General features: G+C 32.1%; 52 protein-coding genes, 6 tRNA genes, 3 pseudogenes and 1 riboswitch. Of the genes and pseudogenes, 43 read left to right on the forward strand and 18 right to left on the reverse strand.

Annotated features, from left to right (window positions below; translation table 11 throughout):
* Positions 1–84 precede the first annotated feature (84 nt).
* Together murD and mraY are read right to left on the reverse strand one after the other, a co-directional pair.
* Positions 85–1,293 (reverse strand): UDP-N-acetylmuramoyl-L-alanine--D-glutamate ligase, encoded by a 1,209-nt coding sequence (gene murD, locus AJ930_RS07315; protein WP_070275099.1) that lies wholly within the window; start codon positions 1,291–1,293, stop codon positions 85–87.
* Positions 1,293–2,354, reverse strand: a complete 1,062-nt coding sequence (gene mraY / locus AJ930_RS07320) for a phospho-N-acetylmuramoyl-pentapeptide-transferase (protein ID WP_002859004.1) — start codon at positions 2,352–2,354, stop codon at positions 1,293–1,295. The genes murD and mraY overlap by 1 nt, the downstream gene beginning before the upstream one ends.
* Before the next feature lie 79 nt (positions 2,355–2,433).
* On the opposite strand from mraY, the gene gpmI reads away from it, so the two are divergent.
* The 7 genes from gpmI (at position 2,434) to sdhE (ending at position 9,139) form a co-directional block, all read left to right on the forward strand.
* Complete coding sequence (gene gpmI / locus AJ930_RS07325; RefSeq protein ID WP_002884825.1) at positions 2,434–3,912, forward strand: 2,3-bisphosphoglycerate-independent phosphoglycerate mutase; 1,479 nt, start codon at positions 2,434–2,436, stop codon at positions 3,910–3,912.
* Positions 3,896–3,994 carry a hypothetical protein gene (locus AJ930_RS10770; RefSeq protein WP_002869268.1) on the forward strand — a complete coding sequence of 33 codons (99 nt, stop codon included), beginning with the start codon at positions 3,896–3,898 and terminating at the stop codon, positions 3,992–3,994. Before gpmI ends, AJ930_RS10770 begins: the two co-directional genes overlap by 17 nt.
* Complete coding sequence (gene fabG, locus AJ930_RS07335; RefSeq protein ID WP_070275100.1) at positions 3,984–4,727, forward strand: 3-oxoacyl-ACP reductase FabG; 744 nt, start codon at positions 3,984–3,986, stop codon at positions 4,725–4,727. Before AJ930_RS10770 ends, fabG begins: the two co-directional genes overlap by 11 nt.
* A gap of 6 nt (positions 4,728–4,733) precedes the next feature.
* Entirely contained in the window at positions 4,734–5,144 is a 411-nt protein-coding gene (locus tag AJ930_RS07340; protein ID WP_074469337.1) for a pyridoxamine 5'-phosphate oxidase family protein, read from the forward strand.
* A gap of 336 nt (positions 5,145–5,480) precedes the next feature.
* Positions 5,481–7,316, forward strand: coding sequence for an 8-methylmenaquinol:fumarate reductase flavoprotein subunit (sdhA, locus tag AJ930_RS07345; RefSeq protein ID WP_070275101.1), 1,836 nt, complete (start codon positions 5,481–5,483; stop codon positions 7,314–7,316).
* The gene (gene sdhB / locus AJ930_RS07350; RefSeq protein ID WP_002871170.1) at positions 7,313–8,278 is read left to right on the forward strand and encodes an 8-methylmenaquinol:fumarate reductase iron-sulfur subunit; all 966 of its coding nucleotides are present in this window, start codon (positions 7,313–7,315) and stop codon (positions 8,276–8,278) included. Before sdhA ends, sdhB begins: the two co-directional genes overlap by 4 nt.
* 3 nt (positions 8,279–8,281) lie before the next feature.
* Entirely contained in the window at positions 8,282–9,139 is an 858-nt protein-coding gene (sdhE, locus tag AJ930_RS07355) for an 8-methylmenaquinol:fumarate reductase membrane anchor subunit (RefSeq protein ID WP_053872494.1), read from the forward strand.
* A 23-nt stretch (positions 9,140–9,162) separates the two neighbouring features.
* Here sdhE and tenA read toward each other — a convergent pair whose 3' ends face one another.
* Complete coding sequence (tenA, locus tag AJ930_RS07360) at positions 9,163–9,831, reverse strand: thiaminase II (protein WP_079860124.1); 669 nt, start codon at positions 9,829–9,831, stop codon at positions 9,163–9,165.
* 109 nt (positions 9,832–9,940) lie between these two features.
* On the opposite strand from tenA, the gene acpP reads away from it, so the two are divergent.
* The 5 genes from acpP (at position 9,941) to AJ930_RS07385 (ending at position 15,237) form a co-directional block, all read left to right on the forward strand.
* Positions 9,941–10,174 carry an acyl carrier protein gene (gene acpP / locus AJ930_RS07365; RefSeq protein ID WP_002854831.1) on the forward strand — a complete coding sequence of 78 codons (234 nt, stop codon included), beginning with the start codon at positions 9,941–9,943 and terminating at the stop codon, positions 10,172–10,174.
* Positions 10,175–10,199: 25 nt separating this feature from the next.
* On the forward strand, positions 10,200–11,414 hold the full coding sequence (locus tag AJ930_RS07370) for a beta-ketoacyl-ACP synthase II (RefSeq protein WP_002882383.1): 1,215 nt from the start codon (positions 10,200–10,202) through the stop codon (positions 11,412–11,414).
* Between the two features lies 1 nt (position 11,415).
* Positions 11,416–12,354 (forward strand): acetyl-CoA carboxylase carboxyltransferase subunit alpha, encoded by a 939-nt coding sequence (locus AJ930_RS07375; protein ID WP_002854780.1) that lies wholly within the window; start codon positions 11,416–11,418, stop codon positions 12,352–12,354.
* Between the two features lie 152 nt (positions 12,355–12,506).
* Positions 12,507–14,558, forward strand: a complete 2,052-nt coding sequence (locus tag AJ930_RS07380; protein WP_032603401.1) for a TonB-dependent receptor domain-containing protein — start codon at positions 12,507–12,509, stop codon at positions 14,556–14,558.
* Positions 14,559–14,640: 82 nt separating this feature from the next.
* Positions 14,641–15,237 carry an NUDIX domain-containing protein gene (locus AJ930_RS07385; protein ID WP_044778825.1) on the forward strand — a complete coding sequence of 199 codons (597 nt, stop codon included), beginning with the start codon at positions 14,641–14,643 and terminating at the stop codon, positions 15,235–15,237.
* A gap of 31 nt (positions 15,238–15,268) precedes the next feature.
* Here AJ930_RS07385 and AJ930_RS10855 read toward each other — a convergent pair whose 3' ends face one another.
* The 4 genes and pseudogenes from AJ930_RS10855 to rpmB all read right to left on the reverse strand — a co-directional run bounded on the left by AJ930_RS10855 (position 15,269) and on the right by rpmB (position 16,970).
* Positions 15,269–15,703 (reverse strand): CZB domain-containing protein, encoded by a 435-nt coding sequence (locus AJ930_RS10855; protein ID WP_373604568.1) that lies wholly within the window; start codon positions 15,701–15,703, stop codon positions 15,269–15,271.
* Positions 15,701–15,955: pseudogene (locus tag AJ930_RS10860) on the reverse strand (methyl-accepting chemotaxis protein); the annotation flags it as partial. The gene AJ930_RS10855 and the pseudogene AJ930_RS10860, both read right to left, overlap by 3 nt.
* Positions 15,956–16,375: 420 nt before the next feature.
* The gene (locus AJ930_RS07395; protein ID WP_002855201.1) at positions 16,376–16,591 is read right to left on the reverse strand and encodes a YdcH family protein; all 216 of its coding nucleotides are present in this window, start codon (positions 16,589–16,591) and stop codon (positions 16,376–16,378) included.
* Between the two features lie 184 nt (positions 16,592–16,775).
* Positions 16,776–16,970 (reverse strand): 50S ribosomal protein L28, encoded by a 195-nt coding sequence (gene rpmB, locus AJ930_RS07400; RefSeq protein ID WP_002854974.1) that lies wholly within the window; start codon positions 16,968–16,970, stop codon positions 16,776–16,778.
* 139 nt (positions 16,971–17,109) lie between these two features.
* Between rpmB and rpe the strand changes: the two genes are divergently transcribed.
* The 3 genes from rpe to thiC all read left to right on the forward strand — a co-directional run bounded on the left by rpe (position 17,110) and on the right by thiC (position 19,990).
* Complete coding sequence (gene rpe, locus AJ930_RS07405; protein ID WP_070233370.1) at positions 17,110–17,757, forward strand: ribulose-phosphate 3-epimerase; 648 nt, start codon at positions 17,110–17,112, stop codon at positions 17,755–17,757.
* On the forward strand, positions 17,754–18,515 hold the full coding sequence (locus tag AJ930_RS07410; RefSeq protein ID WP_002872886.1) for a 3'-5' exonuclease: 762 nt from the start codon (positions 17,754–17,756) through the stop codon (positions 18,513–18,515). The genes rpe and AJ930_RS07410 overlap by 4 nt, the downstream gene beginning before the upstream one ends.
* A 21-nt stretch (positions 18,516–18,536) precedes the next feature.
* Positions 18,537–18,641: riboswitch (TPP riboswitch) on the forward strand.
* A gap of 56 nt (positions 18,642–18,697) precedes the next feature.
* On the forward strand, positions 18,698–19,990 hold the full coding sequence (thiC, locus tag AJ930_RS07415) for a phosphomethylpyrimidine synthase ThiC (RefSeq protein WP_002861195.1): 1,293 nt from the start codon (positions 18,698–18,700) through the stop codon (positions 19,988–19,990).
* Here thiC and AJ930_RS07420 read toward each other — a convergent pair.
* The 6 genes from AJ930_RS07420 to AJ930_RS07445 are packed head-to-tail and all read right to left on the reverse strand — an operon-like array spanning position 19,982 to position 24,128.
* On the reverse strand, positions 19,982–20,500 hold the full coding sequence (locus AJ930_RS07420) for a hypothetical protein (protein WP_070240609.1): 519 nt from the start codon (positions 20,498–20,500) through the stop codon (positions 19,982–19,984). The two genes, thiC and AJ930_RS07420, sit on opposite strands and share 9 nt — an antisense overlap.
* On the reverse strand, positions 20,490–21,017 hold the full coding sequence (locus AJ930_RS07425; protein ID WP_002861197.1) for a hypothetical protein: 528 nt from the start codon (positions 21,015–21,017) through the stop codon (positions 20,490–20,492). Before AJ930_RS07425 ends, AJ930_RS07420 begins: the two co-directional genes overlap by 11 nt.
* Positions 21,014–21,973 (reverse strand): hypothetical protein, encoded by a 960-nt coding sequence (locus tag AJ930_RS07430; RefSeq protein WP_002861198.1) that lies wholly within the window; start codon positions 21,971–21,973, stop codon positions 21,014–21,016. Before AJ930_RS07430 ends, AJ930_RS07425 begins: the two co-directional genes overlap by 4 nt.
* A 1-nt stretch (position 21,974) precedes the next feature.
* Complete coding sequence (locus AJ930_RS07435) at positions 21,975–22,604, reverse strand: lysophospholipid acyltransferase family protein (protein WP_032603284.1); 630 nt, start codon at positions 22,602–22,604, stop codon at positions 21,975–21,977.
* Positions 22,588–23,889: a tRNA (N6-isopentenyl adenosine(37)-C2)-methylthiotransferase MiaB gene (miaB, locus tag AJ930_RS07440; RefSeq protein WP_002861200.1), complete on the reverse strand. Its 1,302-nt coding sequence runs from the start codon at positions 23,887–23,889 to the stop codon at positions 22,588–22,590. Before miaB ends, AJ930_RS07435 begins: the two co-directional genes overlap by 17 nt.
* Positions 23,886–24,128 carry an HP0268 family nuclease gene (locus AJ930_RS07445; protein ID WP_002851103.1) on the reverse strand — a complete coding sequence of 81 codons (243 nt, stop codon included), beginning with the start codon at positions 24,126–24,128 and terminating at the stop codon, positions 23,886–23,888. Before AJ930_RS07445 ends, miaB begins: the two co-directional genes overlap by 4 nt.
* 127 nt (positions 24,129–24,255) lie before the next feature.
* On the opposite strand from AJ930_RS07445, the gene nusA reads away from it, so the two are divergent.
* Entirely contained in the window at positions 24,256–25,344 is a 1,089-nt protein-coding gene (gene nusA, locus AJ930_RS07450; protein ID WP_002859895.1) for a transcription termination factor NusA, read from the forward strand.
* Positions 25,345–25,359: 15 nt separating this feature from the next.
* On the opposite strand, the gene AJ930_RS07455 is transcribed toward nusA, so the two are convergent.
* Positions 25,360–26,547, reverse strand: a complete 1,188-nt coding sequence (locus AJ930_RS07455) for an MFS transporter (RefSeq protein ID WP_002861201.1) — start codon at positions 26,545–26,547, stop codon at positions 25,360–25,362.
* Between the two features lie 73 nt (positions 26,548–26,620).
* Between AJ930_RS07455 and AJ930_RS07460 the strand changes: the two genes are divergently transcribed.
* The 3 genes from AJ930_RS07460 to recG are packed head-to-tail and all read left to right on the forward strand — an operon-like array spanning position 26,621 to position 30,700.
* A complete protein-coding gene (locus AJ930_RS07460; protein WP_002861202.1) occupies positions 26,621–27,667 on the forward strand; it encodes a dehypoxanthine futalosine cyclase in 1,047 nt (348 codons plus the stop codon).
* Positions 27,667–28,887, forward strand: a complete 1,221-nt coding sequence (locus AJ930_RS07465) for a M16 family metallopeptidase (RefSeq protein WP_002861203.1) — start codon at positions 27,667–27,669, stop codon at positions 28,885–28,887. Before AJ930_RS07460 ends, AJ930_RS07465 begins: the two co-directional genes overlap by 1 nt.
* Positions 28,877–30,700, forward strand: a complete 1,824-nt coding sequence (gene recG, locus AJ930_RS07470; RefSeq protein ID WP_070275102.1) for an ATP-dependent DNA helicase RecG — start codon at positions 28,877–28,879, stop codon at positions 30,698–30,700. Before AJ930_RS07465 ends, recG begins: the two co-directional genes overlap by 11 nt.
* Here the strand turns inward: recG and ctb are convergent.
* Positions 30,697–31,080 (reverse strand): truncated hemoglobin Ctb, encoded by a 384-nt coding sequence (gene ctb / locus AJ930_RS07475; RefSeq protein WP_070240606.1) that lies wholly within the window; start codon positions 31,078–31,080, stop codon positions 30,697–30,699. The genes recG and ctb overlap by 4 nt on opposite strands.
* A gap of 94 nt (positions 31,081–31,174) precedes the next feature.
* Here ctb and nssR point away from each other — a divergent pair, with 94 nt between their 5' ends.
* The 24 genes and pseudogenes from nssR to AJ930_RS07595 all read left to right on the forward strand — a co-directional run bounded on the left by nssR (position 31,175) and on the right by AJ930_RS07595 (position 52,421).
* Positions 31,175–31,771: a nitrosative stress-sensitive transcriptional regulator NssR gene (nssR, locus tag AJ930_RS07480; protein ID WP_002868789.1), complete on the forward strand. Its 597-nt coding sequence runs from the start codon at positions 31,175–31,177 to the stop codon at positions 31,769–31,771.
* Between the two features lie 16 nt (positions 31,772–31,787).
* Entirely contained in the window at positions 31,788–32,489 is a 702-nt protein-coding gene (locus AJ930_RS07485) for an amino acid ABC transporter permease (protein WP_002861207.1), read from the forward strand.
* Entirely contained in the window at positions 32,482–33,138 is a 657-nt protein-coding gene (locus AJ930_RS07490) for an amino acid ABC transporter permease (RefSeq protein ID WP_002861208.1), read from the forward strand. Before AJ930_RS07485 ends, AJ930_RS07490 begins: the two co-directional genes overlap by 8 nt.
* 1 nt (position 33,139) lies before the next feature.
* A pseudogene (locus AJ930_RS07495) lies at positions 33,140–33,900 on the forward strand (amino acid ABC transporter ATP-binding protein).
* 91 nt (positions 33,901–33,991) lie between these two features.
* A tRNA-Thr gene (locus AJ930_RS07500) sits at positions 33,992–34,067 on the forward strand.
* Positions 34,068–34,116: 49 nt separating this feature from the next.
* A tRNA-Tyr gene (locus AJ930_RS07505) sits at positions 34,117–34,202 on the forward strand.
* Between the two features lie 6 nt (positions 34,203–34,208).
* Positions 34,209–34,285, forward strand: a tRNA-Gly gene (locus AJ930_RS07510).
* A gap of 104 nt (positions 34,286–34,389) precedes the next feature.
* Positions 34,390–34,464: transfer RNA gene (locus tag AJ930_RS07515), tRNA-Thr, on the forward strand.
* A gap of 68 nt (positions 34,465–34,532) precedes the next feature.
* Positions 34,533–35,732 (forward strand): elongation factor Tu, encoded by a 1,200-nt coding sequence (gene tuf / locus AJ930_RS07520; protein WP_002855271.1) that lies wholly within the window; start codon positions 34,533–34,535, stop codon positions 35,730–35,732.
* 52 nt (positions 35,733–35,784) lie between these two features.
* Entirely contained in the window at positions 35,785–35,943 is a 159-nt protein-coding gene (gene rpmG, locus AJ930_RS07525) for a 50S ribosomal protein L33 (RefSeq protein WP_002793551.1), read from the forward strand.
* A gap of 12 nt (positions 35,944–35,955) precedes the next feature.
* Positions 35,956–36,031: transfer RNA gene (locus AJ930_RS07530), tRNA-Trp, on the forward strand.
* Positions 36,032–36,049: 18 nt separating this feature from the next.
* Positions 36,050–36,229, forward strand: coding sequence for a preprotein translocase subunit SecE (secE, locus tag AJ930_RS07535; protein WP_002854985.1), 180 nt, complete (start codon positions 36,050–36,052; stop codon positions 36,227–36,229).
* A 9-nt stretch (positions 36,230–36,238) separates the two neighbouring features.
* On the forward strand, positions 36,239–36,772 hold the full coding sequence (gene nusG / locus AJ930_RS07540) for a transcription termination/antitermination protein NusG (protein ID WP_002851098.1): 534 nt from the start codon (positions 36,239–36,241) through the stop codon (positions 36,770–36,772).
* Positions 36,773–36,797: 25 nt separating this feature from the next.
* Positions 36,798–37,223, forward strand: a complete 426-nt coding sequence (gene rplK, locus AJ930_RS07545; protein WP_002861210.1) for a 50S ribosomal protein L11 — start codon at positions 36,798–36,800, stop codon at positions 37,221–37,223.
* Between the two features lie 54 nt (positions 37,224–37,277).
* Entirely contained in the window at positions 37,278–37,979 is a 702-nt protein-coding gene (gene rplA, locus AJ930_RS07550; protein WP_002854928.1) for a 50S ribosomal protein L1, read from the forward strand.
* A gap of 151 nt (positions 37,980–38,130) precedes the next feature.
* Entirely contained in the window at positions 38,131–38,610 is a 480-nt protein-coding gene (gene rplJ, locus AJ930_RS07555; RefSeq protein ID WP_002858610.1) for a 50S ribosomal protein L10, read from the forward strand.
* Between the two features lie 20 nt (positions 38,611–38,630).
* Entirely contained in the window at positions 38,631–39,008 is a 378-nt protein-coding gene (gene rplL, locus AJ930_RS07560; RefSeq protein ID WP_002854820.1) for a 50S ribosomal protein L7/L12, read from the forward strand.
* Between the two features lie 108 nt (positions 39,009–39,116).
* Positions 39,117–43,253, forward strand: coding sequence for a DNA-directed RNA polymerase subunit beta (gene rpoB, locus AJ930_RS07565; RefSeq protein ID WP_074497520.1), 4,137 nt, complete (start codon positions 39,117–39,119; stop codon positions 43,251–43,253).
* The gene (gene rpoC / locus AJ930_RS07570) at positions 43,246–47,799 is read left to right on the forward strand and encodes a DNA-directed RNA polymerase subunit beta' (RefSeq protein WP_070275104.1); all 4,554 of its coding nucleotides are present in this window, start codon (positions 43,246–43,248) and stop codon (positions 47,797–47,799) included. Before rpoB ends, rpoC begins: the two co-directional genes overlap by 8 nt.
* 119 nt (positions 47,800–47,918) lie before the next feature.
* Positions 47,919–48,305, forward strand: a complete 387-nt coding sequence (gene rpsL, locus AJ930_RS07575; protein ID WP_002782934.1) for a 30S ribosomal protein S12 — start codon at positions 47,919–47,921, stop codon at positions 48,303–48,305.
* Positions 48,306–48,374: 69 nt separating this feature from the next.
* Positions 48,375–48,845, forward strand: coding sequence for a 30S ribosomal protein S7 (gene rpsG, locus AJ930_RS07580; protein WP_002779471.1), 471 nt, complete (start codon positions 48,375–48,377; stop codon positions 48,843–48,845).
* 12 nt (positions 48,846–48,857) lie between these two features.
* Positions 48,858–50,933: an elongation factor G gene (gene fusA, locus AJ930_RS07585; RefSeq protein WP_002779472.1), complete on the forward strand. Its 2,076-nt coding sequence runs from the start codon at positions 48,858–48,860 to the stop codon at positions 50,931–50,933.
* Between the two features lie 28 nt (positions 50,934–50,961).
* A tRNA-Arg gene (locus tag AJ930_RS07590) sits at positions 50,962–51,038 on the forward strand.
* A gap of 180 nt (positions 51,039–51,218) precedes the next feature.
* Entirely contained in the window at positions 51,219–52,421 is a 1,203-nt protein-coding gene (locus AJ930_RS07595) for a tyrosine-type recombinase/integrase (RefSeq protein WP_002929369.1), read from the forward strand.
* Here the strand turns inward: AJ930_RS07595 and AJ930_RS07600 are convergent.
* From AJ930_RS07600 to AJ930_RS10565, 3 genes and pseudogenes are all read right to left on the reverse strand, one after another.
* Positions 52,418–52,588, reverse strand: coding sequence for a helix-turn-helix transcriptional regulator (locus AJ930_RS07600; protein ID WP_002864902.1), 171 nt, complete (start codon positions 52,586–52,588; stop codon positions 52,418–52,420). The genes AJ930_RS07595 and AJ930_RS07600 overlap by 4 nt on opposite strands.
* Positions 52,581–53,123 carry a pentapeptide repeat-containing protein gene (locus AJ930_RS07605; protein WP_070275105.1) on the reverse strand — a complete coding sequence of 181 codons (543 nt, stop codon included), beginning with the start codon at positions 53,121–53,123 and terminating at the stop codon, positions 52,581–52,583. The genes AJ930_RS07600 and AJ930_RS07605 overlap by 8 nt, the downstream gene beginning before the upstream one ends.
* A gap of 1 nt (position 53,124) precedes the next feature.
* A pseudogene (locus tag AJ930_RS10565) lies at positions 53,125–53,512 on the reverse strand (phage antirepressor Ant); the annotation flags it as partial.

Raw genomic sequence — 53,512 nt, forward strand, 5'->3', positions numbered from 1 at the left:
TGTTGTTTTAGATGACACTTAGAATAGTGTTTAAAAAAGAGTTTGTTGCTGGTTAGGGTTTTTTTGTATGAAAAGTAAAATAAATTAAATTTTATTCACACATTCTTTAAAGACTTTTCCACGCTCTGCGTAAGAGTTGAACTGATCTAAACTTGCACAAGCGGGACTTAAAAGAGCCACTTCATTGTCTTTTAAGTGATTTGAAATTTCATTTACAGCTTTAGATAAAACTTCACATTTATAGGCTTTCAAATTCGCTTTTTTTGCATAATCAAGCATTTTTTCGGTACTAATACCTATAGCATAGAGTTCTATATCAAATCCTTTCATAAAATCAAATAAATTGCTAAGATCTACACCCTTATCATCTCCCCCTATGATGAGATGAATTTTTTTCTCTTTATAGCGACTAAGTGCAGCCATTACCGCACTTTCATTTGTAGCTTTAGTGTCATTTACCCAAAGCCTATTTTGACTGTCTTTAAGCTCTTCGAGTTTATTTTTTTCCATTACAAAGCTATTTAAAAGCACATAGCTTAAAGTATCAAGTAGAATTTTTTCTATAGCTAAAGCCATGATAGCATCGAGTAAAAAAGGACTTTTAAAGGAAATTTTTTCCGTATCAATGCCAAATTTAACAGCTAGATCTTTTTCATCTTCATAGCTTATTTTATGAGCTTTTGTTGGAGTATTTGCATAAATTTTAGGCAGTATTGCTACATCACATTCATTCATTCTTTTTAAAACGCTTAGCTTATCTTGAACATAATTATCAAAACTTCCATGCCAAGAAAGATGATCAGGACTTATAGGTAAAAGTGCATAAATTTCAGGTTTAGCTTTATGAGTGTAGTGTAGGGTGAAAGATGAAGTTTCAAGTATCCAAAGTTTTGCATAAGGATCAAGCTCTGCTAAAGGAGTTCCAACATTTCCACCCATAACAGCACCAATGTGTGATAATAAATGTGTAGCCATTTGAGTGGTAGTAGTTTTGCCATTGGTTCCGCTTATCCAAACGGATTTTGGCATGATATCATAAAAAAAGTCATATTCGCTTTGTAAATTTTTTGCTTTTTGAATGAGTTTGTGCTTTGGTGGAAAACCTGGACTAGGAATTTCAATATCGCTTAAATTATCATCAAAATCATTAGGATTTAAAAGTAAATTTCCTAGTGTATCTTTTTTTGTTTCTGTAAAATGATCATCATAGATATCAAAAGGCCCAAATTTATCTACCAAATTTTCAGCAATAGCACGTGTGGTTTTTCCGTATCCAAAAAGTGAAATTTTCATTATCTTAGCTTTATTGATGCAAGTGCAAGTAAATTTGAAAGTAGGGCTATCATCCAAAAACGCACTATAATTTTATTTTCTACCCAGCCAACTTTTTCAAAATGATGATGAATAGGTGCCATTTTAAAGACTCTTTTATTAAAAATTTTAAAACTTCCAACTTGTAAAATTACAGAAACAGTTTCAAGAACAAAAACAAAACCTATGAGTAAAAGTAAAATTTCATTTTTGCTAATGATAGCTAAAAATCCTATGAATCCACCTAAAGCTAAACTTCCGCTATCCCCCATAAAAACCTGCGCAGGATAACAGTTGTACCATAAAAATCCCATTAAAGCACCGATTAATGCAGCGCAAATAATCACCACTTCACCAAGTCCTTGAATTTTTGGCAAAAGTAAATATTCACTATAATTTAAATTTCCGCTCAAATATAAGAATATCCCTAAAGTAGATAAAGAAAAAATACTTGGAACTGTAGCTAAGCCATCAAGTCCATCAGTTAAATTTACAGCATTAGAGCTAGAAATTAAAACCAAAATCCAAAAAGCAATGGCAAAAATTTCCATATCAAAAAGAGGGTGTTTGTAAAAAGGTATAAAAAGTTCCGTGCTAAGCTCTGAACTAAAATATAAAGGTAAGATGCAAATAAGTCCAGCGATGATTTGTGCTAAAAGCTTCATTCTTGGACTAAGTCCTGAATGATTGTCTTTTTTTAGAACTTTGCCTAAATCATCTATAAGCCCTATTAAACAAAAAAGTATCAAACAAAGTAAAGCACTTATAGCAAAAATATTATCAAATTTGATACAAAATAAACTTGCGATTACTGCAGAACTGATGAAAATAAGCCCACCCATGGTTGGAGTATGGCATTTGGTTTTATGAGTTTCTGGGGCGTATTCGTAAATAGGTTGACTAGCATTTTTAGCTTTTGCCCAAGTAATAAATTTAGGCATTAAAAATAAAGACAAACATAAAGCGATAAAAAATGCAAATCCTGCACGCACACTAATATAAGTAAAAAAAGCATAATGACTTAAATCTGAAAGATAATACAAAACCTAGCCTTCTTTTTGGTTTTTAAAAGTTTAATTTTAGTAAAATCTAACCAAAAAAATTCTTATAAAAGAGAGAAAAATGAAGCAAAAATGCGTTTTAATTATTACAGATGGAATAGGGTATAATAAGAATAGTAAGTTTAATGCTTTTGAAGCAGCTAAAAAACCAAGTTATGAAAAGCTTTTTAAGGAAGTCCCAAATTCTTTACTAAAAACGAGTGGTTTAGCTGTAGGTTTGCCAGAAGGACAAATGGGAAATAGTGAAGTAGGGCATATGTGTATAGGCAGTGGGCGTATTATTTATCAAAATTTAGTGCGTATTAATAAAGCCATTGAAAACAAAGAACTTGAAAAAAATGAGAATTTACAAAAACTTTTAGCAAAATGTAAAAGAGTGCATATTATAGGGCTTTATAGCGATGGCGGGGTGCATTCTATGGATACGCATTTTAAAGCCATGCTTGAAATTTGTGCGAAAAATGGCAATGAAGTTTTTGCTCACGCAATCACTGATGGGCGTGATGTAAGTCCAAAAAGTGGCTTAAATTTCATAAAAGATTTAAAAGAATTTTGTGAAAACCTAGGCGTGCATTTTGCTACGCTTTGTGGGCGTTTTTATGCTATGGATAGAGATAAGCGTTGGGATAGGGTGAAAGAATATTATGAGTGCTTGTTAGGTAAGGCTTATAAAGTGCCAAATTTATTAGAATACCTACAAAAATCTTACGATGAAAATATTACTGATGAGTTTATTAAAGCAGCTCAAAATGAGAATTACAAGGGCATGAGAGAAGAAGATGGCATTATCTTTATCAACTTTAGAAATGATAGAATGAAACAACTTGTTGAAGTGTTAAATTCCAAGGATTTTAAAGAGTTTGAACGCGAAAAAATCTTTGAAAATTTACTTACTATGAGTGTTTATGATGATAAATTTAAACTCCCTGTGCTTTTTGAAAAAGAAAAAATTGAAAATACTTTAGCTCAAGTGATTTCTAAAGCAGGACTTAGTCAGCTTCATACCGCAGAAACCGAAAAATATGCTCATGTAACTTTCTTTTTTAATGGCGGAAAAGAAGAGCTTTTGGAAAATGAAACAAGGGTTTTAATCCCAAGCCCCAAGGTAAAAACTTATGATGAAAAACCCCAAATGAGTGCTTTTGAAGTGTGTGATGCAGTGAAAAAAGGCATAGAAAAGGGTGAGGATTTTATAGTGGTAAATTTTGCAAATGGAGATATGGTTGGACATACAGGTGATTTTAATGCTGCTATAAAGGCTGTCGAAGCGGTGGATACTTGTTTGGGCGAGATTATAGAATGTGCAAAAAAGCATGATTATGCTTTTATCATTACAAGTGATCATGGAAATTGCGAGGCTATGCAAGATGAAAAAGGAAATTTGCTTACCAATCACACCACTTTTGATGTTTTTGTTTTTGTGCAAGCAAAGGGAGTTTCAAAGATTAAAGATAATATGGGGCTTAGCAATATCGCTGCAAGCGTGCTTAAAATTTTAGACTTAGAAATTCCAAAAGAAATGAATGAGGCTTTATTTTAGTTTGTTTGCCTTTTTTATAAGAAATTTGTTAAGATTGCAATTTTTAAAATTAAACTTATTAAGGATAGATAATGAAATTTAGTGGAAAAAATGTTTTAATTACTGGAGCAAGTAAGGGAATAGGTGCTTCTATCGCAAAAACTTTGGCGGGTTTTGGACTTAAAGTTTGGATCAATTATCGTTCAAAACCTGAACTTGCAGATGTTTTAAAAGATGAAATTATTGCAAGTGGTGGCGTTGCTGCTGTGATTAAATTTGATGCAAGCAAAGAAGATGAGTTTGAAAACGGTGTAAAAACTATAGTTGAGAGTGATGGAGAATTAAGTTATCTTGTAAATAATGCAGGCGTTACAAATGATAAACTTGCTTTAAGAATGAAATTAGAGGACTTTAGTAGCGTTGTAGATACAAATTTAAGCTCAGCTTTTTTAGGTTGTAGAGAAGCTTTAAAAACCATGAGTAAAAAACGTTTTGGTGCTGTTGTAAATATCGCTTCTATTGTCGGAGAAATGGGTAATGCTGGACAAGTAAATTATTCTGCTAGTAAAGGTGGAATGATAGCTATGACTAAATCTTTTGCTAAAGAAGGAGCAAGTAGAAATTTACGCTTTAACTGTGTAACTCCAGGTTTCATAAAAAGCGATATGACTGAAGTTTTAAGCGATGAAATCAAACAAGCTTATCAAGATAATATCCCTTTAAAACGCTTTGCAGAACCTGAAGAAGTGGCTAATTGTGTAGCATTTTTACTTAGTGATTATGCCTCTTATGTGACAGGCGATGTACTTAAGATCAATGGTGGTTTATATATGTAAGGAAAAATGATGGATTTAAAAGAAATAGCACAATTTTTAGATGATAATGCACCGGCATTTTTAGCCACTTTAGGAACTTGTGGAAATCCTAGAGTGCGTCCTATACAAAGTCCATTGCTTGTGGGAGATAAAATTTATTTTTGCACAGCAAACACAAAAGGACTTTTTAAGCATATAAAAAATTATAATGGTATTGAATTTTGTTCTTGTGCAAAAGATGGGACTTTCTTAAGACTTAGAGCTAATGCAGTTTTTGAACCAAATTTAGAAGTTAAAAAAAAGATGTTTGAAAAATATCCTTATCTTGTAAATCTTTATGAAACTCCGCAAAATTCAAAATTTGAAGTTTTTTATCTCGATAATCTAAGCGCTAGAATGCAATTTATGAATGGAGAATTTAAGCTTTTTAAAGCTTAATGATTTGATAATTTTATTAACTATATATTAATTAAGATAAATATTATCTTAATTAATATTAACTTTTTGTTATTTTTTTAAGGTATAATCATTCCGTTTAATTTGCAAGGAATAGATTATGATATATTGCAAAAATTTTTTAATATTTATTTTATTATATTCATCTATCTTCTTTGATTACTTATCTTATGCTTTTTTATATTTATTAAATTATAAATTTGTTTTTAATCCATTTTATATTGAAAGGAGAGTTTGTTTTTGGATTTTTGGCATGCGGTTATGTAAGATTGACTTACATTAAAAATTATTATTAATTTTTTAAATAAGGAGAATGATATGGGTGAATTTTCTAGAAGAGATTTTATAAAAACAGCCTGTATTAGTGTAGGAGCTTTAGCTGCAAGTTCAAGTGGAGTTTATGCCTTAGATGATTCATCTAAGATGGATAAAGATACAAATTTACCTTCTTGCGATGTTTTAGTAATTGGATCAGGTGGAGCAGGTTTGCGTGCTGCAGCCGCAGTGAGAAAAGAAAATCCAAAATTAAGCGTTGTAGTAGCTACAAAGATGATGCCATCTCGTAACGCAACTTGTATGGCAGAGGGTGGAATTAATGGAGTTACTGATTTTTCTAATGGAGATTCCTATAAATTACATGCTTATGATACTATCAAAGGCGGAGCTTACTTGGTAGATCAAGACGCGGCTTTAAAATTTTGTGAATTAGCTGGAAAGGCTATTTTTAATATGGATTTTATAGGAACCTTGTTTTCAAGAAATGAGCAAGGTGGAGTAGCTCAGCGTTTAATGGGAGGAGCTTCTAAGAAACGCTGTAACTATTCTGCAGATAAAACAGGTCATATTTTAATGCATTCTTGTTTGGATGATGCTATTAGTAGTGGTGTGAAATTTTTAATGGATCATGAGCTTTTGGATATAGGTGTTGTGGATGGAAAATGCGAGGGTGTTGTTTTAAGAGATATACAAAGCGGTGGAATTTATCCTGTGTTATGCAAAGCTTTGGTGATTGCTACAGGGGGATACACAAGGATATTTTATAATAGAACTTCAACTCCTTTTATTGCCACAGGAGATGGTGTGGCAGCTGCTCTTAGAGCAGGACTTGGTTTTGAAGATCCTGAGATGATACAATTTCACCCAACAGGAGTTGCAAATGGTGGAACTCTTATTACAGAAGCGGCGCGCGGTGAAGGGGGATATCTTTTAAATAATCGTGGTGAGCGTTTTATGAAAAATTACCATGAAAAAATGGAGCTTGCACCGCGAGATGTGGTTGCGCGTGCTATAGAAACAGAAATTCGTGAAGGTAGAGGTTATGGCGAGGGACTTGGAGCTTATGTTTTGTGCGATGTACGCCACTTAGGAAAAGAAAAAATTTTAAAAGATTTACCAAAAATTCGTCACACTGCAATGCTTTTTGAAAATATTGATTTAGTAGATACTCCTGTACCTATCCGTCCAACGGCGCATTATTCTATGGGTGGAATTGAAGTGGCTAAATTTGAAGATATGAGTACTAAAATTGCTGGAATTTATGTAGGTGGAGAAGCTTCTTGTATTTCTATACATGGAGCTAATAGACTAGGGGGAAATTCTTTAGCCGATGCAGTTGTAACAGGGCATTTAGCAGGCATTGGTGCAACAAATTATGCTAAAGATGCAAGTTTTGGAAAAGGGGTAAAAACTCATGAACTTGCTCAAAAATGGCTGGCTAGATTTAAAGAAATTACAAATAATGGCGGAAATGGTCAAGAAATGTATGAATTGCGAGAAGAGCTAGGAAGTCAAAATTGGGATAATATGGGGATTTTTAGAACTCAAGAAAAACTCGATCTTCTAGCAAAAAATTTAGAAGATATACAAGCAAGATATGAAAAAATTCGTATTCCAAATCCTAATGAAGTGATGAATACTGCTTTTACAGATTATGTAGAGCTTGGTAATTTGATTTTACTTTCTCGCTGTGCTTGTTTAGCAGCTAGAAATAGACTTGAAAGTCGTGGGGCTCATACTAGAGAAGATTATCCAAAGCGAGATGATAAAAATTTCTTAAAACATAGCATTGTAAATTTAGAAAATGATGAATTAAAACTTAGTTATAAAGATGTCGTGGTAACTGAGTTTTCACTTGATGGAAGGAGAGTACAATGAAAATCATCATAGATCGTTTTAATGGCAAGGAAAAATATGAACAAAGTTATGATATTGATGATAAGGATATACAGGGAAAAACTCTGCTCTCTCTTTTGCTTTTTATCAAAAAAACAAAAGATATTACTTTAAATTTTACCGCCTCTTGTCAATCTGCAATTTGTGGGGCTTGTGCAGTGCGTGTGAATGGGCATTCTTATCTTGCTTGTGATACTAAAATGCAAGATTTGTTAAAAGAATATAATAATCCTTCAAGTATACGCATTTCTCCGCTTGGAAATTTTAGAGTAATTTCTGATTTAATTGTGGATTGGGAGCCTTCTATAGAAAATTTAAGAAAAATTCGTCCTGCCATGGTGGCAAAAAATGAATTTTCAGCGGAAAAGGGCTGTAAACAAAGTCAAGAAGAATTTGATCGTATTAGCAAGCAATGGGATTGTATTTTATGTGGTAGCTGTGCTTCAGAGTGTAATAAATTAGAAGCAGATAGTAGCGATTATATGCAACCTTTTGTTTTTACTCATGCTTGGCGTGCAGCGGCAGACTCTCGAGGTAAGGATCCTATGTTGCATGTAAAACCTAGTGTAATGAATGGACTTTGGCTTTGTGTTCATTGTCAAGAGTGCGCTGATCGTTGTCCAAAGGGTATAAGTTCAGTAAGTGATATAGCAAATTTAAGAGTGATGGCGATTAAAAAAGGTTTAAATGAAGGCTTAGGGCCTGATCATGCTGAAGCTTTTTATAAAGATTTAGTTGAAGGTTCAGGACGCTTGAATGAAATTTATCTTGCTTTGCGTTCCGAGGGTGTTATAGGTTCTATGGGCAAAACAGATATAGCTTTTAAACTTATGCGCGCAGGAAAAATGAATCCTATGCATGTTTTTGGTGAGGATGAAATAGAAGGGCATAAAGATTTGGTTAAAATGATAAAGGCGGCACAAGAAGCTGCTGTTAAGGAGTAAAATATGCAAAAAGAATACGCTTTTTTTCCAGGTTGTGTTTTATCTCAAGCTGCAAAAGAATCTAAAATTTCACTTGAAGCTATTGCACCTATTTTGGGTTGGAAATTAAATGAAATTAAGGGATGGAGTTGTTGTGGGGCTTCTCAAGCGCAGTGTGTTGATCCTATTGCGACTTTGGTAGCTAATGCAAGAAATATTGCTTTAGCAGAAGAGATGAAAATGCCAATGCTTACAACTTGTAGTACTTGTATGCTAACTTTAACTAAAGCAAAAAATACTCTTGATAAGGGTGCAAAAGAACGCATAAATACTTTTTTAGCACAAGGTGGAATGAAATATCAAGGTTCAACACCTATTACAAGTCTTTTGTGGGAGCTTTATGAGGATTTGGATAATTTAAAAAGCAAGGTGAAAAAGCCGCTTTCAAATTTAAAAGTAGCTTTATTTTATGGTTGTCATAGTTTGAGACCTGAAGATGCTTTCGGTAAAAAAGAAAGTTCAACCAATCCAAAAAGTTTTGAAAGTGTAGTAGAAGTTTTAGGGGCTAAAATAGTTCCTTTTGAAAAACGCCTTGATTGTTGTGGTTTTCATGCTTCTTATCCTGCAGAAAAATCTGTGAAAAAAATGTCTAGTCAAATTGTCAATAATGCAAGTGAAAATCAAGCTGATTGTGTTGTAACACCTTGCCCACTTTGTCAAATGCAGCTTGATATCTATCAAGAAAGATTTCAAGATTATACTAATTCTAAAGCAAGATTGCCTATTATTCATTTATCACAATTAGTAGGACTTGCATTAGGACTTTCTAAAGAAATGGTTGGTTTAGATTATAATATTATTGATGCAAGTAAAATTGCATAAAAACATGGGCAAAAAGCCCATGTTTAAAGATTTAATTCCATTCTTAAAGAATGCTCCCAAAAAGCCACTTCTAAGCGTGTTACAGTATGAAAAATTTCGCTGAGTTTTTGGAATTTTTGTGCACTAACACTTGAAGTATAAGAATTAACAAAATCTTCAAATTCTTTAGCTTCATTTTGAAAATTTTCACTTCCATAGGTCAAAATCCATTCCTTGTAAGGATGATCTTTTAAATTTTCATTTTTTAAACGATTTATAATTTCAGCACCTATTTTTGCATAGCCTATAGCGCAAGCACTAAGAGCAACTAATATATCTAAAAAATCTCCATTTTCACCTACGCTTAACATATAACGCGAATAGGCTATATTGACTAAACTTTCATCTTTTATATCGAGTTCATCTGCATTAATGCCAAGAGATAAAATTGCACGATGAAGCTCCATTTCTCCTTCAACTATATAATTTTGAAATTTTATAGCAAAACGAAGTTCTTTTGCGGTATTTGAGTTAAGTGCTAATCTTGCATAACATTTTGCGTAATTAAGCAAATAAATATAATCTTGCTTGAGATAAAAAAGAAAATTTTCTTGCTTTAGGCTTTTATCTTCCAATTTTTTAACAAAATCATGATGTAGATAAGCATTCCAAATTTTTTGATTTTCTTTGATTAAATTAGAGAAAAGCATCATTTTTCCTTTATGTTTTAATATTTTATTTTCAAGTATAATGAAAAACTATAAATATTTTAAGCTTTTTATAGTAAAATACGCTTTATTTTAATTTTTTGAAGGAGAACAAATGGCAACATTTGATGATGTAAAAGCGGTAGTAGTAGAGCAATTAAGTATTGATGCAGATGCAGTTAAAATGGAATCAAAAATTATTGAAGATTTAGGTGCTGATTCTTTAGATGTTGTAGAGCTTATTATGGCTTTAGAAGAAAAATTTGAAGTAGAAATTCCAGATAGTGATGCTGAAAAATTAATTAAAATTGAAGATGTTGTAAATTATATTGACAATCTAAAAAAATAATTTTTTTCTTGCAAGGAGCTTATTCTTGAAAAGAGTTGTAGTTACAGGTATTGGTATGATCAATGCCCTTGGTTTAGATAAAGAAAGTTCATTTAAAGCAATTTGCAATGGAGAAAGCGGAGTAAATAAAATTACTCTTTTTGATGCCACAGACTTTCCTGTTCAAATTGCAGCTGAAGTTAAAAATTTTGATCCATTAGAGGTTGTTGATGGCAAAGAAGTAAAAAAAATTGACCGTTTCATACAACTTGGAATTAAAGCAGCAAGAGAAGCAATGCAGGATGCTGGATTTAGTGAAGAATTAGACAAAGAAGAATTTGGCATTGTTTCGGCTGCTGGTATCGGAGGTTTGCCTAATATAGAAAAAAATTCCATTATTTGTTCCGAGCGAGGTCCGCGTAAAATTTCCCCTTTTTTCATACCTTCAGCACTTGTAAATATGTTAGGAGGTTTGATTTCTATAGAGCATGGACTTAAAGGGCCAAATATTTCTTGTGTTACAGCTTGTGCAGCAGGAACTCATGCTATAGGAGAAGCTTATAAAAGTATAGCTTTGGGAAATGCTAAAAAGATGTTAGTCATAGGTGCAGAAGCTGCGATTTGTCCTGTGGGTATAGGTGGTTTTGCTTCAATGAAAGCTTTATCAACTAGAAATGAAGATCCACAGCATGCTTCAAGACCATTTGACAAAGAAAGAGATGGTTTTGTCATGGGAGAAGGTGCTGGAGCTTTAGTTTTTGAGGAATATGAAGAGGCTAAAAAACGCGGTGCTACAATTTATGCTGAATTAATTGGATTTGGAGAAAGTGCAGATGCGCATCATATTACTTCACCAACTTTAGATGGGCCTTTAAGAGCTATGAAAAAAGCTTTAAATATGGCAGGGAATCCAAAGGTAGATTATATCAATGCACATGGAACTTCAACCCCTGTAAATGACAAAAATGAAACAGCAGCAATTAAAGAGCTTTTTGGCAATAATATCCCGCTTATAAGTTCCACCAAAGGACAAACAGGTCATTGCTTGGGTGCTGCAGGTGCAATTGAAGCAGTTGTTAGTGTTATGGCTTTAAGAGATGGGGTAGTTCCACCTACAATCAATCAGCTTGTAAAAGATGATGAATGTGATCTTGATTATGTTCCAAATATATCAAGAAAAGTAGATTTAAAAGTGGTGATGAGTAATTCTTTTGGTTTTGGTGGCACAAATGGCTGTGTTGTATTTAAAAAAGTAGATTAATATGGCTTCTTATTTAGATTTTGAAAAAAATATTCAGCAAATTGATGAGGACATTATCAATGCTCAGATTAAAGGAGATACTGAAGCTGTATCGATTTTAAAGAAAAATCTTGAAAAAGAAATTTCTAAAACTTATAAGAATTTAAGCGATTTTCAACGTTTGCAATTAGCGCGTCATCCAGATCGCCCTTATGCTCTTGACTATATTGAACTTATTTTAAATGACGCTCACGAAATACATGGTGATCGTGCCTTTAGAGATGATCCTGCTATTGTTTGTTTTATGGGTTATTTAGGAGAGAAAAAAATAATTGTAATTGGTGAGCAAAAAGGACGTGGAACAAAAGATAAAATCGCTAGAAATTTTGGGATGCCACATCCTGAAGGATATCGTAAAGCCTTAAGAGTAGCAAGACTTGCAGAGAAATTTCAAATTCCTATTTTATTTTTAATAGATACTCCAGGTGCTTATCCTGGAATAGGTGCTGAAGAAAGAGGGCAAAGTGAAGCTATCGCTAGAAATTTATATGAATTAAGTGATTTGAAAATACCGACCATTGCTATAGTTATCGGAGAAGGTGGTAGTGGCGGGGCGTTAGCTATAGGGGTTGCAGATAGACTTGCAATGATGAAAAATTCTGTTTTTTCAGTAATTTCTCCTGAAGGTTGTGCTGCAATACTTTGGAATGATCCTGCAAAAAGTGAAGCTGCAACCAAGGCTATGAAGGTAACGGCTGATGATTTAAAATCTCAAGGTTTAATTGATGATGTTATAGATGAGCCTACAAATGGTGCACATCGTAATAAAGAAGCTGCAGCAGTAGCTATTGCTGATTATGTAAAAAAATCTCTAAATGAACTTGAAAATATTGACGTACGAGAACTTTCTGCAAATCGTATGCAGAAAATTTTAAAGCTTGGAGCCTATCAAGAGGCTTAGGCTTTTACTTCGCTTTTTTAAATAATTTTATTATTTATAATTGTTATCAAAATTAAGTTAATTAAAAGTATTCTTTTTTTATACTTCAAAAATGATTTTAAATATCAAAATAATTATTTTTTAAAGGAATTAATTTGACTCAAATTAAAAATATGAAATTTAAAAAAAGTTTACTGTGTTTTTTAATTTTATCTGGAGCTTTGTTAAAAGCAGAAGAAAAATATCAACTTAATGATGTTGTGGTTAGTGCTAGTGGTTTTGAACAAGATTTGGTTGATGCGCCTGCTAGTATTTCTATCATTACAAAAGAAGAGCTTGAAAAAAAGCCAATTAAGGATATAGGGGAGGCTATAGGAGATATTCCAGGTGTAGATGTGACTATGAATAAAACAGGCACTTATGATTTTAGCATACGAGGTTTTGGTAGTTCTTATACTCTAGTTTTAATTGATGGAAAACGTCAAAGTGTTGCAAATGGGTTTTATGATAATGGTTTTAGTGGCAGTGAGTCAGGATATCTACCACCTTTGTCTATGATAGAGCGTATTGAGGTTATACGTGGTCCAGCTTCTACACTTTATGGCAGTGATGCTGTAGGTGGTGTGATAAATATTATCACTAAGAAAAATCCTGATAAGACTGAGGCAAATATAGAATTTAACACTCTTTTACAACAGCACTCTAATCACTATGGCAATGCTGGGGGATTTAATGCTTATGTGGCAACTCCTTTGATTGAAGATACATTATCAATTTCTGCAAGGTTGAAGTATTATGATAAGGCAACTTCTGATTTAAAATGGCCTACACCGGTTTGGAATAGTAGTCAACAAAGACCTGATAATTATCAAATTGCTAGTCATAGTCCAGGTGCTTTTACTAGTTTAGGTTTTGGTTCTAGGCTTAATTGGACAGTAAATGATAAAAATAATATATATTTTGATATAGAACGATATATTAATGAAATTTCAGTGAATTCTACAAGTAGTAGGGCTATTAAAAGCGAAAGACAACTTTTTAAGGATAATATTGTTTTAAATCATGATGGTAACTATGATTTTGGTTCAACTAACTCATATTTACAATATGGTAGTACTAAGGATAAAGAATTACATAGTCAAATTTGGGTAGGAGAAGGTAAGGTTGTTTTACCTTGGAATTTAGGTCAGTACGGTAATTTAGTAAATACCTTTGGTGTAAGGATTGATTATGAGATGTTAAAAAATGATCAAGCAAGCGCAGGTAGTCAAATAAGAGGTAAAAATCTTGATCAAACCACGGTTGCGCTTTATGGGGAAAATGAGTATTTTATAACAGATGATTTGATTTTTACTACAGGTTTACGTTATATTTATAGCGATTTGTTTGATTCTGAATTTACGCCTAGGGTTTATTTGGTTTATCACTTAAATGATAATATAGCCTTTAAAGGAGGTGTTTCAAAAGGCTATAAAACTCCTGCTGCTAAGGAGTTGACAAATGGATATTATAATTATAGCAATGACAATGCTTATTTTGGAAACCCTGACTTAAAACCAGAAGAAAGTATAAATTATGAATTGGGTGTTGATTTTAGGATATTTGATTTTGCACATTATTCTATCACAGGATTTATTACTGATTTTACAAATCAAATCAGTAGTGAAGATTTAACAGGTCTATTAAATGGTATTAATTGCGATGATAATACTTGTACGCGTCCTATTAATCTTGGAAAAACACAGACTAAAGGTGTAGAATTTGCATTTAATACCAAAACTTACAATGGCTTTAGCCTAAATTCAAGTTATACTTTTATGGATAATCACTACAAAGATGGTCAAAAAAATTGGTTTGGTGGTGATAGAATAGAAAATTTACCAAGGCATATAGCAATGTTAAAATTAAACTATGAGCGAGGTAAATTTAGTTCCTATATAAAAACACGAGCAAGACTTGATACTATAGCTAAAGCAAAAGGTGGCGGTAATGGTAGTCTGCCATGGCAAAAATATAAGCCTTTTTATATAGTAGATTTAGTGATAAATTATAAAATTAATAAGCAATCTAGCTTAAGTTTTGCAGTACAAAATCTTTTTGATAAAAATTTCTTTGATCCGCAAGTTACTAAATGGGATGGGGCTAATCCTGCTGGATATGCAAATCGTTATCAAGACTATACAGAAGGAAGGAGTTTTTGGTTGAGTTATAAATATGATTTTTAATTTTTTAAGGCTTTAATCATCTTTATATTTTCAAAAAAGCAAAAATAAAGTACAATGTGAAAAATAAATAAAAGGTTTTATTATGGCGTTTAAAAATTTAAAAGAACTTTCTTTTGAAAAATCAAATTATATTAAGCCTAAGAGATTTGCTTATGAAAGTAATGGTAAGTTTTGTACTTGGGATTTTATAGAATCTAAAGATAGTGTTTCAGTGCTTTTGTATCATAAAGAATTAGAAAGTTTTATTTTTGTACGCCAATTTCGCATACCACTTTGGTATCATCAAATGCATGATAAAGATTATGTAAAAGATGATAATATGGGCTATACTATAGAGCTTTGTTCAGGACTTGTAGATAAAAAATTATCTTTAGAGGAAATAGCAAAAGAAGAATGTATAGAAGAACTAGGGTATGCTCCTAGAAATTTAGAAAAAATAGGAGATTTTTATACAGGGTTTGGTTCAGGTGTAAGCAAGCAAAGCTTTTATTTCGCAGAAGTTGATGAAAAAGATAAAATTTCTTCTGGAGGTGGAGTTGGTGATGAAGAGATTGAAGCTGTTTATGTTAAGGTGCAGGATTTTGAAAAAAAATGTAAAAATATGATAAGAACGCCTTTGCTTGATTTTGCTTATATGTGGTTTTTAAAGGAAAAGTGGGGAAAATTAAAGATTATTTAGGTTAAACCTTAAAAAGGTTCAACCTAGGATTTTAATGATCTGACTCATCAAGCATTTCTTTAAATACATTGAAAAGATCAAGCGATGCATTTTCAGCAACTTCACATTTATTAATTATGCTGTGTTGAGTAATATCTTTGCTAATATCTTCTGTATTTGCTATTGTTATAGCATTATTCATATTTTCATGAACTTTTTCATGTGGCTCGTTAATTTTTAAGAAGCTTTTATTTTGTCCAAATCTTTCTTTTCCTGTGCTAGCAAGCCATTTTCCTAAGCGACAAGATGTATGATCGGCTAATTGCTTTCCTGATTTGGAAAAAATTTCTTTATAAGCATTTAGTTTAAAAGCTATATGATCTAATTTTGCTAAAGATACGAAAGCTTCTGAAGCGATACCAACTGCATTTGAATTGGTAGAATGCGCTTCATTTACTAAGTGAGTAAATTTTTCGGAAAAACTCATAATATGAGCATTAGAATCTATAGAAATTTTTTCAACTTGCTCACTTTGAGTATACATTTCATTTGCATTTTGCTTTAGAAGGTTGATATTCATTTCAACTTCTGTGGTTGCTTTTTGTGTTTTTTCAGCTAGTTTTCTTACTTCATCGGCAACAACAGCAAAACCACGCCCATGTTCACCTGCGCGTGCAGCTTCTATAGCAGCGTTAAGAGCTAAAAGATTGGTTTGATCGGAAACATCTTTAATTAAATTGATTACATTAGTAATTTCATCAACACTTCTATGCAATGTTCCTGCAACATCTCTTGTTTTATTGGCTGATTCTGTAATATCCCCTAAGGAAGCATTGATAGAGTTAGCAATATGGTTAAGTTCATCCATTTCAGCAAGAGAAGTTTTAGAATAGCTAGAGATAACTTCTGCCTTATTTACATTTTCTAACATATCGCCTTGAACAATAGTAATATTTTTTAAAACCCCAGTTAATAAAACATTTAAAAGATCTGTTTTAAGTTTAGATTCTAAAGCCGCTTGTTCTAATGATGTAATTTTATTTTTTAATTCTAAATTTTCCGATTGAAATTTTTCAATTTTATGTGCAAGATTTTTATTTTCTTCTTCAAGTTTTTGAAGATCAGAATGGTTTATTTTACTTCCAAACATTGTTTTGCCTTATTTTTTATAATTTGCTAGATATTGGCTAAGTTCATCTTTTACATGAAGCTTTTCTTTTTTTAAGGTTGAAATTTCCATGCTGCTAAGAGAAGTTCTACCTTCTTCTGCATCTTTAATCATGTCATCAAGTTCATTATGACGATCAAATAGTTTATCAAAATGAGCATCTTTACCTTTTAGCTCTGACATTAATTCTCTATATTCATGTAGCATAAACTCTCCTTGTATTAGTGAAATTTAAAATTCATTTAATAAGGTATTTTACACTATTAAAAGATATTTTTGGCTTAAAAAATAATAAACTTAATAATAATTTTTAAATGTGTGTTATATAAGTGATTTATTAAATTTTATTTTTAAATTTGAAATATTAAAATTGAGGAATAAATCCTCAAAATTATTTAGAATTTTGTTTTTTTAGAGTTCTCAGAGTAGAAGCTGCAATTCTCATTTTTCTCGTGGTGCCATCTTCTAAAGTTACACGAACTGTTCTGAGATTAGGTAAAAAGCGTCTTTTTGTTTTATTGTTAGCATGGCTGACATTATTACCCACCATTGGACCCTTGCCTGTGATTTGACATACTCTTGCCATTTTCTTGTCCTTATGAAAATTTTTAAATGGAGATTTTATCAAAATTAAGCTTAAAATATTCCATAATTTATAGTTTTTTTAATATATAAGTCGATAAAATATTATTTATCACATTTATATATAGTTTAAGGTTTTGATCATGTATGTAGCTCCAAGTTTATTGTCTGCAAATTTTTTGAAATTAGAAGAAGAAGTTAAAGCTATTGAAGCTGCAGGTGCGGATCTTTTACATATTGATGTAATGGATGGACACTTTGTCCCAAATTTGACTTTCGGACCTTGCGTGATAGAAAAAATTTCAACTATTAGTAAATTGCCATTAGATGTGCATTTGATGGTTAAAGATGTAAGTAAATTTATAGATCTTTTTATCCCTTTGAAACCAAAATTTATTTCTTTTCATATGGAAAGCGAAGTTCATCCTATAAGACTTTGTGAATATATAAGAAGTCAAGGAATCCATCCTGCTATTGTTTTAAATCCACACACTTCTATTGATTCTATTAAACACATGCTAGAATTTGTAGATATGGTACTTTTAATGAGTGTTAATCCTGGGTTTGGTGGGCAAAAATTTTTACCTTTAGTACATGAAAAAATCAAAGAATTGCGCCAAATGATTGATAAAAAAAATGCTAAAGTTTTTATAGAGGTTGATGGTGGTGTTAATGGTTTAAATGCTAGCGATTTAGAAGAATCCGGAGCTGATATTTTGGTGGCTGGAAGTTATATTTTTTCTTCTAATGATTATAAAACTGCAATTTCATCTTTAAAGCTTGAATTTTGAGTTTACAGCAAATTGATCAGATTATTTCTATATTAAATAAGCAAAGCAAGCCTTATGATTGGGTGATGCAAGAGTTTGCCAAAGTTGAAGAATTAAAAAATTTTGATTTAGATTTGGAAACTTTTGAGCTTTTGGGTTTGGGCTTAACTTTGAATAAAGATAATATTTTTACCCTTAAAACACGCACAACAAAAATTAAAGATGAAATTTTTTGTATAGTAGATATAGAAAGTACTGGCGGCGTAAGTAAGGGGGAAATTTTAGAAATTGGAGCAGCAAAAATTCAAAATTCTAAAGAAATTGGACGCTTTCAAAGTTTTGTTAAAGTAAAAGAAATTCCAGAAAATATAACCGAACTTACGGGTATTACTTATGAGATGGTGGAAAATGCTCCAAGTTTAGCAAAGGTTTTAAGTGATTTTAGACTTTTTTTAAAAGACAGTATTTTTGTAGCGCATAATGTGCGTTTTGATTATAGTTTTATTTCTAAGGCTTTAAATGAGTGTGGTTTTGGCATTTTGCTTAATCGTCGTGTTTGCACTATAGAATTTGCACAATGTTGTATAGAAAGTCCAAAATATAAACTAGAGGTTTTGAAAGAATTTCTGGGCGTGGAAAATACGCATCATAGGGCTTTAGATGATGCTTTAGCAGCTGCTGAAATTTTTAAATATTGCCTTGGAAAACTTCCTTATCATATAAAAACTACAGAAGAACTTATAAATTTTACAAAAACTGCACGCATAAAGCAAAAATAAATATTTAAAGTGTATAATTAAAACATAAATGACGGGAGCTTGTGTAACAGGCTGAGAGTAAGCTAAAAGCTTAGACCGAACCGGATCTGGATAATGCCAGCGTCGGGAAGATTTATAAATTTCAATACTTTAAAAATTTATACTCACCCTTCATTTATCCAAATTTTTTAAAGGATAAATTTATGAAAACTCAAATGAATTATGCCAAAGAAGGTGTTTTTACTAAAGAAATGCAGATTGTTGCACAAAAAGAAAATTTAAGTAAAGATTTTTTGCTTGAAAATATTGCTTGCGGTAAAATTATTATCCCTGCAAATATTAATCATAATAGTCTTGATCCAAATGGTATAGGTTTTGGATTGCGTACTAAGGTTAATGTAAATTTAGGAGTTTCAAATGATTGTGTTGATTATAGCGAGGAAATGAAAAAAGTAGAGCTTGCTCATAAATTTGACATAGAAGCGATTATGGACTTAAGCAATTATGGCAAAACAAGTCGTTTTAGAGATGAGCTTGTTAATGTTTCAAAAGCTATGATAGGAACAGTTCCTGTATATGATGCAGTAGGATTTTTAGAAAAAGATTTAAAACAAATTAATGCCAAAGACTTTTTAGATGTTGTATATCATCATGCTAAAAGTGGGGTTGATTTTATGACAATTCATGCAGGTATTAATTCTCGCGCAGCGCATATTTTTAAACAAAGTAAAAGACTTACAAATATAGTTTCAAGAGGAGGCTCTGTGCTTTATGCTTGGATGATGATGAAAGATGCTGAAAATCCTTTTTTTGAGTATTATGATGATTTGCTTGATATTTGTTTAAAATACGATGTAACTTTATCTTTGGGTGATGCTTTGCGTCCTGGCTCTACCCACGATGCAAGTGATGGGGCACAAATTTCAGAGCTTATAGAATTATCACTCCTTACTCAAAGGGCTTGGGATGTTGGGGTTCAAGTAATGATAGAAGGTCCAGGGCATATGGCTATTAATGAAATAGAGGCAAATATGCAATTAGAAAAGCGTTTATGCAAAGGAGCGCCTTTTTATGTCTTAGGACCTTTGGTAACAGATATTGGCGCAGGGTATGATCATATTAGTGGTGCTATTGGAGGAGCTGTGGCTGCAGCTAGCGGTGCTGATATGCTGTGTTATGTAACACCTGCTGAACACTTAAGACTTCCAAATTTAGAAGATGTTAGAGAGGGTATAGTTGCGACTAAAATTGCAGCTCATGCGGGAGATATAGCTAAACTTCCAAAAGAAAGAGCAAGAGATGATGAGATGAGTAAGGCTAGGCAAGAGATAGATTGGGAGAAAATGTTTAAACTTGCTATTGATGGAGAAAAGGCCAAAAAAATGTTTAATGAGCGTCGTCCTGATGATTTAAACTCATGTTCCATGTGTGGAAAAATGTGTGCAATGAATACTATGAATCAAATTTTAAAAGGCGAAGATGTGAGTTTAGCTTGAATAAACTTTGAGAATAAGATCTATAGAGATACCTTGCTCTCCTCCTTTAAGATTAAGTGGATAATCAAGCTTGATTAAATTATTATAGTTTTTTAGAGCATCAATAAAATCATAAAGTCTTCTAGGATTGTTCATTGTCGCTTTAATGGCTAAGCGGTTTTTTAGATATTTTTCTTGTTTTTCGGGCTTAGTTTCTTGAATTTTTACATTTTGAAAATATTTTTGTAAAAAAATATCAAAATTTCCTATATTAAAATTTTGCTCAAATTGCTCTAAACTTTTGTTGTTTTCGCTTCTTAGAGTTGATATTTTATCTTCACTAAAGTCAAATTTTGATTTAGTGGCTTTTAAGATAGCAAGTTGTGAGTTTTCTCTAAGGTTTGCTTGTTTGTAATTTTTTAATGTCGGTAAAAGTAAAAATAAGATCAAGGCTGTACAAACGCTTATAAAACTTAACGCGCAAATGATAAGCTTTAATAAATCAATTTCTTCTAGGCTTTTATCTTTCATCTACAACTCCTGGAATTTGTTTACTAATACTAACAAAACGATACCACCCATTATCTAAGCGATAATAGGTTGTATAGCTTTGATCAAAGATGCTTTTTAAAGGGGTTTCTAAAAGTAGAGTAAACATTTCTCTTGTAGGAGTGACTCCGATAAGTTTTAAGGAATATTCGTCTTGTTCAACACTTTCAAGAGTAATATTATCAGTTTTTACAATAATATCAAATAGATTTCTTAAGCTTTCTTTAATAATTTGATTTTGAGTGTTAAAATTTTTCGCTATTTGGCTTTGATCAAATAAAATTTCATAAAGCATTTCATTTTGCTTAGTTTGATTTTGAAGCACTATAACTTGTTGTTTTTCATCATCGATAGAGCTATTGATTAATGCAATTTTTATTGTATATGTAAAATATACTAGCAAGATAAATAATATACTAAAACCAAAAAGTCCTAGCCAAATTTTATCAAAGAGCGTGAAAATAGGTTTTTTTCTTGGCTGTATGAAGCTATAAGTCATTTAAGCTCCTTTTGCATCAATTCTATCATAAGATCTAAGGTGTTGATTTGTTTCGTTTTTATCTCTAAAAAAGTTTCACTTTCTAAAAAATCAATAGCACTTATGTTAATATCTGATTCGCTATATAATAAAATACCATTGATAAATACCCCAGCATATTTATCATCATTATAAAATTTTTCAATGCTCGTAATAATATAACGACAAAGTTCCATATCATTGCTAAATTGATTTAATTCATCAAGATTAAAATTATCATTATTATCCAAAGTTTCAAGATTATTTTCTTGATCAAGTAGGTCAAATTTACTATTTAAGGCTTCATTGAAGTTATCTAAGGTAACTTCGGTATCATCGTTGTTGTTTTCAATTTCTTGATTATCTTCTGATGGAAGTTCAAGCTCTAAACCTAATTCTTGCTCAAATATTTTAAAATCACCGTACAAGATAGTATTGCCTTTGGCAACAATAATTGCCAAAAGATGTCCTTGCTTAAATCCATAAAGTAAATTTTGATCATCAGGCTGTTTTTCTTTTTGTATATTGTAGTAAAGAAGAGCAAAAGGGGAATATAAAAAATCTAAACCTCTATATTCTTCAAAAAGCTCGCTATAATATTCCACATGTTCGGTAGCTGTATAAACAAGGGCATTATTAAACAAAATATGCTGTAAGCTGATTTTTCCTATATTAAAGTGCTCACAATCTTGAATATTTGTACTAGGTATTAATCCTTGTTCTTTGGCGTCTAAAAATAAAGCAGTGTGGTAAAATAAGAAATGCTTGCTTAAATTTTTTATGTATTCTAATAAATTTTCACTTTTATCAAAAGTTTTTTCATTGCTACTGATTAGTTTATTTCCTCTGTAAATAGAAGCTTTTACAATATTTTTTTTATCTTCTAAAATAATACTAATAAAAAGTTGTGGAAATATTTTTTTAAGTAAAAATAACATTTCATTCCTTGAATTGATCAGCTAAGCTAATTTTATCAAATTGTTCCATTAGAAATTCTTTAGCTTTTTCTTTATCTAAAGATAAAATATCCAAAGGTTCACTTAGACTATAAGTAATCTTACTAAAAGGTTTTGGCAAGATCATCTTATCCCAACTTTTAAATTCCCAAAAACGATTTGCTTCATAGTTTAAAATTCTTATCTTTAGTTCTTTTTTTTGAGCCAAAATGATAGAACCATCTGAAATACTATGATAAGGCCCTCGTGGACCATCGGGCGTGATAACTATATCGTCATTTTGTTCTAAAACTTTAAATGCAGCTCTAAGTGCACTGCTAGCACCCCTTGAAGTGCTTCCTCTTACAGTATCAAGACCGAAAAGCTTGATGATTTTTGCAATTTGCTCTCCATCTTTATGGTGAGAGATCATGACATAGGCTTTTTTATTTTTTTGCCTATAATGTCTAAACGCAAAAGGCATAAGTGCTAATTTTCCATGCCAAAAAAGTATCACACCAGCTTTACGGTCAACTCTTTCACCTTTATAGTGCTTTTTACAGCTTAAAAAAATAAGCCATTGCAAGATGAAAATTATATATGTTAAGCAATGGATTTTAAACGATTTCCCCATATAAAACCATACGCTTTGCATTAGTTATTTTTACTTCTTTAAATTGCCCTAAAAGTTCTTCGCTACCTTCAACTTGAACTAAAAAATTATTATCTGTTCTTCCAGCAATGCTATTGCCTGCTCTTAATTCTTCAAATAAAACTTTAAAAGTTTTATTTTCTTGTTTTTTTACAATTTCATCTAAAATTTCACTATGACGATTTTGTAAGGTGCTAAGTCTTCTTGAAGCTGTTTCTTCATCGATTTGATTAGGCATGGTTGCAGCTTTTGTTAAAGGGCGTTTGGAGTATTTAAAAGAAAAAATTTGCTCAAAACGCACTTTTTCCAAAACATCCATAGTTTCTTCAAAATCTTTTTCACTTTCCCCTGGAAAAGCTACAATAATGTCTGTAGAAATGCTAACATTTGGACAAAGTTCTCTAAGTTTTAAAGCTCTATTTAAATACCATTCTTTAGTATAGCCACGCTTCATAGCTTTTAAAATTTCACTTGAGCCACTTTGTAAAGGCATATGCATGGATTTGCAAACTTTTGGATTATTGGCAAAAACTTTTAAAAATTTATCATCCATGTGCAAAGGATGTGGACTTGTAAAGCGAATGCGCTCCAAACCTTCTATAGTGCTAAGTTCTTCTAAAAGATCTGAAAAGTCCATTTTTTTATGTTCATTTCTAAATCTTTTGCCGTAGTTATTGACATTTTGTCCTAGCAAGAAAATCTCTTTAGCGCCTTTTTCAACGGCTTTTTGAGCTTCTTTGTAGATGATGTTAAAAGGTATGGAAATTTCATCTCCTCTAGTATGTGGTACTATACAATAAGTGCAGTGTTTATCACAACCTATGGAGATATTAATATAGGATTTATAAATACTATTTCGAAAATCTGCAAAAGCAAATTCACTTTCATCATAGTCTATGTCCACGCCCATAAATTTTGGAGTTTTTATAGCTTGAGTGATTTTGGAAATATTTCTTGCCCCTAGAACAAAATCCACATAAGGAGCACGTTTGAAAATTTCATTTCCCAAATGCGATGCAGTACATCCACAAACTCCTATTTTAGCACCTTCTTTTTTAACTTTTTCAAAGCCACCCACTTCTGAGAAAAGTTTATGCACAGGTTTTTCACGCACTGAACAGGTATTAATAAGAATAAGATCTGCTTCTTTGATATCTTCTGTTAGTGCGTAATTTTCTTTTTGTGTTAATTCTGCGATCATATGCTCAGAATCTCTGACATTCATCGCACAACCTAAAGTTTGAATAAAAAGTTTTTTAGCACTCAAAGAATATGTACCTCATACATAAAATCATTATCATCAAGTCCGTATTTTACGGTTCTATGATAAATGCTTACTCCTTTTTTTTCAAAATGATTTACAAGGGCAATGAGTTGTTTGTGTGTATTATCTTTATCAAAATAAAAAAACTTTTGTCCTTCTTTTTCTATAGCCTCTTCGATTTTTTCTAGGCTAATATTTTTAGGTTTTTCATTAATCAAAGTTCTTGCCAATTTTAATTCCATAGCTAAATCCTTAAGAATTTTCATTTTAATCTGTAATTTTAGCAAATTTTACTTTTAATTAAACTTATTAAGGATATAATTTTTACCTACATTATTTAAATTTCCCACAAAAAAGGTTTTATAAAATATGGAAAAGATAGCAGATATTATCGAATCTATTGCTAATGAAAAAAATTTAAACTTAGAGAATGTAAGAGAAAAGGTAGCTACCGCTTTAATCAATACTGCAAAAAGAATTTATGGACAAGAATATGAGTTTTTTGTGGATCCTAAAAATTTAAATCTTTATCAAAAAATTACCATAGTAGCAGATAATGACGAGAGATTACAAAATAAAAGTGAGAGTTTTATCGCGTTAAGTAAGGCAAAATCAGAAGCTCCAGATGTTGAAATAGGAGATGAATTAACCTATGAATGTTCTTTGGAAAATTTAGGAAGAACTGCGGTAAATACCTTACATAAAGAACTTGAATATCATATACAAAAATTATTAGAACAAACTATTTTTGAAAAATATAAAAACAAAGTAGGGCAAATGGTTTTTGGTACAGTTGTTAGAGTGGATAATGAAGAAAATACTTTTATTGAAATAGATGAATTAAGAGCTTTTTTACCGAGAAAAAATCGCATTAAAGGGGAAAAGTTTAAAATAGGTGATGTGGTAAAAGCTGTGATACGCCGTGTTTATACAGATAAGGGTATTAAAATCGAGCTTAGTCGTACAAGTCCTAAATTTTTAGAATGTTTACTTGAAGCTGAGGTTCCAGAAATCAAAGATGGTTATGTCAATATTATAGGATGTGCTAGAATTCCAGGTGAAAGAGCAAAAATCATTCTTCAGGCCAATGGAGCAAATATCGATCCTGTAGGCGCTACAGTAGGTGTTAAAGGTGTAAGAATTAATGCAGTAAGCAAAGAGCTTCATAATGAAAATATTGATTGTATAGAATTTACAAATGAGAGTGAAATTTTAATTTCTCGTGCCTTGGCTCCTGCTATTGTAAATTCTGTAAAAATTGAAGATAAAAAAGCTATTGTAAGTTTAAATAGCGAACAAAAAAGTAAAGCTATAGGAAAAAATGGTATTAATATTCGCCTTGCTTCTATGTTAAGTGGTTATGAAATAGAGCTCAATGAATTAAGTTCATCGCAGCTAAATAATGCCATCAGTAATGAAGAAGCAATGAAAAATCTTCAAGATTTGTTTAAAATTTAAAATATTTGTGAATTTTCACAAATATTTTTTATAAAACCACTTCCAATAAAATGCCGCAAAGATAAAAATCATACCCAATAAACCTGTAATCAGTTCTAAACTCAAGCCTATTTCAAATAAAAAGCCCATAAGCATTGAAATAATAGCGCTAAAACTAAGATAAATCATATCTGTATAAGCGATCACTCTACCATGATATTCTTTGTCAGCATTTTTTTGTATCATGGTGTAGGTATAAGCCCAAAGTGCTGAGGTAAAAAAACCTGCACCAATTAAACCTAAAAAAGAAATATAAAAATTAAATTGAGTTAAAGCCCAAAGTATAATACCTAAGCCTTGACCAAGATACATGTAAAATAAATTTTTATCATTAATAAATTTGCTTAAAACCATAGGTCCTATAGCTAAAGAACAAGCACGTACTGCATTTAAAAACCCTATTACTAAAGCAGCGGATAAAACTTCTTTGTATTGATGTTGTGCTAAAAGCGTAACCAAGGTTTCATAAGCAGTTAAACCTATAAAAGCATGAAGCAAGATAAGATGAAAAATTATCTTATTGTTTAAAACATAGAAAAATCCTTCTTTTATCATGGTAAAAAAGCGATTTTGTGTTTTTTGATGAAAATCAGGAATACTTAATCTTACTAAAAAAGAAATGCCTATGAGTATAAGCACACAGTCAAATAAAAAAGCGGTTTTAACTCCTAGAAAATAAATAAAAATTCCCGCACTTGCCATACCTGCTGTATAAGAAATCGCCCAAATGACACTGTGCATTTCATTAGCGAGTTTAAGTTCTTGAGGGGTTAAAATTTTAGCCAATAAACTCATTTCAGCTTGAAAATAAATCGAAGCAACGCAAAGTCTTATGAAGATTAAAATAAACAAAAGCCAAAGCATGCTAAGACTTGTGACGAAAATAAGACAAAAAATAGAAATTAATTCTATGCTAATCATACTGAGTAAAAGTTTTTTAGGTTTATTTTTCTCTACTATGACGCCATTAATAGGAGCAAGCAAAACTCCAGGTAAAAAAGCAAGCATAGCACTTGTAGCTGTTGCCCAAGTAGGAGCATTAAGCTCAACCAAAAGGGTAAAAACTCCTGTTTGAGAAAACCATGCTCCAAAATATACTATAAACTGAACCGAAGCTAATATTCTGATATTTTTATTATTTTTTAATAGTTCAATGTAATTCATAAGCGAAACTATAGCATAATTTATATTTTAAATGCTATAATTATTTTAATTATGTAAAAAACAAGGAAAAATTTTGAAAAGACTGGATAAAAAAGAAGCTTTAGATTTATTATATCATGCGAGTTTAACGGAACTTGGAGAAATGGCTTATAAAAGAAAATTAGAACTTCATCCTGAAAAAATCACCACTTTTGTTGTGGATAGAAATATTAATTATACCAATGTTTGTTGTATTGATTGTTCTTTTTGCGCTTTTTATCGCCATCATAAAGAAGATGATGCTTATATTTTAAGCTTTGAAGAGATAGGCAAAAAGATAGAAGAGCTTGAAGCTATCGGGGGAACACAAATTCTTTTTCAAGGCGGGGTGCACCCAAAATTAAAAATAGAATGGTATGAAGAATTAGTTTCTTGGATAAAAGAACATTATCCAAATATCACTGTGCATGGTTTTTCAGCAGTTGAAATCGCTTATATTGCAAAAGCATCTAAAATTTCAATCACTGAAGTGTTAAAAAGATTACAAGCTAAGGGTTTATTTTCTATACCAGGAGCGGGAGCTGAGGTGCTAAGTGATAGGGTGCGTGATATTATCGCACCCAATAAATGCGATACAGCTACTTGGTTAGAAGTACATCGCCAAGCTCATAAAATCGGTATGAAAAGTACAGCTACCATGATGTTTGGAACGGTTGAAAATGATGAAGAAATCATCGATCATTTTGAACATTTAAGAAAATTACAAGATGAAACAGGTGGTTTTAGAGCTTTTATTTTATGGAGCTTTCAAAGTGATAATACTGCTTTAATCCAAAAACATCCAGAGATTATGAAACAAAGTTCTAACAAGTATTTAAGACTTTTAGCTTTAGCAAGACTTTATTTAGATAATTTTAAAAATTTACAAAGTTCTTGGGTAACTCAAGGCTCACTTATAGGCCAGCTTGCTTTAAAATTTGGGGCCAATGATTTAGGCTCAACTATGATGGAAGAAAATGTAGTAAGTGCTGCAGGAGCAAGTTATAGAATGAATCAAGATGAGATGATAAGGCTGATTAGAAGTTTAGGTGAAAATCCAGCTAAACGCAATACCGCTTATGAAATTTTAGAAAGGTTTTAATGCAGTATTTAGAGAGTAGGGGTGTTAAAATCCCTTTTATTTTTGAAAAAAATTCTGATTTTCCCATTGTTGTTTTAAAGCTTGTTTTTAGAAATTGCGCTAGAAGTTATGATGAAATAGCAGGCTTAGCTAAGATGTTTTCACGTATTTTAAATGAAGGCGTGGATGATAAATTTTTTAAGGATTTAGAATTTAGAGCGATAAATTTAGAGGCAAGTAGTGGTTTTGAAAGCTTGGAAATCAATCTTTCTTGCTTGAAAGAAAATTTTGATTTTGCTTTAAAGAGTTTAGAAAAATTGCTTTTAAAACCAAGAATAGAAGAAAAAACTTTGCAAAAATTAAAAATCAATGCCTTAGGTGAGCTCGCGAGTAAAAATAGTGATTTTGATTATTTAGCAAAAAATTTACTCAATGCTCAAATTTTTAAATGTAAAGAATTTCAAAGTCCAAATGATGGAGATGAAAAAAGTATAGAAACTTTGTCTTTAAAAGATTTGCAAAATTTTTATAAAAATTTTATCCATCTTAGTGATTTGGTTGTGATTTTAGGAGGAGATTTAGAAGAAAAACAAGCCAAGGAAGATCTTTTAAAACTCTTATCAAAACTTCAAATAGGTAAAAAAAATACTCCAAAAAAATATGAGTTAAGCAAAAACATCAAAGATGAAATTTTGGTACGCCCAGAAAGTGAACAAGCTTATATTTATTTTGCTACGCCTTTTTTTGCTGATTTTAAAGATAAGGATTTATATCTTGCAAAAATTGCTTTATTTGTTCTAGGGCAAGGAGGATTTGGTTCAAGGATTATGGAAGAAATTCGCGTTAAAAGAGGTCTTGCATACTCAGCTTATGCTATGCTTGATATGAATATGTCTTTTTCTAGAGTTTTTGGATATTTACAAACTAAAAATGAAAGCGCTAAAGAAGCTAAGAAAATCGTAAAAGAGCTCTTTGAAGATTTTATAAAAAATGGCATGACTCAAAACGAACTTGATCAAGCTAAAAATTTTCTCATAGGATCAACTCCTTTGCGTTATGAAAGCTTAAGTAAGCGTTTATCTATAGCCTTTAATGAATTTTATCAAGGTTTAAATTTGGGATATTATAAAGAAGAATTAAAACTTATGGAAAAGGTTAAGCTTGAAACCATAAATGCTTATATTAAAAAACATCAAGAACTTTTAAATATAAGTTTTGCAAGCATACAAAATGAAAATTAAAGAAAGTGATTTTGAATTTTTTAAAAAATTAAAAATTAGAAGTGCTATTGATTTAGCGCTTCTTTTACCTAAAAAAATTGAAAATTTAAATCCAAGTAAAAATCCTAAAGAAAATGAAATTTGCACCCAAAAAATCACTATAAAAAGCGTTAGTTCAAGAAAAAATCAACTTTTTGGTTTAGGTTTTTGTGAAGAATGGCAAGAAAATATTTCTTTTGTATTTTTTCATCCTAGAGCTTGGCATTTTGGGGTTTGCAAGGTAGGAAAAGAGCTTGTTTTTAATGCTAAACTCTCGCGTTTTAATCACACTTGGCAATTTAACAATCCTAAAATTTTAACTTCTTTTGAGGGTTTTAGTCCAAAGTATCAAATTTTAGGTTTAAAAGATACAAAAATTGCCGCTTTTATACATAAATATCTTAATTATGAAAATTTAAAAGAAAGTGGCATAGAGGATAAATATATACATTTTCTTTTAAATTTACATGCTTATGATGAAAAAAGTTTTTTTATGTTTGAAAATTTGCAAAATTTTAGCAAAGATTTAAAATATATAGAAATATATAATTTTTTAAAGCGTTTAAAAGCTAAACAAACGCATTTTAAAGCTCATCAAATCAATGTTTTTAATATAGCTAATTGGCTTAAAGATTTGCCTTTTTCTCTTACTAAAGATCAGCTTAACGCCTTAAAAGACATAGAAAAAGATTTACACTCAAAAGAAGCTAAAAGGCGTGTGATTATGGGTGATGTGGGGTGTGGTAAAACCTTGGTTTTACTCGGTGCTGCTTTGATGGTTTATCCTAAGCAGGCTATTTTAATGGCACCTACTAGTATTTTAGCGTATCAGCTTTATGAAGAGGCTAAGAAATTTTTGCCTGATTTTATGAATATTTTGTTTATTAAAGGGGGCAAAAAAGAAAAAGATTTAGAACAAAATATTCAAAAAGCAAATCTTATTATAGGCACTCATGCTTTAATTCATTTAGAAAGCCATAATGCCGTACTTGTAATGATAGATGAACAACATCGTTTTGGATCAGCTCAGCGTGAGAAAATTCATTCTTTAAATAAGCAAGAATTTGCCCCTCATTTTATACAGTTTTCGGCTACACCTATTCCAAGAACTTTAAGCATGATACAATCTGAACTTTTAAATTTTAGTTTTATTAAACAAATGCCTTTTAAAAAAGATATTACAACTTATTGTATACAAAATGAAGGTTTTTCTAAGCTTAGCGAGAAGATCAAAGAAGAAATTTCTAAAAATCATCAAATTATCATTATTTATCCCTTAGTGAGTGCTAGTGATAATATTCCTTATCTTTCTTTGGAGCAGGCTAGGGGGTATTGGCAGAGTCATTATGAAAAAGTTTTTGTAACTCATGGAAAAGATAAACAAAAAGATGAAATTTTAGAGCGTTTTAGAGATGAGGGAAATATTTTATTAAGCACTACAGTGGTGGAAGTGGGCATTTCTTTGCCAAGATTGAGTATGATAGTGATTGTAGGAGCGGAACGTTTAGGACTTGCTACCTTGCATCAACTTCGTGGTCGTGTAGGTCGTGTAGGGCTTAAAAGTACTTGTTATCTTTATACTAAGCTTAAAGAAATTCCAAGTCGTTTAAAAGACTTTGCTAGTACTTTAGATGGGTTTAAAATAGCAGAGCTTGATCTTAAAAATCGTTTGAGTGGAGATTTGCTCGATGGTTTTATGCAACATGGAAATGAGTTTAAATTTTTTGATTTTTCTAAGGATGAGGAGATTTTAGAAAAGGTAAAAAAAGATTTGGCAAAAAAATTGCCAAATTAATGTCCACCATACTTATAAAGCATATTTTGAAAATGTGAAGCTATCATTTGTGCACGCTGTAAAATGACATTTTTCATTTCTTCATTATAAACCATATTTAAACTTTCTTCAAAAAGTCCTAGCCAAACTTCAAAAAATTCTTGAGGAAAAGGAGGTAGATCTAGATGCTTTTTTAAGGGTTGTCCATTATAATCACCTTCTCCTAAAAGCATACCTGCCCAAAAATTTCCTATTTTTGCTTTATGTTCTTTCCATTCTTCATCACTTGTTCCAATAGCATTGTTAAAAATAGGACCTAAATCTTTATCTTTTCTAACTTTTTCATAAAATATTTCCATGAGTTTTGCTATGCTTTCTTGATTAATTGTTTCAAATTTCATATAAGCCTTTCTTAAATGTTAATTTTATGGCGTTAATATAGCAAAAATAAGATAAATTAAATTTAACATAAGTTAAGAATGGAAAATGTATATAATGAAAGATTATTTAGAACTTTTATCTAGTGTAGGAAAATTAAAAAAATTTCAAAAAAATAGTATTTTATTTTATGAGGGCGAAGAGGCTAAAAAATTTTTTATTTTACTTAAGGGAAAAATACGCATTTATAAAAGTACAGCAAGCGATAAAGAAATTACTTTGCATTATTTTAATCCTCCAAATTTTATAGCAGAAATGCCTGCTTTTAAAAAATTAAATTATCCTGCTAATGCTATTTTTGAAGAAGATGGAGAAATTTTGGAAATTGATTTTATTAATTTTCAAAATTTATGCAGTGAAAATAAAGAATTCAATTTTTTACTTATCAGTTCACTTTTTGATAAAATTAAAATTTTAGAAAAGAAATTATCTCAAAATGCATTAGATTTAAGGACGAGATTATTAAAGTATCTTTTGGAAAATGAAAAAAATTTAGATACAATTTCACAAAAACAAATTGCAATTGATTTAAATGTTAGAGCACAATCTTTATCTCGAGTGTTAAAAGAGCTTAAAATTTCAGAACTTATTGATACAAAAAAAGGTAGAATTGAAATTTTAAATAAAGATATGATCATGAAAGAACTTTGGTAAAAATTTAAGGTAGAGAATGGATTTTGATTTTATATTAGTTCAAGCTCCTGCTTTTTTAACGGCTGCTTGGCTTACGATAAAACTAAGCTTTTTTGGAATTATTTTTTCTTTGATAATAGGCTTGTTTTGCATTTTAATGAGTTATTTTAAAATAAAAATTTTAGAAAATATTTGCAAGCTTTATATAGAGTTTTCAAGAAATACGCCTTTATTAATTCAACTTTTTTTCTTATATTATGCTTTACCTAAATTTAATATACATTTAGAGCAAATTCCACCGCTTGATTTGATTTGCTTAAGCGTAGAAGAAACTTTAAGGCCTTCTTTTGCTTGTGCTATAGTAGGACTTAGTTTTTTAGGAGGTTCTTATATGGCCGAGAGTTTAAGAGCGGGATTTGAAGCCATAAGAAAACAGCAGTTTGAAGCGGGACTTTCTTTGGGTTTTTCAAAATTTGGAAATTTGCGTTATGTGATTTTGCCGCAAGCTTTGGCTATTTCTATGCCAAGTATTAGTGCTAATATTATATTTTTAATCAAAGAAACTTCAGTCGTTAGTATTATTGCCTTGCCAGATTTGGTGAATTTAATGAAGAGTTTAAATTCCTTAACCTATAAGACAGATGAGCTATTGTTTTTGTTGTTTATGGGATATTTGTGTATTATCTTACCTTTGTCTTTTATTTTGCTAAAGTTTGAAAAAAGGTTGTTTCATGCTTGAACTTTTAAATACCGATACGCTTTTAAGACTCTGGCAAGGGCTTTTTGTCACTCTTGAAATTTCATTTATCAGCATTATTATTACTTCGATAGGTGGGTTGTTTTTGGGAATTTTAATGAGTTTTAAAAATACCTATATCTATGCTTTTTGTCGTTTAGGCTTAGAATTTGTGCGTGTTATGCCACTTTTGGTATGGCTTTTTGTGGTGTATTTTGGTTTTCCTAGATGGTTTGGGTGGGATTTGAGTTCTGTAAGTGCAGCTATTATTGTTTTTAGCATTTGGGGTTGTTTTGAGATGATGGATTTGGTGCGTGTTTCCTTGCAGAGTATTCCAAAGCATCAGTATGAAAGTGCATCATCTTTAGGTTTAAATACGGTGCAAAGTTTTGTTTATATTATTATTCCACAAGCTATGCGTCGTTTAACTCCTATGAGCATGAATTTACTTACTCGTATGATTAAAAGTACAACCTTTGCTTATTTAATCGGCGCGGTAGAGCTTGTAAAAGTAGGGCAACAAATTATAGAATTTCATAATAGAAATGATTTTGCACCTTTTATTATTTATGGTTTGATTTTTTTTATCTTTTTTATACTTTGTTATCCCATCACTTTATATTCAAGAAAATTAGAGAAAAAATGGAGCTAAAATGAGCATACTAAAAATAGAAAATTTACAAAAGTATTATGGTTCGCATCACGCCTTAAAAGATATTAATTTAGAAGTTAAAGCTAAAGAAGTTGTGGTGATTTTAGGTCCTAGCGGATGTGGAAAATCTACGCTTTTGCGTTGTATTAATGGGCTTGAAGAGATTGCAAGTGGTAATATTTATGTTGATAATGAGAAAATAGATAAAGATTTTAAAGAATGGCCAAGAATGCGTCAAAAAGTTGGTATGGTTTTTCAATCTTATGAGCTTTTTGAGCATTTAAGTGTTGAAGAAAATATACTTTTAGGGCCTATGAAAGTGCAAAAAAGAAAGAAAGATGAGGTTTTGAAAGAGGCTAAAATTTGGCTTGAAAAGGTGGGACTTTTGCATAAAATTCATGCTTATCCAAGAGAACTTAGCGGAGGACAAAAGCAAAGAATTGCCATAGTAAGAAGTCTATGTATGAATCCTGAGTTAATGCTTTTTGATGAGGTTACAGCAGCGTTGGATCCTGAGATTGTTAGAGAAGTTTTAGAAGTGATGTTAAATCTTGCAAAAGAGGGTATGACTATGCTTATTGTTACTCATGAAATGGGTTTTGCTAAAGCTGTAGCAGATAAAATTATTTTTATGGATGAAGGAAAAATCATCGAAGAAAATGATCCTAAAAGTTTTTTTGATAATCCAAAAAGCGAAAGAGCAAAGAAATTTTTAAATTTGTTTGATTATCATAAATAGATAAAAATAATATTGGTTTATGATAATAAACTTTACAAGACTAAAATTTTATAGAAAAACTAAAAAAGTCTTGACAAAAATTTTTTTTTGAGTTATAATCTCACTTTTATTTTTGCTGGTTTAGCTCAGTTGGTAGAGCAGCTGCCTTGTAAGCAGCAGGTCGGGGGTTCAAGTCCCTTAACCAGCTCCATTTATTTTAGCAGTGTTTGACCAGAATATTGAAAAAGCAATATTTTTATGGTGAGTTACTCAAGTGGCCAACGAGGGCAGACTGTAAATCTGCTGGCTTTCGCCTTCCGTGGTTCGAATCCACGACTCACCACCATGCTTTGCGGGAGTAGCTCAGTTGGCTAGAGCATCAGCCTTCCAAGCTGAGGGTCGCGGGTTCGAGTCCCGTTTCCCGCTCCAATAATTTAAAAGAACTGGGAGCTGTATTTTAAAACCTTTAACTTACAGTATATATCCCATTTAAGAGTTTTTGTTGTCTGTTATTGTGTATAATTTTTCTGAGCGCTCGTATGGCTCAGAGGTAGAGCACTCCCTTGGTAAGGGAGAGGTCGCGGGTTCAATTCCCGCTATGAGCTCCATGAATTGAAAAAATTATATAGATATAAGACTTGCTTTGCTCAATTTATTTTTTATACGGAGGAAAAAAATGGCTAAAGAAAAATTTTCACGTAATAAGCCACACGTAAATATTGGTACTATTGGTCACGTTGACCATGGTAAAACTACTTTAACAGCTGCTATTTCTGCTGTTCTTTCTAGAAGAGGTTTAGCAGAGCTTAAAGATTATGATAATATCGATAATGCTCCAGAAGAAAAAGAGCGTGGTATTACTATTGCTACTTCTCATATTGAATATGAAACAGACAATCGTCACTATGCACACGTTGACTGCCCAGGTCACGCAGATTATGTTAAAAACATGATTACAGGTGCTGCACAAATGGATGGAGCGATCTTGGTTGTTTCTGCTGCAGATGGCCCTATGCCACAAACTAGAGAGCATATTCTTCTTTCTCGTCAAGTAGGCGTTCCATATATTGTTGTTTTTATGAATAAAGCAGATATGGTTGATGATGCTGAACTTTTAGAGTTAGTTGAAATGGAAATTAGAGAATTATTAAGCTCTTATGATTTCCCAGGCGATGATACACCTATTATTTCTGGTTCTGCTTTAAAAGCTCTTGAAGAAGCTAAAGCTGGACAAGATGGTGAATGGTCAGCAAAAATTATGGATCTTATGGCTGCAGTTGATAGCTATATTCCAACTCCAACTCGTGATACCGAAAAAGACTTCTTGATGCCAATTGAAGACGTTTTCTCAATTTCAGGTCGTGGTACTGTTGTTACAGGTAGAATTGAAAAAGGTGTTGTAAAAGTAGGTGATACTATTGAAATCGTTGGTATTAAAGATACTCAAACAACAACTGTAACAGGTGTTGAAATGTTCAGAAAAGAAATGGATCAAGGCGAAGCAGGAGATAACGTAGGTGTTCTTCTTCGTGGTACTAAAAAAGAAGAAGTTATCCGTGGTATGGTTCTTGCTAAACCAAAATCAATTACTCCGCACACTGACTTCGAAGCTGAAGTTTATATCTTAAATAAAGATGAAGGTGGTAGACATACTCCATTCTTTAACAACTATAGACCACAGTTTTATGTAAGAACAACTGATGTTACAGGTTCGATTAAATTAGCTGATGGTGTTGAAATGGTTATGCCAGGTGAAAATGTGAGAATTACTGTAAGCTTGATCGCTCCAGTAGCACTTGAAGAAGGAACTCGTTTTGCTATTCGTGAAGGTGGTAAAACTGTTGGTTCAGGTGTTGTTTCTAAAATTATTAAATAATTTAATAAAGCCAAGTTAAAAGCTTGGCTTTAATTTTTTAAGGAAAATTGAAATGAGAATTAAAGTTGGTTTAAAGTGTGAAGAATGTGGTGATATTAATTATAGCACCTATAAAAATAGTAAAAATACTACTGAAAAATTAGAATTAAAAAAATATTGCCCAAGATTAAAAAAACATACACTTCACAAAGAAGTTAAGCTAAAAAGTTAAGCTTGCGCCCTTAGGGCAATAGCTCCAACGGTAGAGCGCCGGATTCCAAATCCGATGGTTGGGGGTTCGAATCCCTCTTGCCCTGCCATAATTAAGGTTTAAATAAATGGAAAAATTAATAACTTATTTTAAATTATCAAAAGCCGAATTAAGGAAAGTAATTTTTCCTTTAAAAGAACAGGTAAGAAATGCCTATATTACAGTTTTTGTAGTTGTTGCGGTGATTTCTTTGTTTTTGGCGTTAGTGGATTGGCTTATGTCCTCTATTGTTTCTGCGATCGTATAAGGAGAGTAAATGAGTACTCATAAATGGTATGCAATTCAAACTTATGCTGGCAGTGAAATGGCAGTTAAAAGAGCCATTGAAAATTTAGTAAAAGATAACGGAATTGAAGAACAACTTAAAGAAATTGTTGTTCCAACTGAAGATGTTATTGAATTTAAGAATGGAAAGGAGAAGATTAGCGAAAGAAGTTTGTATTCAGGATACGTTTTTGCACTTCTTGATTTAAATACGGAGCTTTGGCATCGCATTCAATCTCTTCCAAAGGTTGGTCGTTTTATTGGAGAATCCAAAAAGCCAACCCCTTTAACAGAAAAAGATATTAATTTGATTTTGGAAAAAGTTCACAATCGTGCAGCGCCTAAACCAAAGATTTCTTTTGAAGAAGGGGAAAATGTGAGAATCACAGAAGGGCCATTTGCAAACTTTACTGCAATTGTAGAAGAGTATGATATGGTTCGTGGTTTATTAAAATTAAATGTTTCTATTTTTGGACGCTCAACTCCAGTGGAGATCTTATATTCTCAAGTTGAGAAAATAATTTAATTTATATCAAGTAAGGAGATTTGTTATGGCTAAAAAAGTCGTAGGCGAAATTAAATTGCAAATTGCTGCCACAAAAGCAAACCCATCACCACCTGTTGGTCCTGCTTTGGGTCAGCAAGGTGTTAATATTATGGAGTTTTGTAAGGCTTTTAATGAAAGAACAAAAGATATGGCAGGTTTTAATATCCCTGTTGTCATCACTGTTTATGCAGATAAAAGTTTTACTTTTATTACAAAACAACCGCCAGCTACGGATTTGATCAAAAAAGCAGCTGGAATTTCTAAAGGTACGGATAATCCACTTAAAAATAAGGTGGGTAGGTTAACTCGTGCTCAAGTTTTAGAAATAGTAGATAAGAAAATTGCAGATTTAAATACTAAAGATAGAGATCAAGCTGCTAAAATTATTGCAGGTTCAGCTCGTTCTATGGGTGTTGAAATCGTTGATTAATCCTTTCACCGCCAAGGTAAAAGGCGGTAGCACTTTAAAATGCGGAGAAAATAAATGGCTAAGATAGCAAAAAGATTAAAAGAATTATCACAAAAAATTGATTCAAATAAAGAGTATGCTTTAAGCGATGCAATTGATACAATAAAGACTTTAAAGTCTGCTAAATTTGATGAGACTGTAGAAATTGCTTTAAAACTTAATGTTGATCCAAGACATGCAGATCAAATGGTAAGAGGATCTGTTGTTTTACCTGCTGGAACGGGTAAAAAAGTTCGTGTTGCTGTAATTGCAAAAGACGCAAAAGCTGATGAAGCGAAAAATGCTGGTGCAGATATTGTGGGTAGCGATGATTTAGTAGAAGAAATTCAAAAAGGTAATATGAATTTTGATGTTTTGATTGCTACTCCAAATTTAATGGGACTTGTTGGTAAAGTTGGTAGAATTTTAGGGCCAAAAGGTTTAATGCCAAATCCTAAAACCGGAACAGTGACTATGGATGTTGCTCAAGCAGTTAATAATGCAAAAAGTGGTCAGGTAAATTTCCGTGTTGATAAGCAAGGAAATATCCATGCAGGTCTTGGTAAAGTAAGTTTTTCCAAAGAACAATTATGGGACAATGTTAGCACTTTTGTAAAGGCAATTAACAAACACAAACCTGCCGCAGCTAAAGGTAGATATATTAAAAATGCGGCTTTATCTTTGACAATGAGCCCTTCTGTAAAGCTTGAAACACAAGAATTGCTTGATATGAAATAAGAGTTGCTTTTTTGCAACTCTTTTGTTTTAAAATAAACATTTGAAAAAATTTTTGATTTTTTGAGATGTTTATTTTAGATTGAAGATAGTCGAGGCGTAAGCTTAATTGGATTTCCACTCTACTTGAAATCTCAATCGGAAAGGAGAAAATGTGACTAGAAGCGAAAAAGTTGAGATTATTGCTAAACTTGAAGAAGGTTTTAAAGCTAGTGAAGCTATTGTAGTTTGTAATTACAGAGGTCTTAGCACAAAAAAACTAGAAGAGCTTAGAAATAATGCAAGAGAAAACAATGTAAAAGTTCAAATTGTTAAAAATACTTTGGCTAACATTGCTCTTAACAATTCCGGTAAAACAGGTCTAGTTCTTAAAGATACAAATATTTATCTTTGGGGCGAAGATCAGCTAAGTGTTTCAAAAGTAGCTGCTAAATTTGAAGAAAATAACGATAAATTTGAAATCAAAACAGCTCATATTGAAGGCGAAGTTGCAGATGTTGCTAAGGTTAAAGCTCTTGCTAAAATGCCTTCACGCAATGAGTTGCTTGCTATGCTTTTGCAAGTTTGGAATGCGCCAATTACCAATTTCACAATAGGTTTAAATGCGCTTAAAAATAAAAAAGAATCTGAATAAATTAAATAAAAGGATAAAAAATGGCAATTTCTAAAGAAGATGTATTAGAATATATTTCAAATTTAAGTGTTCTTGAGTTATCAGAACTTGTAAAAGAATTTGAAGAAAAATTTGGTGTGTCTGCTGCTCCTGTAATGGTGGCTGGTGGTGCTGCAGCTGGTGGTGCTGCAGCTGCTGCTGAAGAAAAAACTGAATTTGATATCGTTTTAACTGATGGCGGTGCTAAAAAGATTGAAGTTATTAAAATCGTTCGTGCTCTTACAGGCCTTGGTCTTAAAGAAGCAAAAGATGCAGTTGAGCAAACTCCTTCAACTCTAAAAGAGGGTGTGGCTAAAGCTGAAGCTGAAGAAGCTAAAAAACAACTTGAAGAAGCTGGTGCTAAAGTAGAACTTAAGTAATTTTAAGCTTTAAAGTTAGAAGAAGATTTGCCAAGGCAAGTCTTCTTTTTTTATTTTTACCTAATTTTTAGGTCTTCTTTTTTAAATTTACAAAATTTACCATGAGGTATGTGCGATATGTTAGATAATAAATTAGGAAATCGTTTAAGAGTAGACTTCTCAAACATTTCAAAACAAATAGAAATCCCAAATCTTCTACAATTACAAAAAAAGAGTTTTGATTATTTTTTAAATCTTGATAATGGTGAAAGTGGTATAGAAAAAGTTTTTAAATCAATTTTTCCTATTCATGATCCGCAAAATAGATTGAGTCTTGAATATGTTAGTAGTGAAATAGGCAAGCCAAAATATACCATTCGCGAATGCATGGAAAGAGGTTTGACTTATTCTGTAAATTTAAAAATGAAAATCCGTCTTACTCTGCATGAAAAAGATGAAAAAACAGGGGAAAAAGTTGGCGTAAAAGATATTAAAGAACAAGAAATTTATATCCGCGAAATTCCTTTAATGACAGATCGTGTATCTTTTATCATTAACGGGGTTGAGAGAGTGGTTGTAAATCAATTACATAGAAGCCCTGGTGTTATTTTTAAAGAAGAAGAAAGTTCAACGGTTGCAAATAAGCTTGTTTATACAGCACAAATTATTCCTGATCGTGGTTCGTGGCTTTATTTTGAATACGATGCCAAAGATGTTTTGTATGTAAGAATCAACAAGCGTAGAAAAGTTCCTGTAACTATGCTTTTTAGGGCTTTAGGGTATAAAAAACAGGATATTATTAAGTTGTTTTATCCTATCCAGACTATACATGTGAAAAAAGATAAATTTTTAACAGAATTTAATCCAAATGATTTTATGGACAGAATAGAGTATGATATTAAAGATGAAAAAGGAAAAATTGTTCATCAAGCTGGAAAACGACTTACAAAGAAAAAAGCAGAACAGCTTATTAAAGACGGTTTAAAATGGATAGAATACCCTGTAGAAATTTTACTTAATCGTTATTTGGCAAATCCTATTATTGATAAGGAAAGTGGAGAGGTTTTATTTGATTCTTTAACTTTGCTAGATGAGAGTAAGCTTGCCAAGATTAAAGAGCAAAAAAGTTTTGATATAGCAAATGACTTGGCTAATGGCGTTGATGCAGCGATTATTAACTCCTTTGCTCAAGATGGAGAAACTCTAAAACTTCTTAAACAAAGTGAAAATATCGATGATGAAAATGATTTAGCTGCGATTAGAATTTACAAGGTTATGCGTCCAGGTGAACCTGTGGTAAAAGATGCAGCGAAGGCTTTTGTAAATGATTTATTCTTCAATCCTGAAAGATACGATCTTACCAAGGTAGGTCGTATGAAAATGAACCATAAGTTAGGTCTTGAAGTGCCTGAGTATGTTACTGTTTTGACTAATGAAGATATTATTAAAACTGCAAAATATTTAATTAAAGTAAAAAATGGTAAAGGACATATTGATGATAGAGATCATTTAGGAAATCGTCGTATCCGTTCTATAGGTGAACTTTTAGCCAATGAACTTCATTTAGGTCTTGCAAAAATGCAAAAGGCGATCAGAGATAAATTTACTTCTTTAAATGCGGATCTTGATAAAGTAATGCCTTATGATTTAATCAATCCTAAAATGATTACTACAACCATCATTGAATTTTTTACAGGAGGTCAGCTTTCGCAATTTATGGATCAAACCAACCCTTTAAGCGAGGTTACTCATAAGCGTCGTTTGTCAGCGCTTGGTGAAGGTGGACTTGTAAAAGAAAGAGCAGGTTTTGAAGTGCGTGATGTTCATGCGACACATTATGGTAGAATTTGTCCAGTTGAAACACCTGAAGGTCAAAATATTGGTTTGATTAACACTCTTTCTACTTATGCAAAAGTAAATGAACTTGGCTTTGTTGAAGCACCATATAGAAAAGTTGTAAATGGTAAAGTGACTAATGAAGTTGTTTATCTTACAGCAACACAAGAAGAAGGCTTGTTTATTGCACCAGCTTCAACCAAAGTTGATGCTAAAGGCAATATAGTAGAAGAATTTGTTGAGGCTAGACAAGATGGTGAAACTATACTTGCAAGACGCGAAGAAGTGCAATTAATCGATCTTTGCTCAGGTATGGTTGTTGGGGTTGCAGCTTCTTTGATTCCGTTTTTAGAGCACGATGATGCAAACAGAGCGCTAATGGGTTCAAATATGCAACGTCAAGCTGTGCCACTTCTTACTGCTTCAGCTCCGATAGTAGGAACAGGTATGGAACAAATTATTGCGCGTGATGCTTGGGAAGCTGTTAAAGCAAAGCGTGGCGGTGTGGTTGAGAAAGTGGATAATAAAAGCATTTTCATTTTAGGTGAAGATGATAAAGGTCCATTTATCGATCATTACACTATGGAGAAAAATTTAAGAACCAATCAAAATACAAATTATATTCAACATCCTATTGTTAAAAAAGGTGATATAGTAAAAACAGGACAAATTATCGCAGATGGTCCTTCTATGGATCAAGGCGAACTTGCTATAGGTAAAAATGCTTTAATCGCTTTTATGCCTTGGAATGGTTATAACTATGAGGATGCTATAGTTGTAAGTGAGAGAATTATTCGTGAAGATACCTTTACAAGCGTGCATATTTATGAAAAAGAAATTGAAGCAAGAGAACTAAAAGATGGTATAGAAGAAATTACCAAAGATATCCCAAATGTAAAAGAAGAAGATGTTGCACATCTTGATGAGAGCGGTATTGCAAAAATTGGTACCCATATTAAACCAGGTATGATTTTGGTGGGTAAGGTTTCTCCAAAAGGTGAGGTTAAACCAACTCCTGAAGAAAGACTTTTAAGAGCGATTTTTGGAGAAAAAGCAGGGCATGTTGTGAATAAATCCCTTTATGCAACTGCTTCTTTAGAGGGTGTTGTTGTAGATGTTAAAATTTTCACTAAAAAAGGCTATGAAAAAGACGATCGCGCAATAAAATCTTATGATAAAGAAAAAATGGCTTTAGAAAAAGAACACCATGATAGACTTTTGATGATGGATAGAGAAGAAATGCTTCGTGTTTGTGCTCTTCTTTCCAAAGCCCCTTTAAATAGTGATCAAAAAATTGGAGATAAAAATTATAAAAAAGGACAAACTGCAGATATTAGCGAACTTGAAAAAATCAATCGTTTTACTTTAACAACTTTGATTAAAGCTTATTCTAAAGAGATTCAAAAAGAATACGATGATTTAAAAAATCATTTCCAAAATGAGAAGAAAAAATTAAAAGCAGAACACGATGAAAAGCTTGAAATTTTAGAAAAAGATGATATTTTACCAAGTGGGGTAATTAAGCTTGTTAAAGTTTATATTGCTACAAAGAGAAAGCTTAAAGTTGGTGATAAAATGGCAGGACGTCACGGAAACAAAGGTATAGTTTCAACTATAGTTCCTGAAGTGGATATGCCTTATTTACCAAATGGTAAAAGTGTAGATATTGCACTTAATCCACTTGGCGTTCCAAGTCGTATGAATATAGGCCAAATTTTAGAAAGCCATTTGGGTTTAATTGGACTTAGACTCGGAGATCAGATTCAAGAAATTTTTGACAGAAAGCAAAAAGATTTTCTTAAAGAATTAAGAGCAAAAATGCTTGAAATTTGTTCTATTCCAAGACTTGCAAGCGAAAAAGAATTTATTAAAAGCTTAAGCGATGAAGAGCTTTTAAACTATGCTAGAGACTGGAGTAAAGGAGTTAAATTTGCTACTCCTGTTTTTGAAGGTGTAAATATAGAAGAATTTAGCAAGCTTTTTGAAATGGCCAAGATAGATATGGACGGCAAAACAGAACTTTATGATGGACGCACAGGTGAAAAAATTGCAGAGCGTGTTCATGTGGGATGTATGTATATGCTAAAACTCCACCACTTAGTTGATGAGAAAGTTCACGCAAGAAGTACAGGACCTTACAGCTTAGTTACCCAACAACCTGTGGGTGGTAAAGCACTCTTTGGGGGACAAAGATTTGGGGAGATGGAAGTTTGGGCACTTGAAGCTTATGGAGCGGCACACACTTTAAGAGAAATGTTAACTATCAAATCAGACGATGTAGAAGGTAGATTTAGTGCTTATAAAGCATTGACAAAAGGTGAAAATGTTCCAGCAACAGGAATTCCTGAAACATTTTTTGTATTAACCAATGAGCTTAAATCTCTTGCTTTAGATGTTGAGATTTTTGATAAGGATGAAGATAATGAGTAAATTTAAAGTAATAGAAATCAAAGAAGATGCAAGACCTAGGGATTTCGAAGCGTTTCAACTAAGACTTGCAAGTCCTGAAAAAATCAAATCATGGTCTTATGGAGAAGTAAAAAAACCAGAAACTATCAATTATAGAACCTTAAAGCCTGAAAGAGATGGGCTTTTTTGCGCAAAGATTTTTGGACCTATAAGAGATTATGAGTGTCTTTGTGGTAAATACAAAAAAATGCGTTTTAAAGGCGTTAAGTGTGAAAAATGTGGTGTTGAAGTAGCAAATTCAAAAGTGCGTCGTTCTAGAATGGGACATATCGAGCTTGTAACTCCTGTGGCCCATATTTGGTATGTTAATTCTCTTCCAAGCCGTATAGGAACGCTTTTGGGTGTTAAGATGAAAGATCTTGAGCGTGTGCTTTATTATGAAGCTTATATCGTTGAAAATCCAGGCGATGCTTTCTATGATAATGAAAGCACCAAAAAAGTAGAATATTGTGATGTTTTAAATGAAGAGCAATATCAAAATTTAATGCAACGCTATGAAAATAGTGGCTTTAAAGCAAGAATGGGTGGAGAAGTTGTTCGTGATTTACTTGCAAATTTAGATCTTGTGGCGCTTTTAAATCAGCTTAAAGAAGAAATGGCGGCTACAAATTCAGAGGCTAAGAAAAAAACCATCATTAAACGCTTAAAAGTAGTAGAAAATTTCTTAAATTCAAATTTAAACGCCAATACCGATAGTGATGAAGCCGTACCAAATCGTCCTGAATGGATGATGATTACAAATCTTCCAGTTTTACCGCCAGATTTGCGTCCTTTAGTGGCTTTAGATGGTGGGAAATTTGCAGTTTCTGATGTGAATGACTTATATCGTCGTGTTATCAATAGAAATACACGTCTTAAAAAACTTATGGAACTTGATGCACCTGAAATCATTATAAGAAATGAAAAAAGAATGCTTCAAGAGGCTGTTGATGCACTTTTTGACAACGGTCGTCGTGCTAATGCTGTAAAAGGAGCAAATAAACGCCCATTAAAATCTTTAAGTGAAATTATCAAAGGAAAGCAAGGGCGTTTTAGACAAAACCTACTAGGTAAGAGAGTGGATTTCTCAGGTCGTAGTGTTATTGTTGTGGGTCCAAAACTTAGAATGGATCAATGTGGTTTACCTAAAAAAATGGCTTTAGAGCTTTTTAAACCACATCTTTTAGCTAAGCTTGAAGAAAAAGGTTATGCAACTACAGTAAAACAAGCTAAAAAAATGATAGAAAACAAAACCAATGAAGTTTGGGAATGTTTAGAAGAGGTAGTAAAAGGACATCCTGTTATGTTAAACCGTGCGCCTACTTTGCATAAACTTTCTATCCAAGCTTTTCATCCTGTTTTAGTGGAAGGTAAGGCTATACAACTTCATCCTTTGGTTTGTGCAGCATTTAACGCGGACTTTGATGGGGATCAAATGGCAGTGCATGTACCGCTTTCTCAAGAGGCTATTGCAGAATGTAAAGTGCTTATGCTTTCATCAATGAATATTCTTTTGCCAGCAAGCGGTAAGTCTGTAACCGTTCCATCGCAAGATATGGTTTTAGGAATTTATTATCTTTCATTGGAAAAAGCAGGTGCTAAAGGTTCGCATAAAATTTGTACAGGCATTGATGAAGTGATGATGGCACTTGAAAGCAAGTGTTTGGATATTCATGCGAGTATACAAACTATGATAGATGGTAGAAAGATTACTACTACAGCGGGAAGATTGATTATTAAATCCATTTTACCTGATTTTGTGCCTGAAAATAGTTGGAATAAAGTCTTAAAGAAAAAAGACATTGCTGCGCTTGTGGATTATGTTTATAAACAAGGTGGTTTAGAGATTACAGCAAGTTTCTTGGATAGACTTAAAAATTTAGGTTTTGAGTATGCAACGAAAGCAGGTATTTCAATTTCGATTGCAGATATTATTGTTCCTAATGACAAGCAAAAAGCTATCAATGAAGCAAAAAAACAAGTAAGAGAAATTCAAAATTCTTATAATCTCGGTTTGATTACTTCAGGGGAAAGATACAATAAAATCATTGATATTTGGAAAAGTACAAACAATGTTCTTTCAAAAGAGATGATGAAGCTTGTAGAAAAAGATAAAGAAGGTTTTAACTCTATTTATATGATGGCAGATTCTGGTGCTAGAGGTAGTGCGGCTCAAATTTCTCAGCTTGCTGCGATGAGAGGACTTATGACTAAACCTGATGGTTCTATTATCGAAACGCCTATTATTTCGAATTTCCGTGAAGGGCTAAATGTTCTTGAATACTTTATTTCAACCCACGGTGCTAGAAAAGGTCTTGCAGATACCGCTCTTAAAACAGCAAACGCGGGTTATTTGACAAGAAAACTCATCGATGTTGCACAAAATGTAAAAATTACCATTGAAGATTGTGGAACGCATGAAGGTGTTGAAATCAATGAAATCACCGCAGATAGTTCTATTATAGAAACTTTAGAAGAAAGAATTTTAGGTAGGGTTTTAGCTGAAGATGTGATCGATCCTATTACAAATTCTGTGCTTTTTGCAGAAGGTACTTTAATGGATGAGGAAAAAGCAAAAATTCTTGGAGAAAGCGGTATAAAAAGTGTCAATATTCGCACTCCTATTACCTGCAAAGCTAAAAAAGGAATTTGTGCAAAATGTTATGGTATCAATCTTGGCGAAGGTAAATTAGTAAAACCAGGTGAAGCAGTAGGAATTATTTCCGCTCAATCTATCGGCGAGCCAGGGACGCAGCTAACTCTAAGAACTTTCCACAGCGGGGGGACTGCAAGTACGGATTTACAAGATAGACAAGTAAGCGCACAAAAAGAAGGTTTTATAAGATTTTATAATCTTAAAACTTATAAAAACAAAGAAGGTAAAAATATCGTAGCAAATCGTAGAAATGCGGCGATTTTGCTTGTGGAGCCAAAAATCAAAACTCCATTTAAAGGTGTGATTAATATAGAAAATATTCATGAAGATGTGATTGTTTCTATTAAAGATAAAAAACAAGAAGTAAAATACATACTAAGAAAATACGATCTTGCTAAACCAAATGAATTAGCAGGTGTAAGTGGCAGTATAGATGGAAAACTTTATTTGCCATATCAAAGTGGTATGCAAGTAGAAGGAAATGAAAGTATCGTGGAAGTGATTAAAGAGGGTTGGAACGTTCCTAATCGTATTCCTTTTGCGAGTGAAATTTTAGTAGAAGATGGCGAGCCCGTGGTACAAAATATCAAAGCAGGAGAAAAGGGAACGCTTAAATTTTATATCCTTAAAGGCGATGGTTTAGATAGAGTAAAAAATGTTAAAAAAGGCGATATTGTTAAAGAAAAAGGATTCTTTGTGGTGATTGCTGATGAAAATGATAGAGAAGCAAAAAGACACTATATCCCAAGAGAATCTAAGATAGAATTTAACGATAGTGAAAAAATCGATGATGTAAATACTATCATTGCAAGTGCTCCTAAAAAAGAAAGAAAAGTGATTGCAGAATGGGATGCTTATAATAATACTATTATTGCAGAAATTGATGGTGTTGTAAGCTTTGAAGATATTGAAGCAGGTTATAGTGCCGATGAGCAAATTGATGAAGCTACAGGTAAGCGTTCTTTAGTGATTAATGAGTATTTGCCAAGCGGAGTTAGACCGACTTTGATAATTGCAGGAAAAGGTGATAAGGCTGTGCGTTATCAGCTTGAACCAAAAACCGTTATTTTTGTTCATGATGGCGATAAAATCGCTCAAGCAGATATTTTAGCAAAAACTCCAAAAGCTGCAGCTAAATCAAAAGATATTACAGGAGGTCTTCCAAGAGTTTCTGAACTTTTTGAAGCAAGAAAACCAAAAAATGCAGCTGTGATTGCAGAAATTGATGGTGTTGTTCGTTTTGATAAACCTTTGCGTTCCAAAGAAAGAATCATTATCCAAGCAGAAGATGGAACAAGTGCTGAGTATTTAATCGACAAATCAAAACACATTCAAGTAAGAGATGGCGAGTTTATCCATGCAGGTGAAAAACTTACAGATGGAGTTGTTTCGAGTCATGATGTGCTTAAAATTTTAGGTGAAAAAGCCTTGCATTATTATTTGATTTCCGAAATTCAACAAGTTTATCGCGGACAAGGTGTTGTGATTTCTGATAAACATATAGAAGTTATCGTTTCTCAAATGCTAAGACAAGTAAAAGTTGTAGATAGTGGACATACGAAATTTATCGAAGGTGATTTGGTTTCAAGACGTAAATTCCGTGAAGAAAACGAAAGAATCATTAGAATGGGTGGAGAACCAGCTATTGCCGAGCCTGTGCTTTTAGGTGTAACAAGAGCAGCGATTGGAAGTGATAGTGTGATTTCTGCGGCTTCATTCCAAGAAACTACTAAAGTTTTAACCGAAGCAAGTATAGCGGGTAAATTTGACTACTTAGAAGATTTAAAAGAAAATGTTATTCTAGGTAGAATGATTCCTGTTGGAACAGGGCTTTATGGTGAACAAAATTTAAAACTTAAAGAACAAGAATAAAACTCTATTTTATAGCCCTTCGGGGCTATATTTCTTCATTTTCAATCTTTTTAACTAAAATATAAGCAAAATTTAGATATCATCCAAAGTTTATTACATTTTTAAAGAAAGGAATTATTGTGCCTACCATAAATCAATTGGTTAGAAAAGAGCGCAAAAAAGTTTTAGAAAAATCTAAATCTCCAGCGCTTAAAAATTGTCCACAAAGAAGGGGAGTTTGCACTAGGGTTTATACTACAACACCTAAAAAACCAAACTCAGCGTTAAGAAAAGTTGCCAAAGTAAGACTTACTAGTGGCTTTGAAGTGATCAGCTATATCGGCGGTGAAGGTCATAACTTGCAAGAACACAGCATTGTTTTAGTGCGTGGTGGTAGGGTAAAAGACTTACCAGGGGTTAAATATCACATCGTTCGTGGTGCTCTTGATACAGCAGGTGTTGCAAAAAGAACAGTTTCTCGTTCTAAATATGGTGCTAAACGCCCTAAAGCAGGCGCTGCAAAATAATCATTCATACAGACAAATCCGTTAGATTTGATTTTGTTTGAGTAAAATTTAAAATTTGAAGGAAAAATAATGAGAAGAAGAAAAGCTCCGGTAAGAGAAGTCTTGCCTGATCCGATTTATGGTAATAAAGTAATCACAAAATTTATTAATTCTTTAATGTATGATGGTAAAAAAAGCACAGCTACAACAATTATGTATGGTGCTTTGGAAGCTATTGATAAAAAAGGTGGCGAGAAAAAAGGTATTGATATTTTTAATGATGCGATTGAAAATATTAAGCCTTTATTAGAAGTGAAATCTCGTCGTGTAGGTGGTGCAACCTATCAAGTTCCAGTTGAAGTTCGTCCTGCTAGACAACAAGCTTTAGCGATTCGTTGGATTATTTCTTTTGCAAGAAAAAGAAGCGAAAGAACTATGATTGATAAACTTGCAGCTGAGCTTTTAGATGCTGCTAATAGCAAAGGTGCTTCATTTAAGAAGAAAGAAGATACTTATAAAATGGCTGAAGCAAATAAAGCATTTGCTCACTATCGTTGGTAAGAAGGAGTGTGTATGTCAAGAAGTACTCCTTTAAAAAAAGTTAGAAATATCGGTATTGCTGCTCACATTGATGCGGGTAAAACGACTACATCTGAAAGAATTCTTTTCTTTACAGGTATGAGTCATAAAATCGGTGAAGTTCATGATGGTGCTGCTACTATGGACTGGATGGAACAAGAGAAAGAGCGTGGGATTACTATCACTTCTGCGGCTACAACTTGTTTTTGGAAAGATCACCAAATTAACCTAATTGACACTCCGGGTCACGTGGATTTTACAATTGAAGTTGAAAGATCTATGCGTGTTCTTGATGGTGCTGTTGCGGTATTTTGTTCAGTGGGTGGGGTGCAGCCTCAAAGTGAAACAGTTTGGAGACAAGCAAATAAATATGGTGTTCCAAGAATAGTATTTGTAAACAAAATGGATAGAATCGGTGCAAATTTCTACAATGTAGAAGATCAAATTCGTAACCGTTTAAAAGCTAATCCAGTTCCACTTCAAATTCCAATTGGTGCTGAGGATAATTTTAAAGGCGTAATCGATCTTGTAACTATGAAAGCTTTAGTTTGGGAAGATGATACTAAGCCAACGGATTATGTAGAAAAAGAAATTCCAGCTGAACTTAAAGAAAAGGCAGAAGAATATCGCACAAAAATGATAGAAGCAGTTTCTGAAACTTCAGATGAGTTGATGGAAAAATATTTAGGCGGAGAAGAATTAAGCCTTGAAGAGATTAAAACAGGGATTAAAGCAGGATGTTTAAGTCTTTCTATCGTTCCTATGCTTTGCGGTACAGCGTTTAAAAATAAAGGGGTTCAACCTTTACTTGATGCTGTTGTGGCTTATTTACCAGCTCCTGATGAAGTGGCAAATATCAAGGGTGAATATGAAGATGGCACAGAAGTTTCTGTAAAATCAACTGATGATGGCGAGTTTGCAGGACTTGCATTTAAAATCATGACAGATCCATTTGTAGGACAACTTACTTTCGTGCGTGTTTATCGCGGTTGTTTGGAAAGTGGTTCTTATGCGTATAACTCAACTAAAGATAAAAAAGAAAGAATTGGTCGTTTGTTAAAAATGCACTCTAACAAAAGAGAAGAGATTAAAGTGCTTTACGCAGGCGAAATTGGTGCTGTTGTAGGACTTAAAGATACTTTAACAGGGGATACTCTTGCAAGTGAAAAAGATAAGGTAATCCTTGAAAGAATGGATTTTCCAGATCCAGTTATTTCTGTTGCAGTTGAGCCAAAAACTAAAGCTGATCAAGAAAAAATGTCTATTGCTTTAAATAAATTAGCACAAGAAGATCCAAGTTTTAGAGTTTCTACAGATGAAGAAAGTGGTCAAACTATCATTTCAGGTATGGGTGAGTTACACCTTGAAATTATCGTTGATAGAATGCTTCGTGAATTTAAAGTTGAAGCTGAAGTAGGTCAACCACAAGTTGCTTATCGCGAAACTATTAGAAAAACTGTTGAACAAGAATACAAATATGCTAAACAATCAGGTGGTCGTGGTCAGTATGGACATGTATTCTTACGCCTTGAACCGCTTGAGCCAGGTAGTGGATATGAATTTGTTAATGATATCAAAGGTGGGGTAATTCCAAAAGAATACATTCCTGCAGTTGATAAAGGTGTTCAAGAAGCATTGCAAAATGGTGTTTTAGCAGGTTATCCTGTGGAAGATGTTAAAGTAACTGTTTATGATGGAAGTTATCACGAGGTGGATTCATCTGAGATGGCGTTTAAACTTGCTGCTTCTATGGGCTTTAAAGAAGGTGCTAGAAAAGCAGGTGCTGTGATCTTAGAGCCTATGATGAAAGTTGAAGTAGAAACTCCTGAAGATTATATGGGTGATGTTATTGGAGATCTTAACAAACGCCGTGGTCAAGTAAATAGCATGGATGAGCGTGGTGGAAATAAAATCATCACAGCATTTTGTCCTTTGGCTGAAATGTTTGGTTATTCTACTGATCTTAGAAGTCAAACTCAAGGTCGTGCGACTTATTCTATGGAATTTGATCATTATGATGAAGTTCCTAAAAATGTTGCGGATGAAATCATCAAAAAAAGAAACGGTTAAATTTTTAGCGGGATTTTTCCCGCTTTCTGTCCTCGTAGCTCAGCAGGATAGAGCGCAAAATTCCTAATTTTGAGGCCGTGAGTTCGAATCTCGCCGTGGACACCAAGTAGTAATTCATTAAGTAATATTAAGACACAAAATACACTATTTTAACAACTTTTCTACATTAAAATTTTTCATTATGATTGAAATTTTTTCTATTTTTTCTTATAATTTTGTAGCCATTTATGTAGCCAAAGTAAAAAAGCTAATTCTGGCTACAAAAATACTAAAAAAGGTTTTTTAATGCTAACTCAAAAAGATATAGACAATTTAGAAATAAAAGATAAAAGGTATATGATTAGCGTAGGAGAACCAAAAGAATTATATGTCCGAGTTAATCCAACGGGTAAAAAAGTTTTTTATTTAAGAGCTTCAAAATTTAAAAATTTTATAACAATAGGGGAATGCCAAAAAGGTGTTTTAAATGTTACAAATGCAAGAGAAAAAGCAAAAGATCTTTTAAAGTCAATGTATGATGGAAAATTTATCGGTAAAAATGATAAGGTTATGACACTTGAAAAAGCAAATTTTCTTTATGTTGATATAAAATCTAAAAAATTAAATTCAGCTACAATCAAAAAAGAACAGTCAATTTTTAAAAAATATATTATTCCCACTTTGGGACAAAAAGATATAAATGAATTGAAAAAAGATGATTTTCTACCTATTTATGATTTAATGCAGAAAAAAGGAATATACGAAACAATAAAGAAAAATATATCTTTGCTATGTAGGATATTTGAGATTAGTAGACAAAGAGGTGACTTAAAAACAGATATAATACTTCAATTGAAAGATTTAAAGAAATTTTACAATGAAGCAAATCACAATAAAGTTAAACATTTTAAAGCTATAGTAGAAGAACAAGAAATAAAAAATATGTTAGAATGTATGAAAGAATATAAAAATCATCCACGGACAAATACAACTATAATTAATGCAATTTATTTTACGCTTTTAACAGCACAAAGAAGTAAAAATATTCGATTTGCTAAATGGAGTGATATTGACTTTGAAAACAATCTTTGGATTATAAAAGCAGATGAAATGAAAGTAAGATCTAATGGTGATAATATTATCCCTTTAAATAAATATGCTTTAAAGATACTAGATATACAAAGAATTTTAAATGGAGATAAAAAGTATATTTTCGCTAATAATAATGGAACTATTAGCGAGAATTTTGCTGTAAGATTTTTTAAATTTTATAATTTAGAGCACACTATACATGGATATCGTTCTACTTTTAGAAGTGTTTATACTAATAAAAGCAATGAGTTAATTCAGCAAGGTATTAGTAAAGATATAGCAGAAATGATATTACATCATATAAGCGGCAATGAAATAGAAAGGGCTTACAACAGAGCCAAGGCAATTGATTTAAGAGTAAAACTTATGCAATGGTATGGAAATTACTTAAATTCTCTTTGTGAGTTTTGCTTTTAATGTCTTTTAGCTTTAAGCCATTTTTCTATTTCTTTTATTTCATATCTTATGGATTTTCCTATGCGAATGTAAGGTATTTTACCATCTTGTCTTAACTTAAATAATGATGTTATACTAACTCCTAAATATTCGCTCAATTCTTTTTCTCTAAAATATTTTTTAACCATTTTCAACTCCTAATCTTTTATCTATAATTTCAAAAATAGTATCCTTGTAATAACTCCAAAGCCATTTCTGTTCTTCATCTTCTAAATCATCAACGCTTAAATTACGCCATTCTTTTATTGTTTTAGTATCACAACCTAAATTCATCATAGTTTTTGTAAAAGTCATAACATAGGTATCAACGACAACACTAAAGATATTTTTCATATCTCCTATACAGTCCCTAAGATCTACATTTTCAAATATACAATTTTCAAATTCTGTTCTTAGAAAATTACAAAAATGAAAACTTGCTCCACTAAAATCGCAATCTATAAAAGATGCATTCTTACTTGAAATATCATTTAAATTAGCATTTTTAAAGCTAGTGCCGTTTATAAACACATTATCAAAATCCAAACCACTTAAATTTAGATTTTCTAAGTTTGCATCATTTAAAGAAATACCTTCTAAAATGCAATACTCAACTAATTCTTTTTCACTTTTTCTATCATCTTCGATAATGATAGTTTCATCAAGTCTTTTTAAAATTCCCATCTCATCTCCTTAATATTTTTTTCCATTTTTCTTCGCATTTTTCATAATTTTGCCAATAATCAAGACTTTGTTTTAGCTTCTTAACAACAGCATCCCAAGTTGTCATTTTTGTACTTTCTAATGCTATTTTTTCAGCTAAAAATTCAAATTCCCATTCTTTTATACAAAGAATTCCGTAATCCTTAGCTAGTATTTTTCTAAGCTCTAGTAGTTCTTCCTTGCTGAGCTTTCTTTTAAAGCTTAACTCGTTTTTCTTTTCTAAGTCGTATTGTAAGGCTTTAATTTTGTTTTCATAATGTTCCTTTTGTTGTTTTAATTGAGATTTATAACCTAAGCTTTGTCTAAAAGCTAACTTATCGTGCTTCTCATATTCAATATTTCTTAGTCTT

Origin of the sequence: Campylobacter sp. BCW_6871, assembly GCF_001762325.1 — a bacterium.
In the GTDB taxonomy this organism is placed as follows: Bacteria; Campylobacterota; Campylobacteria; order Campylobacterales; family Campylobacteraceae; genus Campylobacter_D; species Campylobacter_D jejuni.

Coding starts and splice junctions, on each gene's coding strand:
- AJ930_RS10770 (WP_002869268.1), top strand. CDS start 3,896: ATGAGGCTTTATTTTAGTTTGTTTGCCTTTTTTATAAGAAATTTGTTA.
- gpmI (WP_002884825.1), top strand. CDS start 2,434: ATGAAGCAAAAATGCGTTTTAATTATTACAGATGGAATAGGGTATAAT.
- AJ930_RS07435 (WP_032603284.1), bottom strand. CDS start 22,604: ATGGGGAAATCGTTTAAAATCCATTGCTTAACATATATAATTTTCATC.
- nssR (WP_002868789.1), top strand. CDS start 31,175: ATGAAAGATTATTTAGAACTTTTATCTAGTGTAGGAAAATTAAAAAAA.
- acpP (WP_002854831.1), top strand. CDS start 9,941: ATGGCAACATTTGATGATGTAAAAGCGGTAGTAGTAGAGCAATTAAGT.
- AJ930_RS07605 (WP_070275105.1), bottom strand. CDS start 53,123: ATGGGAATTTTAAAAAGACTTGATGAAACTATCATTATCGAAGATGAT.
- fusA (WP_002779472.1), top strand. CDS start 48,858: ATGTCAAGAAGTACTCCTTTAAAAAAAGTTAGAAATATCGGTATTGCT.
- sdhE (WP_053872494.1), top strand. CDS start 8,282: ATGCAAAAAGAATACGCTTTTTTTCCAGGTTGTGTTTTATCTCAAGCT.
- AJ930_RS07430 (WP_002861198.1), bottom strand. CDS start 21,973: ATGTTATTTTTACTTAAAAAAATATTTCCACAACTTTTTATTAGTATT.
- AJ930_RS07375 (WP_002854780.1), top strand. CDS start 11,416: ATGGCTTCTTATTTAGATTTTGAAAAAAATATTCAGCAAATTGATGAG.
- thiC (WP_002861195.1), top strand. CDS start 18,698: ATGAAAACTCAAATGAATTATGCCAAAGAAGGTGTTTTTACTAAAGAA.
- AJ930_RS07485 (WP_002861207.1), top strand. CDS start 31,788: ATGGATTTTGATTTTATATTAGTTCAAGCTCCTGCTTTTTTAACGGCT.
- fabG (WP_070275100.1), top strand. CDS start 3,984: ATGAAATTTAGTGGAAAAAATGTTTTAATTACTGGAGCAAGTAAGGGA.
- recG (WP_070275102.1), top strand. CDS start 28,877: ATGAAAATTAAAGAAAGTGATTTTGAATTTTTTAAAAAATTAAAAATT.
- rpsG (WP_002779471.1), top strand. CDS start 48,375: ATGAGAAGAAGAAAAGCTCCGGTAAGAGAAGTCTTGCCTGATCCGATT.
- rpe (WP_070233370.1), top strand. CDS start 17,110: ATGTATGTAGCTCCAAGTTTATTGTCTGCAAATTTTTTGAAATTAGAA.
- nusA (WP_002859895.1), top strand. CDS start 24,256: ATGGAAAAGATAGCAGATATTATCGAATCTATTGCTAATGAAAAAAAT.
- AJ930_RS07595 (WP_002929369.1), top strand. CDS start 51,219: ATGCTAACTCAAAAAGATATAGACAATTTAGAAATAAAAGATAAAAGG.
- rpoB (WP_074497520.1), top strand. CDS start 39,117: ATGTGCGATATGTTAGATAATAAATTAGGAAATCGTTTAAGAGTAGAC.
- AJ930_RS07420 (WP_070240609.1), bottom strand. CDS start 20,500: ATGAAAGATAAAAGCCTAGAAGAAATTGATTTATTAAAGCTTATCATT.
- AJ930_RS07445 (WP_002851103.1), bottom strand. CDS start 24,128: ATGGAATTAAAATTGGCAAGAACTTTGATTAATGAAAAACCTAAAAAT.
- AJ930_RS07425 (WP_002861197.1), bottom strand. CDS start 21,017: ATGACTTATAGCTTCATACAGCCAAGAAAAAAACCTATTTTCACGCTC.
- murD (WP_070275099.1), bottom strand. CDS start 1,293: ATGAAAATTTCACTTTTTGGATACGGAAAAACCACACGTGCTATTGCT.
- AJ930_RS07455 (WP_002861201.1), bottom strand. CDS start 26,547: ATGAATTACATTGAACTATTAAAAAATAATAAAAATATCAGAATATTA.
- AJ930_RS07490 (WP_002861208.1), top strand. CDS start 32,482: ATGCTTGAACTTTTAAATACCGATACGCTTTTAAGACTCTGGCAAGGG.
- AJ930_RS07340 (WP_074469337.1), top strand. CDS start 4,734: ATGATGGATTTAAAAGAAATAGCACAATTTTTAGATGATAATGCACCG.
- rpmB (WP_002854974.1), bottom strand. CDS start 16,970: ATGGCAAGAGTATGTCAAATCACAGGCAAGGGTCCAATGGTGGGTAAT.
- tenA (WP_079860124.1), bottom strand. CDS start 9,831: ATGATGCTTTTCTCTAATTTAATCAAAGAAAATCAAAAAATTTGGAAT.
- tuf (WP_002855271.1), top strand. CDS start 34,533: ATGGCTAAAGAAAAATTTTCACGTAATAAGCCACACGTAAATATTGGT.
- ctb (WP_070240606.1), bottom strand. CDS start 31,080: ATGAAATTTGAAACAATTAATCAAGAAAGCATAGCAAAACTCATGGAA.
- rpmG (WP_002793551.1), top strand. CDS start 35,785: ATGAGAATTAAAGTTGGTTTAAAGTGTGAAGAATGTGGTGATATTAAT.
- secE (WP_002854985.1), top strand. CDS start 36,050: ATGGAAAAATTAATAACTTATTTTAAATTATCAAAAGCCGAATTAAGG.
- AJ930_RS10855 (WP_373604568.1), bottom strand. CDS start 15,703: ATGAGTTTTTCCGAAAAATTTACTCACTTAGTAAATGAAGCGCATTCT.
- AJ930_RS07600 (WP_002864902.1), bottom strand. CDS start 52,588: ATGGTTAAAAAATATTTTAGAGAAAAAGAATTGAGCGAATATTTAGGA.
- AJ930_RS07395 (WP_002855201.1), bottom strand. CDS start 16,591: ATGCTACATGAATATAGAGAATTAATGTCAGAGCTAAAAGGTAAAGAT.
- AJ930_RS07465 (WP_002861203.1), top strand. CDS start 27,667: ATGCAGTATTTAGAGAGTAGGGGTGTTAAAATCCCTTTTATTTTTGAA.
- sdhA (WP_070275101.1), top strand. CDS start 5,481: ATGGGTGAATTTTCTAGAAGAGATTTTATAAAAACAGCCTGTATTAGT.
- rplA (WP_002854928.1), top strand. CDS start 37,278: ATGGCTAAGATAGCAAAAAGATTAAAAGAATTATCACAAAAAATTGAT.
- rplL (WP_002854820.1), top strand. CDS start 38,631: ATGGCAATTTCTAAAGAAGATGTATTAGAATATATTTCAAATTTAAGT.
- rpoC (WP_070275104.1), top strand. CDS start 43,246: ATGAGTAAATTTAAAGTAATAGAAATCAAAGAAGATGCAAGACCTAGG.
- AJ930_RS07385 (WP_044778825.1), top strand. CDS start 14,641: ATGGCGTTTAAAAATTTAAAAGAACTTTCTTTTGAAAAATCAAATTAT.
- AJ930_RS07380 (WP_032603401.1), top strand. CDS start 12,507: ATGAAATTTAAAAAAAGTTTACTGTGTTTTTTAATTTTATCTGGAGCT.
- rplK (WP_002861210.1), top strand. CDS start 36,798: ATGGCTAAAAAAGTCGTAGGCGAAATTAAATTGCAAATTGCTGCCACA.
- sdhB (WP_002871170.1), top strand. CDS start 7,313: ATGAAAATCATCATAGATCGTTTTAATGGCAAGGAAAAATATGAACAA.
- nusG (WP_002851098.1), top strand. CDS start 36,239: ATGAGTACTCATAAATGGTATGCAATTCAAACTTATGCTGGCAGTGAA.